Below are 57,671 nucleotides of genomic sequence, written 5' to 3' on the forward strand. Positions count from 1 at the left end.
GCGCGCCAACTGCTCACCCGCGCCCGACGCAGGAAGATGCATCCCAAAACATTGGGGGCCGACAAGGGCTACCACGTCAAAGACTTTGTCGCGCACCTGCGCGAACACCAGATCAAACCGCATATCGCGCGCATCGAGGGGCGACAGACACCGGGGCTGGACGGACGCACCACTTGCAGCGCGGGCTACAAGATCAGCCAGCGCAAACGAAAGCGCATTGAAGAGATCTTCGGCTGGCTCAAGACCATCGGCGGGGTGAGAAAGACGCGCTTCATCGGCCAGGCGCGAACCCAGATCGCCGCCTACCTGTCGGCCGCAGCGTACAACTTGCTGCGGATTGCCAAATTGCAAACTGCGGGGAGCGCGGCATGAAGCAGCATCCGGAATCGGGTGAACCCATGCTTCGGCCCATTGCAATCGGCTTCAACGGGCGATTGCAAATCCAATTCCGGGATTGAAGTCATGAACAACCGAATGGCGAAGGCAATCGCTGGCGCCGCTTCGCGACGTTTTGCATCGGCCTGCTAGACTGAATCCAGCCCCACCCACAAGCGAACGCCGCACCAGATGGCCCGCCGGGTATCCGGACTTCACACCAAGGAAAAGACAATGGACTACGAGACATCGATTCGCTTTCGTCACGCTTCCGACGCGCAGGACGCTGCAGAAACGCAGTTCCGACTCGCGATCTCTCATGCGAAGACCGGCCATTTTTCCGATGCTGCGGAGGCCTTCCGCCGCGTGCTCGATCTGATTCCGGATCGGACCGATGCATGGCAGGGCTTGGGCTACTGCTATCGCAAGCTGCGCGCTTTCGCCCAGGCGAACGAAGCTTACGGCGAGGCACAACGCCTGGACCCGAGTCGCGGCGCAATGTGGTTCAACGCACCGGTTGCAGCAATCGGCATGCACTGAGGTGCAAGCGCTCCCTGCGGCGCCACTGGTCTGCAGTGCCCAGACTCCGGCTAAACGCCGGAGTTTTCGTTTCAGCGGGATGAATCCGGCGCCTAGAATACGGGAAAGGCAGGATTCGACCGTGAACACTCAGGCTAGCAGACAGGTTCTCACCACCAGCGCAATCCGGAAGATTGAAGCGAGCTTCGCGGCGTCGACGCCATCCCTGATGCAGCGCGCAGGTCTGGCAGCCGCTGCGTTCGCCAGCCGGATTGCGGCCCCGGAAGGGCCGATCCTGGTGCTTGTCGGCCCCGGAAATAATGGCGGCGATGGACTGGTGCTCGCGACGGAGCTCAAGCGGATGGGCCGAACCGTGGTCGTCGCCCTAGCCGGGGATGCTGACAAGCTTCCCCCCGATGCAAGTGAGGCGCTGCGTCGCTGGCATGAAGCGGGAGGCACGCTGCGCGACTCCGTTCCTTCGCTACCGTGGGCGCTCGCGGTTGACGCCTTGCTGGGCATCGGCCTGACAAGGCCGGTCACGGGGCTTATCGCCGAGTGGATCACAGACTTCAATCGCCTGCGCTGTCCGCGACTGGCGATCGATGTTCCGAGCGGCCTCGATGCAGACACGGGCGCCATTCACGGCATCGCCGCAAGGGCCACGCATACGATCAGTTTCATTGCGCTCAAGCCAGGGCTGCTGACCTTGGAGGGGCCGGACCAGGCGGGGGACCTCCAGCTATCCGACCTCGAACTACCGACCGACGCCATCAGCGAAGCGGGCCGCTGGATCGCGCCCGCCGACTTTACTGAATTCGCCGGCCCGCGCCGTCTGAACAGCCACAAGGGCCACTTCGGAGATGCCGGCATCATTGGCGGCCAGGCTGGCATGGTGGGCGCAGCCTGGATCGCCGGCCGAGCTGCGCTCGCGCTGGGTAGCGGGCGAGTGTTTGTTGGCTGCCTTGCTCCAGACGCGCCTGCGATCGATCCGCTGACGCCAGAATTGATGATGCGATCGGCCAACGAGGTGCATTCCCTTGCCTCAGCGCTGGCGATCGGGCCAGGGCTAGGCCAAGACGAGGCTGCGAATGTTCACCTCAGCCGCGCCCTCGCCTTCCGCGGCCCCCTGGTGCTGGATGCGGACGCGCTCAACCTGCTGGGCGCGAACCCGTCGATGCATACGGCGCTGAGCCTGCGCACCGACGCTACCGTCATGACGCCACATCCCGCCGAGGCAGCTCGCCTGCTCCAATGCAGCACCGCGCAAGTCCAAGCTCAGCGGCTTGAGGCAGCAAAAGAAATCGCAGGCCGCTATCGGGCGCATGTCGTGCTCAAGGGCTGCGGCAGCATCATTGCCGATCCACAGGGCGCCTGGGCGATCAACCGCAGCGGTAATCCAGGCATGGCCTCCGCCGGCATGGGTGACGCCCTCACCGGCTTCGTCGTCAGCCTCCTTGGCCAGCATTGGCCAGCCGGCGCCGCGCTGGAAGCGGCCGTCCATCTGCATGGCGCGGCAGCCGATGCACTCGCGGTCGGAAAGACCGGGCCGATCGGGCTGACGGCGAGCGAGGTGATTCACGCGGCTCGGCGAGTCCGCAATGGATGGGCCGAAGCTGCTTTGACGGAAGCCGCATGACGCATCGCTTGAGCACACAAGCATCACGCGATGCCTGAGCGGGCCCAGCATCCGCTGCGGGGCGTACTGCTGTTCTGCCTTGCCGTCGCACTTTTCGCCTGCCTTGATGCAACCGCCAAGCATCTCTCACAGAAGTGGCCGGTTGGCATGCTCGCCTGGGGGCGTTATTCCGTGCACTTTGTGCTGATGACCGCCTTCCTTGCGCCGATCTGGCGCGGCCGCTTGCTGCGGACCAAACGGCCACTGATGCAGTGCGCACGGGGCGTATCGCTCGTCGTCGTCACCGTTCTGGCCATGGCGGCGTTTCAGCGCATGCCCTTGGCTGAAGCGACCGCGCTCATGTTTGCGTCGCCACTTCTTGTTGCGATTCTGGCCCGCCCAATCCTCCACGAGCAGATCGGACGACTACGCTGGTTTGCCATCCTCCTCGGGTTCAGCGGGGTGCTCATGCTCACCCGCCCCGGTAGCGGCCTTGATTTGCTCGGGATCGCCTGCGCACTGGGCGCAGCCGTTGCCTACGCCGCCTATCAATTGATGACCCGAGTCATGAGCAGCAGCGAACATCCGGTCACCATGCTTTACTACACTGCCTGTGCCGGCACCTTGATCCTGTCGGGCACGCAGCCGCTGCTGGGCACCTTGCAGTGGCCGGGCTATATGGACGCCGCCTTGATCGCGATGCTGGGTTTGCTGGGGGGCACCGGGCACTACTTGCTGACACGCGCCTTCCGGGAGGCGCCGGCCTCGATGCTCTCGCCGCTGATCTACTTGCAGCTTGTCTGGGCTGCGATGCTGGGATGGCTGGTGTTTGGTGACACGCCCACCACCGCAACCATCGCCGGCATGCTGGTCATTGGGGCCTCGGGCCTGCTCATCGCCTGGGAGAGCACCCGCCGTTCCTGAGCGCCCGCTCAGGCGAGCACCGAGAGTAGTCGTGACAAACCTTCGCGCATTCGGCTGCGACTGGCGGCTGCGCCCAAGGACACCCTTAACCCAGCCGGCCCGGCGCCATGCGACACGGCGAAGGTGGGCGAGGGAACCACCGCAACAGCGGCCTGACGGGCCCGATCAGCAACTCTGCTGGCGTGTTCTGGCGTAGCCAGGGGCAACCACAGATGTGGCGAGACCATTGCCCCCTGTGGATCATGGCCCCGCAACACGGTCTGTGCGATCTTCCAGCGCGCCTGCAGCTCCGCTCGCTGGCGACGCAACCTGTCCACCGCAAGCCCGTTGCTGAGCCAACGACGGGCAATTTCGGCACTCAGCGGCGAAACGTACCACTGGGTGTGATGTTCGAGCGCCTCGCGCCGCGCGGCTAGTTGGGGCGGCAATACCAGATAGCCCAGCCGTAGGCCCGGCGCCACCGTTTTGGACAGCCCGGTGACATGACAGACCCGCTCGGGCGCTAGCGCAGCAAGCGGTTGCGCAGGGCGCATGTCGAGCGCACCGTACACATCCTCTTCAATCAGAACCAGATCGTGGGCTCGCGCCAGCGCAACAATTTCGGCGCGCCGCGCGGCACTCCAGCTTAAGGTGGTCGGGTTATGCATGGTCGGCATGCACACCAGCGCTCTGAGTCCGTGGCGGGCGGCACGTTCCAGCGCATCCGGGCGAATCCCTTCGGAATCGAGCGCCAGCGGAACCAGGCGCAATTGCCTGCTCCGCGCGATCGCCTTCAAGCCTGGCCAGCACAGGCTTTCACAGCCGACCGTGTCGGTGGCAACAGCGGCCAGGGCCGCTTCCATCGCATGCTGTGCGCCCGCGCAAAGCACGACCCGCGATGGCGACGCCTCAATGCCTCGCAGCACGAGCCACTGCAAGGCGGCCAGCCTGTGCTGCTGCATATCTGCGGGGCTTGGATAGTCGATCAGGCGTGACGCGACCCCGCTCTCAAGCAGCTCGGAAAGGGTCTGTCCGAAAGCCAGATCGTCCGGAAAAGTGGGCGGCGTATTCGTCGAAAGGTCGATGAGCGCTTGCTGAGGGCGGTCCGCAAATGAGAAAAGCCGGCTTTCGAGCGCGCAGCCCAACACAAACGTACCGCGCCCGACTTCGCCGCCGATAAGGCCGCGCCGCTCAGCTTCGCGGTAGGCGCGGGTCACGGTGCTGACGTTAAGCCCCAGCAAATCTGCCATCAACCGATGCGTTGGCAGGCGGTCTCCGGCCCGCAGGCGCCCATCCCTGATCGCCAGCGCCATCTGCTCAGCAATCTGGATGTAGGCCGGATCCGAGGACTTCGCCAATACGGGTAGCCAGCTTGTCATGCACACAATCCCGGAGAGTTTGCACACAAAATACTGCGCAGGCACCGTCAGAGCAAGCGAGAACAAACTTATGCAACCCGACAGGATCGAGATCGAGCAGGCCGCCGAGCGGATCGGCATGCACCTGCGCCCCACCCCGCTGTATCAATGGCCCTTGCTTTGCCAGCATCTGGCGGCCGAGGTGTGGCTCAAGCACGAGAACCACGCACCCACCGGCTCCTTCAAGGTCAGGGGCGGATTGAACTACTTCGCCGCGCTCAAACAGCAGCTAACCGGGCACGATGTGATTTGCGCGACGCGCGGCAACCATGGACAATCCATTGCGATAGCCGGTGCGCTGCATGGATTCCGGGTGCATGTGGTCGTCCCGCACGGCAATAGTCGTGAAAAGAATGCGGCCATGCGGGCACTTGGGGCGCGTGTGATCGAGGCGGGCGACGACTTTCAGGCCGCACGCGACCTTGCCAGCGAACTTGCGCTCGCGCACAACTGGCATCTCGTGCCGGCGTTTCACCCGCTCCTGGTCGCCGGCGTTGCAAGCTACGCACGGGAGATGCTGCTTACCAGGCCAAATCTGCAAACCGTGTATGTGCCGGCGGGGATGGGGTCTGGCCTTTGCGGCATGGTTGCGGCGCGGGACGCGCTTGGCTTGACCACAGAAATCGTTGGCGTGGTGTCGGCCCATGCGCCCGCTTATGCCAACGCGTTTGAACTTGGTCGCCCAACCGAAGCCCCGGCGACCACGAAGCTTGCCGACGGACTGGCTTGTCGCAAAACGGACCCCGCTGCGCTCCAGATCATGTTGCGCGGCGTGGCACGTTTTGTTCGGGTCACGGATGCAGAGATTGAAAACGCCATGCGCCTGATCTTTGCTGCGACCCACAATGTCGCCGAAGGCGCAGGCGCGGCTTCGCTTGCCGCTGCCATGCAGGAGGGCGCCCGCAACCGGGGGCGCGAAATCGGTGTTGTGCTCACCGGCGGGAACATCGACTCCAGCGCCTTCGCAGCGGTGCTGACACACAGCAAGGCCTTGCCGGAGGCAGCCTAGCCAGCGCACTGATCGCCCCCAAAGCTTGGGCTGGCAAGTGAGTACAGCAAGGCGCGCAGCAAGGAGTGCTGTCGCTGATCAGCGCTAGATTTGCGCGTGGGCAAGCGTGGCATCGAGCCAATTGATGGGATCAGGGCAACGCATCCACCGCATCCGCCCCCCGCACACGCGCTTTGCGCTTGGCGGCAGCGCGCCTGCCGTATACCTTAGCGGGGTCTGGCGTTGCGGCAACATTCCGCCGCTTACCGCGAAGCTCCGATTCCGGAGTGCGATCGTCAATGAAGGCCTGCCATGCAAATCAATGATCAACTCCGCGCTGAGATTCTGCGCAACGTCGCTGTTGCTCTTGCCGAAGATATCGGTACGGGCGACCTGACCGCCCAACTCATCCCGGCCGACCGCGATGCTCGCGGTCGCGTCATCACCCGGGAACACGCCGTGCTGTGTGGGACGGCATGGTTCAGTGCCGCGCTGACGGCGCTCGATCCGGACGCCACCGTGGTCTGGCACGCAAACGATGGCGACGTCATCGAGCCCGGCCAACTACTGTGCGATGTGCTGGCCAGCGCACGCGCCTTGCTCACCGCAGAGCGCACGGCCCTCAACTTCCTGCAGCTGCTTTCCGCCACGGCAACCACCACCCGCACCTTTGTTGATGCGGTGGCAGGCACCAAGGCGAAGATCGTAGATACACGCAAGACCCTGCCCGGCTTGCGTCTCGCCCAGAAGTACGCAGTGGCCGTCGGGGGCGGAACGAACCACCGCGTCGGGCTCTATGACGGAATCCTGATCAAGGAGAACCACATCATCGCAGCCGGCAGCATTGCCAAGGCGGTTGAAACCGCGCGGGCCATCGCGCCATCGCACGCCTTCATCGAAGTTGAGGTTGAGAACATCGACGAATTGCGCCAAGCGATCGCAGCTGGCATCGACATGATTCTGCTCGACAACATGTCGCTGGAAGAAATGCGCGAAGCGGTCAAGGTCGCGAACGGCCGTGCGGCGCTCGAGGCCAGCGGAGGCCTTGATCTGCAATCAATCAGGGCTGTCGCCGATGTGGGCGTGGATCGGATTTCGATCGGGCGACTGACCAAGGACGTGCGTGCGATCGACCTGTCATTGCGCCACACCGAGCGCTGACAGACGGGACTGCTCATTCCAATGACATAGCTGCTTGCACCGCAGATACAATACGGCTATAAGATCGTCCGGATTTGCGTCACCCTTTGGAGAGCAGTCGGACTGGACCCCAGGAACGCTGCCAGGAACCGCCCCGATGTCCGTGTTTTTTGTTGCCTACTACATCGTTTCAATCATCATTCTTGTATTCCACTTCACCGGCTTTCTGAGCCGGCATCGCCTTGAGTGGCTGATCTACATTCTTGCGGTGACCGTATTCCCTGCGGTGATCTATCTGTAGCCCGCACGCTCACTGCATGTACGATACAAAACAAAACAGCCGGGCAGACCCGGCTGTTTTGTTTTCTTGATGTCGAAGCGCGAGCGATCAGTCAACGTGCGCAGCGATGAACGCCTTGATCTGGCCTGCATCAGGGTCCATTTCCTCTACGCGCTGGGGCAATGCCTCGATCCCATCGTAGCCTGATGGCCGTTCCGGAGCCTTGCCAAGCGCCTCAAGAATGGTCTCTTCGAACTTTGCCGGCAGTGCCGTCTCAAGAACCACCATGGGGATCCCGGCCTCACGATGCGCAGCGGCAACTTTGAGCGCATCGGCGGTGTGGGGATCGATGGTGATGCCATAGCGCTCGGCGGTCGCACGGATCGTTGCCAAGCGATCTGCATGCGAACTGCTGCCCGAAACGAAGCCGTAAGCCGCGATCTGCTTGAAGTACGGTGTCGCTGACAGGTCAAACGCCCCGCCCGCATCGACTTCCGCCCAAAGTTTGCGCAGGGCCTCGGCGTCGCGGCCATGCAAGTCAAACACGAAGCGCTCAAAGTTCGAGGCCTTGGAAATATCCATCGACGGCGACGAGGTCTCGTGGGTTTCGGCCGTACCCCTCGGGCGATAAACGCCAGTGCGGAAGAACTCGTCCAGCACATCGTTTTCGTTGGTAGCGAGCACCAGTTTGCGAATCGGCAAACCGAGCATGCGCGCAATATGTCCGGCGCAGATATTGCCGAAATTCCCTGACGGCACGGCAAACGAGACTTCTTCGCCGGACTTGGCCGTCACCGCAAAGTAGGCCTTGAAGTAGTAGACAACTTGTGCGGAAACACGGGCCCAGTTGATCGAGTTCACCGTACCGATCGCGTACTTGCGCTTGAACTCCAGATCGTTCGACACCGCCTTCACAACATCCTGGGCATCGTCGAACATCCCCCGCACGGCGATGTTGAAGATGTTCTCATCTTGCAAGGAATACATCTGAGCGCGCTGGAACGGACTCATCTTGCCTGCGGGAGACAGCATGAACACACGCACGCCACGCTTGCCGCGCATGGCGTACTCAGCCGCGGAGCCGGTATCGCCAGACGTGGCGCCAAGGATGTTGAGCGATTGCCCGGTCCTCTCGAGCGCGTACTCGAACAGGTTGCCGAGCAACTGCATCGCCATGTCCTTGAAGGCAAGGGTCGGGCCGTTTGAGAGCTCCAGCAGGTGCAAATCGGGTTCAAGGGTGGTCAACGGTGTGATATCGACAGCCCGCGCCTTGTCGCGCGCATTGCAGTAGACCTCCGCCCGATAGGTGCGATCGATGAGCAACTTCAGGTCGGCGGCCGGAATGTCGTCTGCGAACCGGGAAAGAACAGCAAACGCCAAGTCAGGGTATGACTTCCCGCGAAGCGCTTCGAGCTCTTGGGGCGTGAAAGACGGATAGCGCTCAGGCATCGCCAGGCCCCCATCCTCCATCAGACCGCCAAGAAGAATGTCGAGGAATTGCTTGGGCGCAGACTGGCCACGGGTGGAAACGTAGTTCATCGCCATCTCAGTTGCCCAATTCCTCGAGCCTGATCCGGGTCACCGCGCCATCGACCGTAGCCAGCTGCTCGATGCGTTCGATGGCCGCCACGACATTGCGCTCCAGCACTTTGTGCGTGAGCAGGATGATGCTGGCTTTGTCGGCGCCTTCAGGCGGTTCTTTCTGGATCATTGCTTCGATCGAAATGCCGTGATCCGCAAGAATCCGCGCGACGTCGGCCAGCACGCCAGGGCGGTCGAACACTTGCATCCGCAAATAGAAGGATGTCTCAACGTCGCCAATCGGCAGCACAGGCAACTCGACCATCTGATCGGCCTGGAAGGCAAGGTGGGGAACGCGGTGTTCCGGATCGGAGGTATGCATCCGCGTGACATCCACCAGGTCCGCGACAACAGCACTCGCCGTCGGCTCAGCACCGGCGCCACGGCCGTAGTAAAGCGTATGGCCAACGGCGTCGCCCTTGACCAGTACCGCGTTCATCACACCGTCAACACTTGCGATCAGGCGCTTTTCGGGGATCAGGGTCGGGTGCACGCGCAATTCGATGCCACGTGGCGTGCGGCGGGTGATCCCCAGCAGCTTGATGCGATAGCCAAGCTCCTCGGCGTAGCTGATGTCTTCGCGGGTCAGCTTGGTGATTCCCTCGACATAGGCCTTGTCAAACTGCATCGGCACGCCGAATGCAATCGAGCTCATGATCGTCAGTTTGTGAGCGGCATCAACGCCTTCGACGTCGAAAGTCGGGTCGGCCTCGGCGTAACCAAGCCCTTGCGCAGCCTTGAGCGCGGTATCAAACGAAAGCCCCTTGTCGCGCATTTCCGACAAGATGTAGTTCGTCGTTCCGTTGATGATGCCGGCAATCCACTCGATACGGTTTGCCGTCAAGCCCTCGCGCAGCGCCTTGATGATCGGGATGCCACCCGCAACCGCGGCTTCAAAGGCAACCATCACCCCCTTCTTTTGGGCAGCAGCGAAAATCTCGTTGCCATGCAGCGCAAGCAAGGCCTTGTTCGCGGTAACAACATGCTTGCCGTTGGCTATGGCTTCAAGCACCAGCTCGCGTGCGATGCCGTAGCCACCGATCAGTTCAACGACGATGTCGATCTCCGGATCGCGCACCACCTCGAATGCATCGGCAGTGATCCGCGCCTTGTCACCAACCAGCTTGGTCGCCAGCTCAATGTTGCGATCCGCAACGGACGCAATTCGAATCGGACGCCCGGCACGACGCGTGATTTCTTCCTGATTGCGGGACAACACGGTAAACGTGCCACCACCCACAGTCCCTATGCCCAGCAGGCCAACATTGATCGGTTTCATGACAGCTGTTTCTTGAAATAGATAGAGGGAATGACAAAGCGTACATGGATACAGAACCGGCGCGTATCCTTGCGCTGCACACTGAGAACCATCACCGTGATAGCGGTACGGACCCTGCGGACTTCGGTGCTCTGAGCCCGCCGCAGACGGTGATCCGCGGCCGGTGAGCGGCTGCCTCGTCGGTCACGAGGCGGATTGCTTTCAAATCACGGTCTTGCCACGCTCCAAGCGCGCCACGCACCACCTGCATAAGGCATTTGGCGCGGGCCGCTAGTTTAGCGTTTTCACCCGCCGTGCCGCTTCCGATATTGCTCCAGGAAGCGTGCAATGCGTCCGATGGCTTCGCGCAAATCGTCTTCATGGGGCAGGAACACAACCCGGAAGTGATCTGGCGTCGGCCAATTGAAGCCCGTGCCTTGCACGACCAGCACACGCGTCTCTTCGAGCATTTCCAGGATGAACTGCTGATCGTCGGCGATCGGATACACCGCCGGGTCCAGCCGCGGGAAGCAGTACAACGCAGCTTTCGGCTTGACACAGGAGACCCCTGGAATCTGGTTCAGCAGATCCACAGCCAGATCTCGTTGCCGCGCAAGCCGCCCGCCGGGCGCGACCAGATCCTTGATGCTCTGATAGCCGCCCAACGCAGTCTGGATTGCAAGCTGTCCAGGCGTATTCGAACAAAGCCGCATGGTCGCGAGAATGTTCAGGCCCTCGATGTACCCCTGCGCCCGCCGCTTGTCTCCGGACACCACCATCCAGCCCGCACGGTACCCGCAGGACCGATAGTTTTTTGACAAGCCGTTGAACGTAATGAACAGCACATCGTCGGCCAATGAAGCGATGCTGGTGTGCGTTTCACCGTCATACAAGGTTTTATCGTAGATCTCGTCCGCGAACACGATCAGCCCGTTAACACGCGCAATCTCGACGATCTCGCGCAGCACCTCAACCGGGTACAGAGCCCCCGTCGGGTTGTTCGGATTGATGACGACGATCCCCTTGGTGTTGGGCGTGATCTTTCGGCGGATATCGTCCAGATCAGGCAACCAGCCGGTCGCTTCATCACACACGTAATGTCGCGGTGTTCCGCCAGACAGACTCACCGCCGCCGTGTAGAGCGGATAGTCCGGTGCCGGCAGGAGAATTTCATCGCCGGTATTGAGCAAGGCCTGCATGCTCATCACGATCAGTTCCGACGCACCGTTACCGATGTAGACGTCGTCGATCGACACACCAGGAATGCCCTTCTCCTGCGTGTAATGGACAATTGCTTTGCGCGGCGCAAAGAGGCCCTTTGAATCGGTATAGCCGGCCGCATCAGGCAGATTGCGAATCATGTCCTGCACGATCTCGTCGGGCGGAAGCAAACCGAAGGTGGCAAGGTTGCCGATATTCAGCTTGATGATCTTCTGACCGTCTTCTTCCATCTGCTTGGCGCGCGCAAGTGCGGGGCCACGGATTTCATAGCAGACATTTGCGAGCTTCGCGGACATATGGAGCGGGCGCGGCGCGCGGGCGGCGGCTGGCGGCTCAAGTCCGTGATCGCCCGAAATCCGCAAAAGGTTTGCCGCCGTCATGATGCTCTCCGCGAGTGGTGCGCGCCCGCTGAATTGCAAGGCGCGCCAAATCAAAAGGTTATAATCGTATCCAAGGCTCACTACTGCCGCAATCGCGGTGCAGCAAACGATGAAACTGAACCTTGATCAAGTGGCAGGTCTGAACCTCGTCACCGCTTGCGGCGACCAGTTTGTGGCGATCAACGGCGAACGCTACGAGAGCAGCCTCATCGTCGGACCACAATTGCTCGACAAAGCTTGGCAAGTCAGCGGCTTCGACGCGCTAACCGAAGAGGCCATTCTTGCCTTGCGGGCGCATCAGGCTGTGATCACGCTGATCGGCACCGGAAAGCGCCAGCGCTTCCCCGCCCCACGGCTATTGCGGCCCTTGATCGAAGCGCAGCGCGGCTTCGAGATCATGGATACCGCCGCCGCATGCCGGACCTACAATATTCTTGCAGGCGAAGGGCGTAGTGTAATCGCCGCGCTGATGCTTGATCCGTCCTCGTGACTTCATTTTTCCGACGATTGCCCCCGCAAGCCTCGCTCGGCTAATCTGGAGTGGCTTCATCATTCGGAGACCGCGATGGCAGGCACTGCTGCCCCAGATTTCACCCTCCCCGCCACCTCAGGCAAAACCATCTCACTTACCGAGCTTCGCGGAAGCAAAGTCGTTCTGTACTTCTACCCCAAAGACAACACCCCGGGCTGTACGCAGGAAGGTTCTGATTTTCGCGACCTGCATGCTGAGTTCGTAAAGCTTGGCGCAGTCGTCTTTGGCGTTTCTCGAGACAGCATCAAGTCTCATGAGAACTTCAAATCAAAGATGAGTTTTCCGTTCGATTTGATCTCGGATGCGGACGAACAGCTTTGCACGGCCTTGGGTGTCATCAAGCTCAAGAACATGTACGGGAAGCAGGTTCGGGGCATCGAACGGAGTACCTTTGTCATTGATGAGAAAGGAGAAATCCGCCGCGAATGGCGCGGTTTGAAAGTGGCCGGACACGCTCAGGAAGTACTCGATTTCGTCGCAACGCTCTGAACCCTATCCCGCCCAACTTCTGCAGAGGCTTTAGCTCATGAACGCAAAACGCCAGTCAGCAAGCACTGCCGCCACGACGAAGCTTTTCGTGCTCGATACGAACGTGTTGATGCACGACCCGAACTGCCTCTACCGCTTTGAAGAGCACGATCTTTTCATCCCGATCCAGACGCTGGAAGAGCTGGACGCGCACAAAAAGGGGATGTCGGAAGTCGCGCGGAATGCCCGGCAAGCAAGCCGGATGATGGATGAGATCGTTTCATCCTCACCCGACGGAATCGAGGTCGGAATCCCCCTCACCACCCCGTCGCGCGAGTTGGCATCAGGCAGGCTGTTCCTGCAAACCGAGGCTATCCCGACCGTTCTGCCAGTCAATCTGCCCACCGCCAAGGCGGACAATCAGATTCTGGCTGTGGTTCACCATCTGGCGCAAAAACATCCGAGGCGTGCAGTGATCCTGGTGTCGAAAGACATCAATATGCGGATCAAGGCGCGCGCGCTTGGCCTGGAGGCGCAGGACTACTTCAACGACAAGGTGCTTGAGGACACCGACCTCCTTTACACCGGTGTTCGTGAACTGCCAGCGGACTTCTGGGACACGCATGGCAAGGGGATGGAGTCGTGGAAGGAGAACGGGCGCACGTATTACCGACTCAAGGGCCCCCTTTGCGCCGAGATGGTTGTCAACGAGTTCATCTTTCAGGAAGGTGAGCGTCCGCTTTATGCGCTGGTGAAAGAGCACAGCGGACCGACCGTCGTGCTCGAAACCTTGATCGACTTCTCACACCAGAAGAACAATGTCTGGGGGATCACCGCAAGAAACCGTGAGCAGAACTTCGCGCTCAATCTGCTGATGAACCCCGACATTGATTTCGTTTCCCTCCTCGGGCAGGCAGGCACGGGCAAAACGCTGCTGACACTCGCAGCGAGCCTCACGCAGGTGCTTGAAACCAAGCGCTACAGCGAGATCATCATGACCCGCGTGACCGTTCCTGTTGGCGAGGACATCGGCTTTCTGCCCGGCACCGAAGAGGAAAAGATGGCGCCATGGATGGGGGCACTCGAAGACAATCTTGACGTTCTCAACGGCAACGCGGAAGAAGGCGGCCATTACGGCGGAGAATGGGGGCGCGCAGCAACGCGGGATCTGATTCGAACCCGCATCAAGATAAAGAGCCTGAACTTCATGCGTGGCCGCACATTCATCAACAAGTTCCTCATCATCGACGAAGCGCAGAACCTGACGCCAAAGCAGATGAAGACGCTGATCACTCGGGCGGGGCCAGGCACCAAGGTTGTCTGCCTGGGCAATATTGCCCAAATTGACACGCCCTACCTGACCGAAGGCAGTTCAGGCCTGACTTACGTGGTGGACCGCTTCAAGGACTGGCAGCACAGCGGTCACATCACGCTGCAGCGCGGCGAGCGTTCCCGCTTGGCTGACCGCGCCGGAGAAGTGCTTTGACCGAGGCGCCGCGCGCGGAATCGCCCGCCGCGCGGCGCCACTGGCGGCGAACCTTGGCGCTGACGCTCGCGCTGCTTTCGGTGTGGTTTCTAGTGACGATCATCACCAGCTTCTTCCCGGAGTGGCTCAATCAACGTGAGTTTCTCGGGTTTCCAGTGGGGTTCTACTTCGCAGCCCAAGGCACCCTTCTGATCTACCTTGCAATCGTGGGTGTGCACACTTGGGCCATGAACCGGCTCGACAAACGCTACAAGGCCACGAACCAGGAGCAATAACCCGTCCAGGCCTTCTGGGAAGCGCGATCTCTAGCTCGCCGGCGCGGCGAAGCGCTCATGCAGCAAAGCGGCGCTCCCCGGCGACCGCAGAATCAAGCATCCACGCCCGCACATCCGTTCGATTCGGAAGACGGTCGGTACGCCAGTGCGCCAGCTTCAAGCCGCACGTGGCCAATTCGGCCAAAGCGCGAGAGCGCAAAGGATGGCCGCTACTTGCTTCAGCCCGATCAAGGACCACAATCGCCAGAGGACGGAAATCCTTGCTGCACACCACGAAATCAAGCACACCCAACCCGTAGTCTCGGGCCCGCGCATTGATCTTGTGGCTGCCGACATGGACGAGCACTTCGTACTCCGGTAACGCGACGCGCAAGAGGAGATAGACGAGACGCTCCTCGCGCTCAAGCAGTTCAGTGTCTTTTGCCTGAACACTCGCCCCGGGCAGCGACGCGCCGATGGGCAACGTCGGGAGTGCTCCCATGGTGGCTGTCGGCACACGCCCCGCTGCGGACTGCAAGAATTCTGCTTCACGCGTTGAGGCCAGGCGTTGGGATTCGCCAATGGCGCGGAAACTTCGGCGAATGACCCAGAAGCCGAAAGCGACGATCAAGAGCAGCAGCAGGAAGGAAATCGCTTTCATGGATACCGGCACACGGGTTTGCGGACCGGCGGATTCTAGCGGCATCCGATTGGCATTCTGGTGCTGCGCCGGCGATCCCCGACAAGCGGCGGCGCTATACACGAGCAATTACAAAATCAAGGGTTTACCGCTCTAGGTGTGCGCGATATAGTGCGCCGATGAGCGTAAAAACAACACTCTGCGGAGCCCTGCTATGCGTGCTGTCGCACGCATCTCTAGCAGCTGAACCTCCGCCCCATATCCCGGGCAGAGGTACGGCATTGGAGCAAGCGCCAGAAGCGACTTCGTCCGATTCGCTTCTGACTCGCGCGACGCGCAGTGCCGGCAGCCTGATGGATTCGGGGCTCCAGTACTTGGGCATACGGTACCGGTTTGGCGGAAACTCCGCTGAAACAGGCTTCGACTGCAGCGGCCTGGTGCGTCACGTATTCATGGAAGCGCTGGGTCTCAATCTGCCTCGTACCGCGCGTGAAATGTCCCAAGTAGGCGAGCGCGTACAGCCTTCGGAGCTCAAACCCGGTGACCTCGTGTTCTTCAACACGATGAGGAAAACCTTCTCCCATGTTGGAATCTATGTGGGCAATGATCAGTTTTTGCACTCCCCCTCGGCTGGCGGCAAAGTCCGCGTCGAGAGCATGTCGCAGGATTATTGGCGCAAGCGCTTCAACGGCGCGCGCCGTTTGGTTGACCAGTCAGACACAGCCGAAATGGAAACAAAGCTCCGCTAGCCGTCTGAATGTGATGGACGCCCACTAAGCCCTGCAGGCACTGCGGGAACAAGACAAAAGCAAACGGCCCACAACTGTGGGCCGTTTGCTTTTTGTGATGGCGCTTACGCCGCAGCAGCCAAGGTTTGGCGCAACAATGCTTCCCGCGTTGTCCCCCCCTGGTCGGCGGCGCTTCCCAGCAGTTCCTTCATGTCGAGAATCAGCACGATCTGGCCATTCGAGAGCGTTGTGACACCTGCGACGCCCTTGGGTCGGAACGCATCCAGCGACTTGATCACCGCATCCTCGCGCCCTGCAAACGAGTCGATGGCGAGCACATAGTTCCGTTCGGCGGTTTGCATCAGCACGCCGTACTCCGCAACATGCTCTTGCGGCCAACCCAGTAGCCCGGAAAGCGTGTAGATCGGCAGCACCTCGCCGCGCACGACCATGGTGGCACGTCCCCCCACCTCCTGAACATGCTTCGCTTCGATCGGCAGGATCTCGCGGACCATCGAGAGCGGTACGGCAAACGGCTGTTCGCCAAGGCGCACAACCAGCACCGGCAAGATCGCCAGGGTCAGCGGCAGCGAGATGATGAACGTTGTCCCCTTGCCCTGGGTCGAGCGGATCTCAATGGTGCCGTTCAGCTTCTGGATGTTGGTCTTCACCACATCCATCCCGACACCACGGCCGGAGACATCCGAGACCTGTGAGGCCATCGAGAAGCCCGGCAGGAAGATCAGGTTGTAGCTCTGCCGCTCATCCATCGTGTTGGCCTCTTCATCGGTGATGAGGCCTTTATCGAGGGCTTTGGCACGCAGCCGCTCGGCATTCATGCCACGGCCATCATCTGCCACGATGATGACGATGTGATCGCCTTCCTGGCGTGCTTCGAGCCTGACAACCGACTTTTCCGACTTGCCGGCAGCAAGGCGATCGTTCATCGGCTCAACACCGTGATCCACCGCATTGCGAATCAAATGGATGATCGGATCAGAGAGGTCTTCGATCATCGTTTTGTCGATTTCCGTTTCCTCGCCGCTGAGCATCAGCTCGACGTCTTTACCCAGGCTGCGCGCCAAGTCGCGGGCAATGCGCGGGTATTTCTGGAAGAGGCGGCCGATGGGCTGCATGCGCGTCTTCATGACCGCGTTCTGCAGATCAGAGACCAGCAGATCGAGCTGGCTGACCGCCACGTCAAGTGCGTGGAAGGTTTCAGAATCGCTGCGCCCGTTAAGAATGTCGGAGCGCAAGGCGTTGAGCCGGTTCTTGGTCAGTCCGATCTCGCCCGACAGGTTCAGGACCTGGTCGAGGCGAGAGGTATCGACACGAATCGAATTGTCGCGGGTCTTCTCAACCTCACGACGGCCGACCGGGCCGCTGTAACCGGGCTTGTCGGACGCACGGCGCCCAATCGCCGACTTGATGATTTGCTCTGCCGCTTCATCGGACAGCGACGCCTCGGGCGCAGCAGCAAGCGCGGCGCTGGCGCTGACCGCCGGCGTCGCGGCTGGCGCCGGCGAGCTGCCGCCGGTGACGGCATCGTAAAGAAGCTGCCAGTCGATCCCGTCATCGCCAACGGCACGATGTACCACAACCGGCGCAACCGGCACGATGGCCGTTTCCGCCTTCTTGGCGGGGGCCGCAGCGGGGGCCGCGGCGGCTTTAGCGCGGCCAACAAGATTGCCTGCGATCGCCAGCTTGAGTTGGGCAATCAACTCAGGATCAGCGGCCGACGGCTGTACACCGCGCTCAAGCTCGACGAACATGTCGCGAACAACACCCGTCGCGGCAAGAATCACGTCCATCGCATCCGGCGTGATTGCCAGCTCGGCGTTGCGAAGCTTGTCAAAGAGGTTCTCGGTCAGGTGGCAAAGGGTCACCAGTTCGGTTGCGTTAAGAAACCCCGCACCGCCCTTGATCGTATGAAAGCCCCGGAAAATCTCGTTCAGCAATCCGGTGTCGTTCGGCGTCCGCTCCAGGTCGACCAATTTGTTGTCGACACCCGAAAGCAGGTCTCCCGCTTCGATCAGGAAATCCTGGAGGAGATCCTCCATTCCCGCGAAATCGCTCATAGTTCGCTCCGAATCATCGATACCCTGCCCTGCTACCGTTGCACTGCCAAACTGCTCGCGCGCGCCGGGGCGCCATATCCGCCTGACGCACAAGCCCGATCAGAAGCCCAGGCTTTCAAGCAAGTCATCAACCTGCTCCTGGTTGGTGACCACGTCTTCACGCCCTTCACCATTGACCACCGGGCCATTGAGCAAGCCTTCATTGACCGGTGTGCGCTTGCGGTCTGGCACCACCTGCAGCAAGACGTTGACCAGGCCTTCTTCAAGCGATGCCGCCAGATCGACGATCTTCTTGATCACTTGCCCTGTCAGATCCTGGAAGTCCTGCGCCATCATGATCTCGAGCAATTGCTCATTGACCACCTTGCTGTCCTCGGTCACCTGGCCGAGGAAGCTGTGTGTGTCCTTTGCGAGCGTCTTGAACTCATCAACCGAAAGCTCCTTGGCGTAGAGCTTGTCCCAACGCGCCTTGAGTTCGCGGGACGCCTCTTCCTGGCGATCCTGGATCGGCTGCGCAATATCAGTTGCGTTGAGCACGCGGCTGGCCGCCTGCTCGGTCATCGTGGCGATGTAAGACAAGCGCTGGCGTGCGTCCGGAATCTGCTTGGCGGTTTCCTCAAGCATCCGGTCATAGCCCAGTTCGCGAAGCGTGTCATGCAGCATCCGCGTCATCTGGCCGATCTTGGTGAACACCTGTTCCTGGCGCTCTTCCGCAGTCGCGGGCTCGGTCGGCACCTCCCGCGCCTGCCCCTCGATTACGTTGGTCTCGCCCGCCGCAACACTATCGAAAAGTTCCTGCAGCTCATCGCTGTCTCCACCCGTATCTTCTTCTTGCTTGGGCGCTGGCGCAGGTGATGCCGCCTCACTTGCGATGCTGTCGAACAGTTCCTGAAGTTCGTCGTTATCGCCCGATCCATCATTCGCTGGCCGTTTTGCCATGTCCGGCTCCTGTAGGTCTTGTGCTTCGATGTTGCGGCAAGCAAGCTGCCATACCGCGCACTTCGCGTATCGCGGATTAGCCCGCCTTGCCCATCTTCTCGAAAATCTTGCCCATCTTTTCTGCCAGCGTTGCCGCTGTGAATGGCTTGACGATGTAACCGCTTGCGCCAGCCTGGGCAGCCATGATGATGTTTTCCTTCTTGGCCTCGGCCGTAATCATCAGCACCGGCAGTTCCTTGAGTTGAGGGCTGGTTCGGATCGCCTGCAGCAACTCGATGCCTGTCATGTTTGGCATGTTCCAGTCCGTCACGACGAAATCGAAGCCCCCGCCCTGCAGTTTTTGCAGCGCGACGGCGCCGTCTTCCGCTTCATCGACGTTGGTGTAGCCCAATTCCTTCAACAGGTTGCGCACGATGCGGCGCATCGTCGAAAAGTCATCAACCACTAGGAATTTCATTTTGGGATCGGACATATTTTTCTCCGGGGTTAATCCCTGTGCGACTTCATCAGATATGGGCGCAGCGTTTCGGCCAGCACCTCGGCATCGAACTTTGCCACATACGCGTCGACGCCGACTGATTTGCCCATGGCCCTGTTTGCTTCGGAAGACAGTGACGAGTGCATCACCACCGGTATCCCCTCGAAGCGCGCGTCACTCTTGATGTGCCGGGTCAGAACATACCCATCCATTTCCGGCATTTCAGCATCCACCAGGACAAGGCTCAATTCATCGGCAAGCCTGCGCTTCTGGATCTGTGCGTGCGACGCCATCCCTTCGAGCCGGGACCAGGCTTCGGCCCCGTTCATCGCATGCTTGTGACGTGCGCCCAGCTTGTCGAGCACCTCTGCAATCTTGCGCCGCGCGACCGAGGAGTCATCAACGAAGAAGATGTTTGATTCCACGTCTTTTCCGAGTGGCACGATCTGGCCAATCGGCGCCTCGCCAAAGGTCTGCGCGAGGATGGTTTCCACGTCGAGGATCGAAACCAGGCGTCCGTCGGGCAATTCGGTGATCGCAGTGATGAAACTCACCGCTGATGAGGAAACGTTCTCTGGCTGCCGCACCTTGTCCCACTCGACGCGGATGATCCGATCAACATCACTGACGAGGAAGCCGAGCGTGCGCTTGCTGTATTCGGTCACCATCATCGAGCCACCCAGACCGGCGGTCGAACTGTGCAAACCCAGAATACGGCCCAGGGAGAGCACCGGAATGACGTTGCCGCGCAGCGAAATCAAGCCTTCAACGCCACCGGGCATGTTGGGTGCCTTGGTGATGAAGGGTGTGCGTGACACTTCGCGAACCTTGAACACGTTAATGCCAAAGGTTTCGCTGGTACCCAAGGAGAAGAGAAGGATCTCCATCCGGTTCGACCCCGCCAGCTTCGTGCGGGCATCGACAGAATCGAGAAGGTTGCCGTGTGACTCGTCCATTGATCAAGCTCCCTCAAATCATGTCCGGATGGCCGTCGATGTAGGTGATCAGCGCCTCGGCAAGGCGGTGCGGTTCGAACTTCGAAACATAGGCATCAACGCCCACCGATTTGCCGAGCGCCTGGTTCGACATGCCCGAGAGCGACGAATGCATCAGCACCGGGATGCCGCCGAATCGCGGGTCGGATTTGATCCGCTTTGTAAGGATGTATCCATCCATCTCGGGCATCTCGATATCGGTCAGTACCACGGTCACGATCTTGTTCATCTTTTTGCCGGTCAGCTCGGCATGCCGTGCGAGCTTTTCAAGTTCATCCCACGCTGCGCGGCCATTGACTGCACTTAACGCCCGAATCCCCATTTCCTTGAGGGTTCGTTCGATTTGTTTGCGTGCAACCGCGGAATCGTCGGCGAAAAAGACGCAAGCGTCTTTCTTGCGCGCCTTCGGCAAGTCCTTGAAAAGAAAGTCGTCGTCGTGCTTGGTCGAATCCCAGAGCACTTTTTCGACGTCCAGCATCATGATCAGCCGGTTGTCTTCCAGCTCGGTCACCGCCGTCACCAGGCCACCGAGGCGCGAGGTGAGCATTTCGGGTGGTACGCGCATTTGCGCCCAGTCCAGTCGCAGGATGGTGTCCACCGCCTCGACCAGAAAACCCTGCGTCAGGCCGTTGTACTCGGTCACGATCATGATGTCGCGCTTGCTGTCGGTCTCGATGCCGGTGTAGCGCGCCAGATCAACGATGGGCACCAGTTGCCCGCGCAGTGAAACCATGCCTTCGACCGCGCTCTGCATGTCCGGGGCTGCGGTGATCGGCGGCGTGCGCATCACCTCACGCACCTTGAACACGTTGATTCCGAAAGTCTCGCGCCGACCGGTCCGCGAATCCTCGCCCAAGGTAAAGAGCAGGATCTCGAGCTTGTTCGTACCTGCCAGGCGGGTCCGTGCATCAATGCTCTTCAGTAGTTCGGACATTCGTTTCTCCAGCTCCAGGCTCGGCCTGCATTCATACAGGCGTCAATAACACTTACGGCACCAAACAGACTGACTTGAGGCCCCTTACGCACGAAAACCGATGCGGAACCCGCCCCAGTGGCGGCCCTGCACATAAATCGGGGCAGAAACGTCATGCATGACCTCGCCGGTATCGCGGCGGTAGGTCTGCACCAGATACTCCATTTCGTGGGCACCACAGCGTTTGCCGACCGGGTCATCAAAGATGCGTTTGGTGCGGTTGCCCGCCATGTCCTTGGCCGGATCACCCGTCAGCGGTTGCGTGAAACGCTTGTTATGAGTCGGGAAATAGCCGCGCTGATCCACCGCGCCCGCGTAGAAGGCCGCCGCATGGCGTTCGAGGATCGGCTCCTGAATCGCCGGGAGGATTTCATCGGTGAGTGCATCGAAGGCTGTGGTGAATTTCTGTGGATGCGTGTCCGGGATCGGCTTGTAGCGATCGTCAAACAAGGCCTCCAGCGTGATCCTGCCCGCGGCGATCGCGGCTTCGAATGCTTCGCCCACAGCCTTTGCCGCCTCTTGCGCCACCGCCGGCATCGCAACATGCACGTCGATGGCCGCCTCCCCCTCCGCCGAGAGCCGGAACACCTTGTCGATTTCGCCAAGGTTCGTGGCCAGATTGGCCAGCCGCGCCGCTTCGCCACGCGTTTCCTCAGCCGCCTTGGCGTTCTGCTCGATCATCTTGAGGATCTGCTGCACAGAGCCGTACAAGGCCTCGGCGTCGCGGCTCTGCCCCTGGATCGACACCGCAATGGCGTCCACTTTCTCCATGGTTGACGTCGCGCCACGGTCGATCGCCTGCAAGGAATCAGACGCGCTATTGGCCAGCTTGGCGCCGCTGCGGGCCTGTCTGCTCCCCTCTTCGATCGTGTTGATCGCGCTGGCAGTCTCGTTCTGGATCGCGGCAATCATCTGGGTGATTTCGCGTGTCGCGTTGGAGGTCCGTTCGGCGAGCTTGCGCACCTCATCCGCCACCACGGCAAAGCCACGGCCTTGCTCACCGGCCCGCGCCGCCTCGATCGCGGCGTTGAGCGCAAGCAGGTTGGTTTGATCGGCGATCTCGCGGATCACATTCACGATGCCGCTGATGGCCTGGGAGCGCTCTCCCAGTGATGCCACCACCGATGCGGACTGCTCGACCCACTGCGCGATCCGCTCGATCTCCTGCGACACGTTTGCGACCACGCCGCCACCGGCAATGGACAGCTCACGCGCCTCTTGCGCGATCCGTGCAGTCTGTGAGGCATGTTCAGCAACGTCATAGACGTTAGCCGTCATTTGTTCGGTTGCGGCCGACATCTTGTTCGCCGCATCGCGCTGCGAATCGGTGCTGCTGCTCATCCGCTCGGCGCGCGCGGCCAGCTGGTCGGACACCTCGGCGACGCGACGCGAATCGCTGATCACCTTGGCCACCACCCCCTGAACCAGTTCGATCAGCTGGTTCAGGGCAGTCGGCAAATCACCGGAAAGCCCCCTCCCTGCCACAACCGCGCGTGACAGATCGCCATCCTTGTTCACCTGATTGATCAGCGCGGCAAGCGCCTTCACCGCGGCATGGCTGCGGCGCTCAAGCAGCCAGACGCCCCCAACGGCAGCGACGCCACCCAGTACACCGGCCAGAAGCATCCCGCCCAACCAGGCACCGGCAATGGCTGCAAGTGCAACAAAGGCCCCGAGAACGATTCTCCCCGCGATCTCTCTCATCCGCCCCTACCCCTTTGAGTCCGGCCCTGCGTTCAAACGCGCAGTTCATCGGATTAACGGCGGGGGATCACCCGACTTTAGGCGCTTTGTGCAGGGCTTTCGCCCAATGCCGACGCAAGCCTGTCGGCCATGGGTTCAGAGGCCACGATCATCAGTTTCATGGTCGCCCGCGTGGCGCCCACAAAGAGTTTTCGCAATGCAGCATCATCCAGCTGCGGGGCGTCCACCTCGGTCAGGATCACGCAGGGCGCACTCTGCCCCTTGAAGCGATAGACCGTTTCACACAGCACGTCGCCATCGCTGAACTCGGGCATGCCGAGCAGGTCGTACCGGCCGGTGAAATGCCGCATCGGAATCGGCCCGAGCCGGTCAAGTCCCACCAGGGCGGATCGCTCTCGCCCGTGAAAGCTCAGTACAGCGATCTGGCTGCGTTCAAACCCAAGGCCAATCGCCTGCGTCAGCGCGCGGCGGGTGCGTTCGAGCAAAGCATCGCGATCAGCGTAGCGCTCCAGCACCACCGCGCCGCCCTGCACCGGGCTGCCTGCTTCCTGCTGCAAAGACGCGGGCATCAGCCGATTGAGCATGGCAACGATGGCGCGGGGGCTGCGGTAGTTTGTCGCCGAACGCAGGGTGACCCATCCAGCCCCATCTGCCGGGGGTTTGGCGTAGAGGTTCTGCATCGGATCTTCAAGCCACCAGCAACGCGCGCCCTGCCTGCCCAGGCGCAGCACCGCATCACGCCAGGCCGGCTCGAAATCCTGCCCTTCGTCGATAATGATCTCGTCGAACACCCAGGCGGGTGGAACAGCCATGGCGGCGAATGCGGCCTCCACGCGGGCGAAGGCGTCCAGCTGCCGCAGATCCGGCTGCAAGCCGGTGGTTCGCAGCATCGTCACGCAGAGCTGGTGGAAAGACGCCACTTCACCGCCGGGCGGCACCAAGGCGGCTACATGGTCCGCCAGGGGGCGGTTGAAGCACACGTAGAGCGGCCGGCGGCCGGCCGCCAGCGCATCGCGATAAACCGCCAGCGCAAGCTGGGTCTTGCCCGAACCGGCGGTACCCACCACGCGCAGGCAATGCGGCGTGATCTCAAGCTTGCGGGCCCACTCCGTCAAGCCGCCAGAAAGGCGGCTGTAGAGCGCACGCGAGGCATCCGCCGCGGCACCGACGTCCGGCACCAGGGCAAGCTCATCCGCCAGAAAGGCACACACCGCGGCGTGCCCTTGCGGGTCTGCGCTGTGGCCGGCATCGAGCGCACGCAGCCTGGCAACAAGTTGGTCGCGCTGGGCGGCGTCCACGATGCAGGCGGGATCAAGCCCCGCCGTCTGCGCCTGACGCACCCTGTAATCGGGCAGGTAGAGCAGCGCAGTCACGCGCGCCCCATCCAGCACGCGCCCGAGCTTTTCACGAATCGTCGCCGTCGCGCGCCCCAGGTGGTGGGCCACATTCACCGCCTGCGCCCCGCTGCCGCGCAGCAAACCCTCGGGCGATTCGCGCAGAAAGCCACTGCGCTGCTCGATCAGCACGCACCCGCCGGATGGCGTCACCAGCGCAAGGTCGAGCGCGCCAAACAGCGCCCCGCCGTCGCGCTGGTGCATCCAATGCACGCCATGAAACACCGCCCAATCGTCGTCGAGCGCCCCGCCCAACAGTCTGAGCGTATCGAGCTGCCGCAAAACCGTGGGCGATGCGCCGTTCGCCAGCGCTGCCCAGCCATCAGGGTAGATTCGAGCCATCGTTTGCACCGCTGCAATGCCAATCGGCACATTGTCGCCGAGTTTGCCCGCTGACCTCTCAGCGCGCCGCCGTGCGCGCATCGGCAAGCCCCGCGCCGCGCTAGACTCTGGCCCCATGCCGATCCGCGTTTGCTTCTCCAACCGATTCGAAGTCCTACTCGAAGGCCTGCTCACCCAACTCGCGGCCGAAGCGCCGGCGCCGTTCGAGCGGCAAACGGTGATCGTGCCCAGCATCGCGGTGCGGCGGCGGATCGAACTCGCGGTGGCAGACCGTTTCGGCATCTGCGCGCAGATCGACTTCCCCTTCCTCGGCCAGTGGCTGTGGCAGGAAGTCGGCCAGTGGATGCCGGCGCCCGAGCGCTCGCCGCTCGATCATGGGCGCCTGACCTGGGCGATCCTGGTTCAGCTCGGCGATGCCGAGTTCATCGCGCACCACGAAGCGCTTGCCAGCTACCTCGCCGACGCCGACGCGGTGATGCGCTTTGAACTGGCCGAGCGCATCGCCCGCGTGTTCGAAGACGCCGTCACCTACCGCCCGGACTGGGTCGAGCAATGGCGCCAGCGCCGGCCGCTGAACTTGCCGCTGGAAGCCGACAGCCGCACCGCCGCGTGGCAAGCCGATCTGTGGCGCCGCGTCACCGGCGCGCTCGGCGTATCCGGCCAGCACCCCTTCATCCGCCAGTTGCAAGAAGCCCCGCAACTACGCGGCACGCCGGCCAGCACCACGCCGGTTTATGTGTTCGCCCTGCCCGCGCTGCCACCACTGCACCTGGATCTGCTGCGCGCCTTCGCCAGCTACCGGCCGCTCCAGCTCTACACGCTCAACCCCTGCCGCGAGCACTGGTTCGAGATTGTGCCGGCCAAGCGGCTCTCCTTCCTCGCCGCGCGTGGCCAGGCCGACTATCACGAAACCGGCAACCGCCTGCTCGCCGCCTGGGGCCGGCAGACGCAAGCGCACATCGACTTGCTGTTCGAGAACGACGACGCACTCGAAGAACGCGGCAGCCAGTTCGACGAAGCGTCGCCGCACACCCTGCTCGGCCATGTGCAGAACGCCGTCCTCGATCTGCAGGAACTCGCGCCCGGCAGCTTCACCCCCGACGCCGCCGACCGCAGCATCGAGCTGCACGTCTGCCACTCGCTCACCCGCCAGCTCGAAGCGCTGCAGGATCGCCTGCTCGGCCTGCTGGCCAGCGATAACCCGATCCGCCCCGACCAAGTGCTGGTGGTGGTACCCGATCTGGCCGCCGCCGCTCCACTGATCGACGCGGTATTCGGCACCGCCCCGCCCGCCCGGCGCATCCCCTACACCATCACCGGCCGCGGCCAGACGCGCGAGAACCCGGTCGCCCGCACGCTCGCCGCATTGCTCGATCTGCTGCCCGGCCGCTTTGCCGCCAGCGCGGTGTTCGATCTGCTGCAACAGCGCCCGATCGCCACCCGCTACCGGCTCGACGATGCCGCACTCGAAACCGTGCGAGGCTGGATCGCCGAGGCCGGCATCCGCTGGGGGCTGGACGCCGGCCAGCGCGGCGAACTGGGCCTGCCACCGGCCGACTTCCACACCTTCGCCGACGGCATCGAACGCCTCTACCTCGCTTACGCACTGGGCGACGACGCTTGTTTCGGCGGCCGCACGGGGGCCGGCAACCCCGAGGGGCAGGCCGCGCAGGCGCTGGGGCAACTCTGGCGCTTCGTGCAAGACCTTGGCGACACCCGCCAGCGCTGGCGCCAGGCACGCAGCGCCGACGCCTGGCGCAACGAACTCGACGCCCTGCTCGAACGCTACATCCCGGCGGCCTTCGAGTGGGCGGAAGACCTGCGCGCGCTGCGTGCCACGGTGGCCGAACTGCACCGGCAGATGAGCGCGGCGGGCGAGATGCCCTTGCCCGCCGAGGTCGTGATCCGCGCCCTGGCCGATCTGCTCGAACAGCCTGCCCGCGGCGGCGTGCCCACCGGCGGCCTCAGCTTCGCGGCGATGGCCAGCCTGCGCCCGCTGCCCTACCGCATGGTCTGCGTGCTCGGGCTCGATGACGGCGCCTTCCCCGGCGCCGACCGGCCGGCAGAATTCGACTTGCTCGCGCGCCACCCGCGCCGCGGCGACCGCCAGCGCCGCTTCGACGACCGCAACCTCTTCCTCGATCTGCTGCTCGGCGCGCGCGAGTTGCTCTACCTTTCGCACACCGGCCGCAGCCTGCGCGACAACGCGCCGCTGCCGCCTTCTGTGCTGGTTTCCGAACTGCTCGACGTACTCGCCGAAGCCACCGCCGCCGATCCGCACGACAGCGCCTCGATCGCCCAGGCTCGCACGCGCCTGATCGTCGAGCACCCGCTGCAAGCCTTCTCACGCGAGCTTTTCGATCCTGACGGCGACGCCCGCCTGCGCAGCCACAACCAGGAACTGTGCGAAGCGCTGCGCGCCGGCCGCAGCGGCGTCGCAAGCCCCGCCCTCGGCAGCGACTTCGATAGCGATGAGCGCGACGAGCGCGATGGCGCCGAGGCGGCACAGCCCTTCTTCAGCGCCCCGCTCGCGATCACGCCGGATCAGCGCACGGTGCCGCTCGATGCGCTGATCCGCTTCTTCCGCCACCCCTGCCGCGCCCTGCTGCGCGATCGCCTTGGCCTGCAACTGACCGAAGGCGACGAAGCGCTCGACGATCAGGAGCCATTCGTCGCCGGCTTCCACGAACACAATGCGCTGGTACGCCGGCTCGAAACCGAAGTGCTTGCCGGCAGCCCGCCGGAGCGCCTGCGCGAACTGGCCGAGGCCGGCAACGAATACCCTGAGGGCGCCATCGGCCGCACCCAGCGCGAAGGCGCCCTCACCGAACTCGCCTGGTTCTCCGCCGCCCTGCAGCCCCTGCGCGACGAAGCCGCGCTACCACCGCAAGCGCTCGCGCTCGATTTCACGATCGAAGGCGAAGCCTGGCGCCTTGCCGGCAACCTCGCCGGCCTGCGCGCCAGCGGCCAGCTGCGCTACCGCATTGACGCACTGCGCCCCACCGACCGCATCGAAACCCTGATCCGGCACTGGGCCTTGTGTGCGGCCAGTCCGGCCGGCGTCGCGCCCCTCACCCGGCACATCGCCAGCGACGGCGAATTCGCGCTCGAAGCGCTGAAAGCCGAGCACGCGCAGGCCAAGCTGCACACGCTGCTCACCCACTACCGCACCGGCCTCACCCGGCCGCTGCACTTCTTCCCCAAGAGCGCATGGGCCTATATCGAATCAGGCAGCAACCTGCGTACTGCGCGGCAGAAGTGGGAAGGCGGCTTGTTCGCCGGCGAGCGTGACGACGCCTGGTACCAGCTTGCGCTGCGCGGGGTGGCTGATCCGCTGGACGAGGAATTCGCGCAGTGCGCAGAGGATGTATTCGGCGAGGCGGGTTCAGGCAGCGGCGAGTAGCGCCGACGCCGGCGTAGGCAAATCCAGGCGCTGCAACAACCCAAGCATCAGTGCAGCGGGTGCCATGCACCCTTGCTCTGCCACTCGCTCGCCCAAGCGACGAACTGGTCGGCAGGCATCGGGCGGGCGATGCCGTACCCCTGCGCCAGCCGGCAACCCAGTTCCACCAGCGCCGCCCCGTGCTCAAGGGTTTCGACCCCCTCCGCGATCACCGAGCAATTGAATGCCTTGGCCAGGCGCACAACGATTTCGACGATGCCGAAGTCGTTCTTGTCATGGAGCATGTCGCACACGAAGCTGCGATCGATCTTCAGCGCATCGATCGGCAACTTCTGGAAGTAGGTCAGCGATGAATACCCGGTGCCAAAGTCGTCCAGTGCAAAGCGCACCCCGAGTTGCTTGCAACAGTTCAGCACCTCGGCGGCGCGGCTCATGTCCGACAGCGCGGCGGATTCGAGAATCTCCAGCTCCAGGCTGTGCGGCGCTACCTCAGGGTGGCGCGCAAGGGCAATCGACAGGCGATCGGCAAAGTCGTGCAGCAACAGATGGTCAGCACTGATGTTGGCGCTGACCATGAGCGCAAAGCCGATTGAATTCCATGCCGCAATCTGCGACAGCACCGATTCGATCACCCATTCGCCGACCAAGGGTTCGAGCGAACTACCGGCGAGATACCCAAGAAAGTCGCCCGGTTGCAGCAAGCCTTTCTCGGGGTGCTGCCAGCGAATCAGCGCCTCTGCCCCAACGACCTCACCACTCACCAGATCCACCTTCGGCTGGTAGAACAAAACAAATTCCTTGTGATCGAGCGCCTCGCGCAGGCGCAGCAACTGGCTCCGATGCGCCTGCGCCTGGCGGCTATGCACCGGATCGAACAAGTAGAAGCGGTTCTTGCCCGTTTCTTTTGCCTGGTACATCGCCTGATCGGCATGGCGCAGCAAGGGGTCAGCGTCCACATCGTCACTCGGATACAAGGTCACGCCGATACTGGCCGACACGCTGAGTGAGCGCTCTTCAATCTGTACCGGTGCGGCGACAACGGTGAGCAAACGTTCTAGCGTTACCTCAACATCATGCGGGTGCAACAAGTCGTTGAGCAGCAGCACAAACTCGTCGCCACCGATGCGGGCAATCGTGTCCTCGCCACGCAACTGATCCTGCAGGCGCTTGGTGATGACGATCAGCAGTTCGTCGCCCACGCCGTGGCCATACAAGTCGTTGATCGGCTTGAAGCCATCGAGATCGAGGTAGCAAACGGCCAGAAGTTTGCCACCCCGCTGCGCATGCACGATGGCGCGATCAAGCCGGTCGATCAGCAAGCGGCGGTTCGGGACCCCGGTCAGGACATCGAAATGCGCAATGCGATCGAGTTCGGCCTCGTGCACCTTGCTTGATGTGATGTCGGAACAGATGCCGACGTACTGCTGCAGCTTGCCTTGTTCGTCACGGATCGTCGAGATCGACAATTTTTCAGCGTAGGCCTCGCCATTCTTGCGGCGGTTCCAGATTTCGCCCTGCCAGAAATCGTGTTCACGCAAGGATGCCCACATCGCGGCATAGAACTCGGATTCATGGCGGCCTGATGCAAGCATGCTCGGGCGCTGGCCCAGCACCTCGTCGCGGCTGTAGCCGGTAATGCGCGTGAAAGCTGGGTTGATATCGACGATGAGGCCGTTCACGTCGACAATCATGATGCCGTCGTAGCAGTGGGCAAACACACTTGCCGACAAGCGCATGCGCGCTTCGGCCCGCTTTCGCTCGCCGATATCGGTGAGCGTGATCCGCAACGCGGCGTCCGCTTTCGACACTCGCACGTAGTCAACCTGGGTCTGCAGCAAACCTCCATCGGGTAAGCGCAGGGCCAAGTCCGTGCTCTGCCGGCTCCCTGCCTCTTTCCGCAAAATGCCCGCCAGGGCCAAGCGCCAAAGCGGCTGATCTTCAGCGGAGACCAAGGCTTCAAATTGACAGCCGACCAAAGCGCTGCGTTCAACGCCCAGCATGGTCGCCGCCCTGCGGTTCAGCTCCTGGATAAGGCCATTGGCCGAAAGTGAGAGATAGCCGACCGGGGCATCTTCGTACAGGGTGGCGTAGCGATTGCGTGCCTGCTCCAGCTCATTCTGAACCAGCTGAAGCTGCTCGTTCTGCATCTCAAGCTCGATCTGGTGCACCTGGAGTTCATGCACGAGGCGCCGCGATTCAGCTTCACTGCCTGGGGCAAGCATGTTTCCAGCAGCCAGGCGGCTTTCAGCCTGTCTGCGCAACTCGGCTGCGTGGATCCCACACTTGTCCGGCTTCATGTCGCCCCTCCTTCGGAGGCTTTACGGCGGCGAAAGCTGATTCTGTAGCGCCGCTTCAAGCTTCCTGAGCTCGGTGATATCGATGAAGGTAATGACAACGCCATCAATCACATTATCTTGGGTTCTGTACGGCATGATCCTCACCCGGTACCAGCGGCCATCGTAGGTGCGGGCCTGGCGCTCCTGGAAGACAAGGCTGCGGAGAACTTCCTCAGCATCCTCTTTCAGCCCTGGATAGTCGAGATCCGTGACCACATGCGTGATCGGCCGCCCAACGTCGCTGGGGATCAGTTTGAACAGGTTGGTGGCATGCGGCGTGAAGCGACGCAGCCCCATTTCGCTATCGAGGAAGATCGTTGCGATCTCGATGCTGTTGAGCAGGTTGGTCATGTCGTTCTTGACCCAGGTCAGGTCGTTGACCTTGCCGTGAAGCTCGGAATTGACCGTCTGCAATTCCTCGTTGAGCGATTGCATCTCTTCTTTCGAGGTCGTCAATTCCTCGTTGGTGGATTGCAACTCCTCGTTGGTGGATTGCAGTTCCTCGTTGGAGGATTTCAATTCTTCCATCGAGGTCTGCATCTCTTCATGCGTGATCTGCAAGGCGTCACGCGCCTGCTCCAGTTCCTGCAGCAAGGCGATGTGCGTCGCCGCAGCAACTGACTTGCGCCGGCTGCGGGTAACAGGCGGCGCAGGCATATCCTGAAACACGATCAAGACGCGCCCCTTGAGTGGCTCGGGCCGCTCAAGCGGGTGCACCGTCACGTTGACCAGCAGGCTGCCGTTGTGCCCACTCACCTCCAGCCCAGCCAACTTCACGGGTTCCCGCTCGCGCAGCGCTTTGCGGATCACGCCGGTCAGCGCTTCGCGCAAGCCTTCACGCGCCATCGCGTGGATGTTGATGTTGACCTTCCCGGCAGCTGGCTCCAGGTACTTGCCGGTGCGACCACTGATGTACAGGATGTCACCATCGCCGTTCACCAGCACCGCTGCTGGCGCGTAGTTCTGCTGGATGAACGAATCGGTCAGTAACTCCATGCTCTCGGCGTGTTCGGCTTTGGCGGCCTCGCCATCGGGGTGTGCCTCGCGCACGGCGCGCTGCGGAAACTCCACTTCGGAAATCGGCAAGCCCTGATCAAGCCGCAGGAATATCCGGGCCAGCTGATTGACCGGGGCAAACAGGTGCGCATACGTGCCAAGCGTTTCAGCACTGCCCAGCAGCAGCACGCCACCGCGATTGAGCGCGTAGTGGAACAAGGGCAAGAGCTTCTTCTGCAGACGCGGCCGGAAGTAGATCAGCAGATTGCGGCAGCAGAGGATGTCCAGCCTGGTGAACGGCGGGTCAGAGATGATGTTCTGCGGTGCAAACACCACCATCTCGCGAATGTCCTTGCGGATGCGATAACCATCGCCCTCGACAACAAAGTGCCGAGCAAGCCGCTCAGGTGACACATCAGCCGCGATGCTGGCCGGGTACACACCCCGACGCGCGGTTTCAATCGCATCGGGATCAAGGTCTGTCGCATAGATCTGCAGATCGAAACGCGAACCGGGCAAGGTTTCTTCGAGCGCTTCACGGAAGCTCATTGCCAGCGAATAAGCCTCCTCGCCGGTCGAGCAGCCGGGCACCCAGGCGCGCAGCGTCTTGCCGCTCGGCGCCCGCGCCAGCAGAGCGGGAATCGCATCCACACGCATCGAGTGCCACACCGCCGGGTCGCGGAAGAAACTGGTCACCCCAATCAGCAGTTCCTTGAACAACAGATCCAGTTCAAGCGGATTCGCACGAAGGAAATCCAGATAATCAGCAATGCTGCCGAGCTGATGCAAAGCAATGCGGCGCTCGATACGCCGATAGAGCGTATTGGTTTTGTAGAGCGTGAAATCATTGCCGGTCCGCTCGCGAAGCAAGAGCAGGATGAGATCGAGCTCTTTCGCGGGCTCGCTGATCTCTTTGGCGGTGTCCAGATCGTGGGGCACTTCTTGCCCACGCAAGCGTTCCGCCGGCGCAGGCTGCGCAGGGCGGCGCAGCGCCTCGAGAATCCGATCGGGTAGTGCCTCGGGCTTGCCAACCACATCCACGACGCCCGCCTCGATGGCACAGCGCGGCATGCTGTCGGCCTGCGCGCTGGCCGGATCCTGCGCGAACGTCACGCCGCCACATTCCTTCACGACGCGCAGCCCGGCGACACCGTCCGAACCCATGCCGGACAAGACCACGCCCACCGCCAGTTCCTGCCGCTCCTCGGCGAGCGCCTGGAGGAAGAAGTCGAACGGAAGCCGCAGCCCCCGCCGCGCAATCGGCTCCTGCAAATGCAGCAGCCCGTTTTCGAGCGTGAGATCCTTGTTCGGCGGAATCACGAACACACGATCCGGCTGTACCGGCATCGCGTCGACCGCCTCGACAACCGATATCGAGGTCGCGCGCTGCAAGAGCTCCGGCAAACTACTCGGATAGTCGGGCGCGAGGTGCTGAACCACCACATAGGCAAGCCCGGAGTCGGGTGGCACATGGCCAAAGAAACGCTCCAGTGCATCAAAGCCGCCTGCGGAACAACCGATCCCGACAATCGGGAAGCCGCCACCGCGTGAGCTTTGATCAGGTGTGGCGCGGCGAGCGAGCACAGACTCCGCAGCCGGATCGAGCGGGGTCACGGAATTTTCGGGCGATGCCATGGAAAAGCCTTGATGGGTGTACGACCTTAACTCTAGCAGGCACACCGCCCACCCGGATTTTCGGCTCCTGCAACTCGGCCAGCCGGCACAGGCCGTTGTCTGAAGCGCGGCGTGTTGCGGCTGACTTCAAGCGCGTTACAGCGATGGGCCGCAGCGCGGCAAGCAGCTCAGCCCCTCGCACCCAAACGATAGAGTGGCGTCCGCCGCAATCGTGCAGGGCGATACGTTCTGCAACGCCATCGCCGCCACCAAAACCCGGGCAGGTGCAGCTCGGGACATCGGACGCGCACTCTGATGGCAACATAGCGGGCGATACGATTTGCTACCCGCAGCGCGGCCTTGAGTACGGATTCGAAGGTGAGTATGACAATGCACAAGGTGCCAGGCCACCGCCCTGCACACGCGGCCACCGGGGCCAGCAGACGACAGTGCTGGAGCAAGGCGACATGCTCCCGCACACCCGCGCACAGGGCCATTGCGCCATGACCCGGCTTGTCGATCTCGACGTCTTCGCCTGCCCGCTCGCCGGTGTGAGCCTGATCGAAGCCTCGGCCGGCACCGGCAAGACCTGGAACATCTGCGGCCTCTACCTTCGACTGCTGCTCGAACACGGCTTGCCGGTCGAACGCATTCTGGTCGTCACCTTCACCAAGGCGGCCACCGCCGAACTGCGCGAGCGCATCCGCGGCCGCATCGTCGAAACGCTGGCGCAACTCGATGGCCGCGCCGCCAGCGGCGACCCCTTCGTGCCGCAATTGCTCGCTGCGGTGCACAGCCGCAACGCGATCGACGACGCCGCGCTGCGCAGCCGGCTCGACCTCGCGCTGCAAACCTTCGACGAAGCGGCGATCTACACGATCCACGGCTTCTGTCAGCGCGCGCTGGCAGACACACCGTTCGCCGCAGGCCTGCCCTTCAAGCTCGATGTATCGCCGGATGACCGCGAGCTGATCCGCGAAGCAGTGGCCGATTTCTGGCGCCGCGAAGTGGCGGTGGACGCCCTGCCCGCCCCACTCGCCGCCTGGCTGCTGCAACGTGGCGACTCACCCGATGCCTGGGCCGAGATGCTGCGCCGCGCGCTCGCCCGCCCGCTGGCGCACATCGAATGGCCCGCTGCACCCACGGAAACCGCCTCGCCCGACGCGCTGCGCGTGGCCTTCGATGCCGCGTGTGCGGCGTTCAAGGCCGATCCTTCCCCGCTCGCCGCACTGGAAGCAGCACGAGCGCGCGGCGAGATCAACGGCAACAAGGTGCGCGCCGAAGCGCCGGCCAAGGCCGACGAAGCCTGGCGCCATTGGCTTAACGCTGCCGACCCAATGCTCACCGACGTGGTCATCGACGGCAAGGAGAGCCCGCTGCGCTTCTTCCGCGCCAGCTTCCTCACCGAGGCCACCAAGGGCGGCAAGGCGGCCCCGGCGCATCCGTTTTTTGACGCCGCCGATACGCTGATCGCCGCACGCCTTGCAGCGGAAGCGGCCCTCGAGCACGCGCGCCTCGCGCTGATCCGCCGCATGATCGACGCCGCCACCCAAACCCTGCGCGCCACCAAGCGCCGCGCCCGCGTGGTGGCCTACGACGACATGCTCGCCAACCTGCACCGCGCGCTCGAATCCGGCGCCAACCCGTGGCTGGCCAATGCCCTGCGCGATCGCTACCCGGCTGCGCTGATCGACGAATTCCAGGACACCGATCCGGTGCAGTTCGCGGTGTTCTCGCGCATCTACGCCGGCGATGCCGCCGCGCCGGCCGGCCCGCTGTTCCTCGTCGGCGATCCGAAGCAGGCAATCTACAGCTTCCGCAACGCCGATCTGCACACCTACCTCGCCGCGCGCGACGCCGCGCAGCACCGCTACACCCTGCGCGACAACCAGCGCTCGTCCGAATCGCTGATCAAGGCAATGAACGCGCTGTTCGCCGCCAACCCCGGCGGCTTCGTGCTGCCCGGGCTCAATTACGAAACGGTGGCGTTCGGCGAGAAACGCCGCCCCAGCTTCGCCGACGACACCGGCGAGGCACGCGGCGCGCTGCAACTGTGGCAACTGCCGCCCGGCATCGAAGGTGGCGCGATCCTGCGCAAACGCGCGATGGAAAGCGTTGCGCAGGCCTGCGCCGGCGAAATCGCGCGCCTGGTCGAGGCGGGCCAGCGCGCGGCCATCCGCATCGGCGGCGAGCCGCTCAAGCCATCGGATATCGCGGTGCTGGTGCGCAGCCACAAGCAGGCGGCGCGGATGAAGGCAGCGCTGGCCGCGCACGGCGTCGCCAGCGTCGAGATCTCGCAGACCGGCGTGTTCCAGAGCATCGAGGCCAGCGAACTCGCGCGCGTGCTGCACGCGGTGCGCGAACCGGCGCGGGTGGGTTTGCTGCGTGCGGCGCTCGCCACCACGCTGATGGGCGAAACCGCCAGCTCGCTCGCCGCGCTTGATGCCGACGAAGCGCGCCTGCAAGCGCAGGTGTCGCGCTTTGCGCAGTGGCGTGAGCTGTGGAACACCCGCGGCATCGGCATGATGTTGCGGCGCTGGCTATCGGGCGCTGACACCGCGCAAAGCGTGCTCACCCGCCTGCTCGCTACCGGCGACGGCGAACGCCGCCTCACCAACGTGCTGCACCTGATCGAGCTGCTGCAACAGGCCAGTGAAGATCACCCCGCGCCCGAGGCGCTGCTGCGCTGGCTGGCCGACCAGATCAAGGCCGACAGCCACGACGAAGTGGCCCAGCTGCGCCTGGAATCAGACCGCAAGCTGGTGCAGATCGTCACCATCCACAAGGCCAAGGGCCTGGAATACCCGATCACCTTCACCCCCTTCCTGTGGGATGGCTATCGCCGCCCGGAAGGCAATGAGGCCGCCGTCGAATACCACGACGCCAAAGGCCGCATCGTGCTCGATTACCGGCCCGAAGCCAGCGAAGACGAGGCCCTCAAGCGCGCCCGCAAAACCGAACGCGCCGCCGAAGATGTGCGCCTGGCCTACGTGGCGCTGACCCGCGCGGTGTTCCGCAGCTATGTGGTGGTCGGCAACTACGCCGCGCCCGCCGGCAAGAGCGTCAGCACCAGGGAATCGGCCCGCAGCGTGCTCAACTGGCTCGCCGCTGGTAAGGGCTGCGCGCTGGACGAGTGGGATGGCGGTGACGCCAACCCGGAGGCGATTACCGCCGCCTGGCAAGCCCTCGCCGAATCCGCGCCGGAAGGCATTTCGCTGGGCACCCTGCCCACCGACACCGGCGATCAGGCCCGGCTGCCACCGGCCGGCACAGGGCAGCTTGCCGCGCTGCCCGCCCCGGCGCAGATCCCCGAGGGCTGGAAGATCGGCAGCTTCAGCCGCCTCGCCCACGGCGTGCACGGTGCCGAGCAGGATCACGACACCCTCGCTGCGCCACGCTCGCTCGGCCCCACGCCCGCGGTGATCGCGCAAGACGACATCCTCCACTTCCCGCGTGGCGCCTCGGCAGGCGACTGCCTGCACGCGGCCTTCGAGCGCGCCGATTTCGCCGACCCGGCAAGCTGGCCCGAGGCCGCCCGCGCCGCGCTGCGCGAACACCCGCAACGCACGCTCGAAGGCGGCCCGCGCGGGCAGGAACGCCTGCACGCGCAGATGCTCACGCTGCTGCGCGACGTTTTCGCCACGCCGCTGCGCCCCGGCCTGCGCCTCGCCGACCTGCCCGCGAAGAGCCGCCTGCCTGAACTGGGCTTCCACCTGCCTGCCGGCACGCTCAACGCATCGCGCCTCAACGCCTGGCTCACTGAGCGTGGCTACCGCATGCCGCCGCTGGGCTTTCATAGCCTTCAAGGCTACCTCTCGGGCTTCATCGATCTGGTGTTCGCGCACGCCGGCCAGTACTGGGTGCTCGACTGGAAATCCAACCTGCTCGGCTTCAAGGCCGCCGACTACTGCGGCGAATCGCTTGAAGCCGCGATGACCGCCCACGGCTACCACCTGCAATACCTGCTCTACACCCTCGCCCTGCACCGGCACCTCAAAGTGCGCTTGCCGCACTACGACTACGACAGCCACATCGGGGGGGCTTTGTATTTATTCGTGCGTGGCGTACGGCCGGGGTGGTTGGGGGATGACGGCACGCAGGCGGGCGTGTATTTCCGGCGGCCGAGTCGGGGGGATATTGAGGGGCTGGACTTGTTGATTGGGGGAGCGGTTGCTGGCGGGGGTTTGGCACCATGAACCGCCGCGCATCGACCCTTCGCCGGATGGTTGCCGACAGCCTCGTCGGTTGGGCTGAGCGAAGCGAAGCCCAACGCCTCGGCTTGCGATCGGCCGCATCGTCGTGCACCTGCCTTCCCCTTCAAGCCGGGTCCCGCCCCGGCGGGCGGGTTTCTTTCTTTGTGCGAACAAAGAAAGAAACCAAAGAAAGTCGCCCCGCTTCAACGCCCCGCCTGCGGCGGGGTTCCCTGTGCTGCTCGCGTCGCCAGGGGCCTGCGGAACTCGCCCTCGCTTCGCTCGGTGCTCAAACAGTCCTCGGCCCCGCCGTGCTACGCACGTCGGAACCCGGCAACGCTGCGCTGCTCGGCGTTTCAGAGGGGAATGGAAAAGCGTCGACGCTCAACCGTTGCAGATCTCCGGTAACCCGGACGCAAGCCGAAGGCCGGAGTTCGGGAGATGCGCTTGCCTCGGACTCTCCCGGCGCCCCTGATGCCGCTGCGCTGCATCCAGGCTACCAATGCACAACGCGCAATGAAACTGCGACGTTTTTGACTTTGGGTCCCGTCGAGAGCGCCGAGCAGCGCAGCGGGGTCGGGGCATCGGCGCGTAGCGCCGACGGCGAGGACTGTCTGAGGCCCGCAGGGCCGAGTTCCGCAGCCGCACGACTTCGCGAGCAGCGCAGGGAAGTCAGGTGCGCAGCGCCTGACCGCGAACGCCGGGCGGCACTCTTTGCTTACTTTCTGGTGCTGTTGCCAGAAAGTAAGACGCCCGCCGGGGCGGGACCCGGCTTCAGCGGCACGGCCGTGCCAAGCGAACGACGCTCATCGCAAGCCACAACCCCCAATCAGCCCACCCCACCTGGCCGACCAAGGAGCCTGGATCAATGACACCCCCGTCCACCCGAGCCCTGAGCACCACGCTGCTTCTGGCCCTGCTCGCACTGCCCGCGTGCCGCGACCCGGCCCAAGTGGCTGCGCAGCAAGCCGCCATCGAGCAAGGCAAGGCCGCAATGGCGTACTGGGAAAACAAATGCAAGACCGTGGCCGGTGAAAAGATCTACCGCAAGGTCGAGGGCGTTGAGGGGATCTTGCTGCTCAAGGTGCGGCCCAAAGCGTCGGACCGGGAGTGGTATGACAGGAACTTCCCCGGGGCGGCCTTTTCACGAGAGCGGCAAGCAGACGAATACATCGAATCCTTCCTTGGGTACGAGCACGGCAGCACCGGCCCGGCGGATCGCGGATACATCAATTCCACGCCTTCCCATGAACCCGGCTACAGCTACGTCGACGTGATCGACGAGAAGGATGGGACGCGCTACCGCTACACAGTTCGGCGAGAGCGCGATCTCAAGGCGAAGACTGAATGGTGGAATGTCTTTCTTGATCGAGATCCGGCGCCGGACCCCGCGCCGCGCTATGCGGTGACCTACGAAGACCACGTCATCGCTGAAGAGCGTGCGCTGGGCGTAGCCAGCAGCACCCTGAAAGTCATCGACACCCAAAACAACGAGGTGCTGGCCGAACGCACGGTCTACGCCGTCACCGGCGGATTTGATGCGCGAAGCAGCACACCACCATGGCTGGTGGCCAAGGTTTGCCCTATCCAGTCAGGTGGAGCCTCAACAGAAACTCGACTTTTCGCAGATCAGGTACTGATTCCGGCCCGAGCAGAACCGAAATGACCCCCTCCTCCCCCCTCACCGACGGCTTCGCCCACCACATCGCCCGCTGGGCGCAGCGCGCCGGCGCTGCCGAGCCCGCCGTAGCCCTCGCCGAAGCGGCCGCAATTCTGGTGTCGGCGGCCACCGCCGAAGGCCATGTCTGCGCGCATGTGGATGCGCTGCCACCACCTTGGCAGGCGATGCCGCCAGACGAACTGCACGACGCACTGCTCGCGACCGGCGTGGTGGCCGACGACGCTTCCGCCGAGCCGGCGCCACTGTTTGCCGATGGCAACGGCCGCCTGTACCTGTGGCGCTATCACGACTACGAACGCCGGCTCGCGAGCGCCTTGCACGCGCTGGCGCAGCCGTTTGCACTGGCTGCTGCCGACATCGCACGGCTGCGCACGCAGCTCGACCAGCTCTTCCCGGCCGACCCGCAGCGCAGTGGTCCAGACCGGCAGAAGCTTGCCGCCGCCCTGGCCTTGCAGCGCGGCCTGACGGTGATCTCCGGCGGGCCGGGCACCGGCAAGACGCACACGGTGATCGGCCTGCTTGCGGCGCTGCTTGCGCAGGCGCCGGACACCCGCGTGGCACTCGCGGCACCCACCGGCAAGGCTGCGGCGCGGATGATGGAGACGCTGCGCGGCCGCATCGCACACCTGCCGGAGGCGATCCGCAGCCGCTTGCCGGCCGAGGCCTGGACGGTGCATCGCCTGCTGGGCGTCACCAGCGAAGCGGGCCGCTTCCGCCACGACCGCGACAACCCGCTGCCGATCGACGCACTGGTGGTGGACGAAGCCTCGATGCTCGATCTGGCGCTTGCGACGCGGCTGATCGAAGCCATGCCGAAGGGCGCACGGCTGATTCTGCTCGGCGACAAGGATCAGCTGGCGGCAGTGGAAGCCGGCGCGGTGTTTGCCGAACTGTCGGCCGGCCAAGCCTTCACGCCCGCCTGCGCCGCTGCGCTGGCTGAACTGGCGGGCTGTGCCGCGAGCGATGTAAGCGATGTACCCAGCGGCCCAGCGGCGCTCGCCGACTCGGTGATCTGGCTCAGTGAGAGCCGACGTTTCCGCGCCGATTCGGGCATCGGCCGGCTGGCGGCAGACGTCAAGGCTGGCCGCGGCGAGGCGGCGATCGAGTGGATGCAGGCGGGGGCCGATACCGCGGTGCGCTGGATCGACGACGCGGCCGATGCGCCGGGCGAAAACATCCGCGCGACGCTGCTCGCCGGCTATGCGCCCTACTTCCAGGCGCTCGGTGATGCGGCGAGTGGCCGCGACCCGGCCGCGCTGATGCAGGCCTTCGACCGCTACCGCATTCTCTGTGCGGTGCAAGCCGGCCCGCGCGGCGTGGCGGCGATCAACGACTTCATCGGCCAGCGCGTGCGTCGCCTGACCACCACGGCAAGCAGCAGCCCGTGGTATCGCGGCCGCGCGGTGATGATTCTGCACAATGACTACGCGCTGCGCGTGTTCAATGGCGATATCGGCATTTGCGTGCCGGATGCCGCCGGCGAGCCGGTGGTCGCCTTTCCCGACGCGGCGAGCGGATGGCGTTACCTGACACCAAGCCGCCTGCCGGAACACGCCGACGCATTCGCGATCACGGTGCACAAGTCCCAGGGTTCGGAATTCGAGCGGGTTCACCTGCTGCTGCCAGAGCGGGCCGGCGCGGTGCTGACGCGCGAGCTGGTCTACACCGGGGTGACACGGGCCGCGCAGGCTGTAGAGGTATCGGGCGAGGCGGATGTTTTCGTGAATGCATGCCGCACGCCGACGCGGCGGCGCTCTGGCCTGGCCGGGCAACTTGCCTTGCAGCAGCGCGGCTGAGCAATTGCCACCGACGCGGCCGCCGATCACCTGAGCCGCGCTCTGACGGTGCCGTGCGAGCGAATCGGCGCGGATTTGATCTTGCGCGGGGGCAGGCGGCGAATCCTTGCTACGCTTTGAGCCCCCCTAGCCTGGCGCGCTGCCCTGTGCGCCGTTTCATCATGACCATCCTCATCTACGTTTTGGTGCTCGCCTTGTCCGCGATCGGTTCGGTGCTGGTCTCACAGTCCGACTGCGTCTTGCGTGACTGTTCGGACGGCAGCGGATTGCGCGCGATCCTGACGATCGGTTTCCCGGTGCTGATGCTGTACGCCATCGTGACGCTGGGCGTGGTGTACCGGGTGGCACTGGTGCTGCTGCGCAACTGGAGCAAACCGCTGGCGGCGCTGCTGCCTAGCGCCACGGTCGCGATCAGCATTTCGCTCTGCTTCTTTGATTCGCGCAGCCAGAACGTGCGCCACATCATCACCCTGGCGCTCGACCTCGGTGTGCCCTGGTTCCTCGCCAGCTTCGTCGGCATCCAGTTGATGACACGCCAGTCAACGGTGTCATGAAGATCGGCTACATTCGGCGGCTGGAAACTGGAGCCTTAGCCCGATGAAATCGATCTGTGTGTTCTGCGGCGCCCGACACGGCGAACGCGTGGCCTACCGGCATGCGACGGAGGGCCTCGGAAAGTTGCTGGCCGACGAAGGAATCGAACTGGTCTGGGGCGGCGGGCACGTCGGCCTGATGGGCGTCGTGGCCGATGCGGTATTGAAGGCCGGGGGCCGCGCCTTCGGCGTGATCCCCGATTTCATGGCCGAGCGCGAACTCGAACACCCCGGCGCCACCGAAATGCGGGTGGTGGATTCGATGCACACCCGCAAAGCGGCGATGGCTGAGCGGGCCGAGGGCTTCATCGCCCTGCCAGGCGGGTACGGCACGCTCGATGAGCTGTTCGAAATCCTCACCTGGGGCCAGTTGCACATTCACCGCAAGCCGATCGGGCTGCTCAATGTGGAAGGCTTCTACGAACCGCTGATCGCGATGGTGCGGCACATGGTGGCCGAAGGTTTCGTGAAATCCGAAAACCTTGATCTCTTCTGCGTTGCCGATACGCCTGAAGCTTTGCTTGCCGCCATGCGCGCCTGGCAAGCCCCGGCCGAAGACGACTGGGTGCCACCCTTGAGCATGCAACAGGGCTGAACCCACCTTGGGAAGGCCTGAATAAGTGGCTGCGACGGCGCATCGCTGCGTTGCGGCGTGCTCGCTCCCGCGCCTATCCGTTTGATATGTCTTGGTCGCTGCGCGCACCGCGCCTTGCGCTGCATCCCTCTCGCTCACTTATTCAGACCATCCCTAGGTGGGCGCACCGCGCGCCCTTAATATTTCAGTGATGTGGCCGCATCAGAATCCGCGCATTGCCGGAGACGATGCCCATGTACACCCGCAGCGAGCGGCTGATCCTGTTTGACGCCGACGGCACCACGGTGGATGCCTTCAGCGCGATCGACACCACCTTCGCCCGACACGGCATGGAGATCGGCGATCTGGAACGCTTCCAGAAGCGCAGAAAGCTGTTCAAGTACCTGGGCGGCATCCGCGAGTTTCCGGTCAACCTGAAGAAGCAGTTCGGCAAGCGCAGCCGCAAGGAACTGATCGCCACGCTAACCGAGGTGTACCGCGAAGAGGCCACGCTCTATCCGGGGGTTGCCGCGCTGCTGCGTGAACTGGTGAATACCCCAAATCTGCGGATCGGGCTGGTCACCCGCAATGTCACGCACGAGCCGGCCCTTACCTTGCGCCGCCTGTTCGCCCGCCACGATGTAGACCTCACCGCATTCGACTTCATGGCCTGCCTGAGCCTGAGCGATGACAAGAAGCACGCCTTCAAGATGGCGCGCGAGCGATTCGCGATCAACCCGGCGCGCAGCCATGCCTGCGGCGACGAGTTCAGCGATTTCAGCGCGGCGCTCGCCTCGGGCATGCACCCATTCGTGGTGTCTTACGGCTTCGAGGACCACAAGCGCCTGACGCGCAAGTTCGAGGTGCCGGACGAGGTGATCTCGCGCACGCCAGAAGAGTTCTGCGCACGGGTGCGCAACGCCCTCGATCTGGAGGGCTGAACACCGCCGCATCGCGAAGATCAAGCTGCGGTGCACAAATGTCCCGCCAGTGACCACGGGCTTTGCAATCAGTCCGAATGTGAAACAAACTGTCTGGTCATGACGACCCGACATTCACACATCGGCGCGCCCAGTCCGCTGCACTCGCTGATCGAGCCGCGCGCCCTGCTCGAAATCGCAGCGCTTCCGGCCGGTTTGCCGCTGCTTGCGACAGCGGAATGCGGCGATGGGCACCCGGTGTTGTTGTTGCCGGGATTCCTGGGCGACGAGGGCTCTCTGCTGGCCCTGAAGTACTTTTTGCGCAACCGCGGGTACGACGTACAGACTTGGGGACTGGGCCGCAACCTGGGTTTCCAGACGCGTCACGCGAACGCGCTGCAGCAGAAGATCCGCTTCATGCACTTCAAGAGCGGCCGCAAGGTGAGCCTGGTGGGCTGGAGCCTCGGCGGCATGTTCGCCCTGTACGGCGCGCAGGCAGCGCCCGAATGTGTGCGGGGTATCGTCACGCTGGGGAGCCCAGTCACGATGGGACCGGAAGGCAGCCAATCACCGCCGCTGGTCAAAGCCATCTATCGACTGATCGCGCACCCGCTTGGCACGCACGGCCATCTTGCGCAGCCCAAGGCCAAGGAACTGCGGCAGCAGAAAAAACTGCCCATTCCGATGAGTTGCCTTTACTCGATCAGCGATGGCGTGGTGCCGCCGCAAGAAGCGACCATCGACGGAGATCCGGCCTTCCACGAGAACATCCGCGTACCCGGCAGCCACCTTGGCCTGGCCTTCAATGCGGTGGTGCTCAACATCGTGGCGGATCGGCTCGCCCAGCCCGAAGGCGCCTGGAAGCCCTTCGAACCCAAAGGCCTGACGGGCCACTTCTACCGCCTGCTGACTCACAAGGCGATGCCGCTCTGAGATGCAACGCCGCGAGGGGGAAAACCATGCGCCAACTCAGCGAACACGATGCCGCCTTCCTGTTTTCGGACTCGGCACACGCTAACTCCAACGTCACCCTGCTGCACATTTACGACCAGTCGACCGCGCCGGGCGGGCGGGTACGGTTCAAGGACATCCTCGCGCACATCGAAGGGCGGCTGCACCTCTCACCGATCTTCCGCCAGAAGCTCAAGCGCCTGCCCTTCGACTTCGACTTCCCGTACTGGGTTGAGGACGAGAACTTCGACCTCGAATTCCATGTCCGCCACATCGCGCTGCCCAAGCCGGGTGACTGGCGCCAGTTCTGCATCCAGGTCTCGCGCATTCATGCCCGCCCGCTCGATCTGAACCGTCCGCTGTGGGAGATCTACGTCATCGAAGGGCTCGATACCTTCGTCGACCTGCCACCCGGCAGCTTCGCGCTCGTCACCAAAATCCACCACGCGGCGCTGGATGTGGAAGAAGGCAGCGAGATCACCTCGCTGCTGCACGACACCACGCCTACGCCCCACCCACCCGAGCCGCCCGAGCCCTGGTTCCCTGAGACACCGCCGGGCGAAATCTCGATGATGGCGCGCGGCCTGATCGGCAGCGTGTGGCCGCCGAGCCGCCTGGTGCGCCCCGGCCTGAGCCTGATGCGCACGCTGGCGCCGATGGTCACCACTTTCGTCAACGACGTGCTGAACAAACCCTCACGGATCGCACTGACGCGCTTCAACGCGCCGGTGTCGCCGTATCGCGCGTTTGAAACACGCCGCTTCCCGCTCGCCGAATTCAAGCGCATCCGTGATCTGGTGCCAGGCGCGCGGATCAACGACGCAGTGCTGGCCGTCTGCGGCGGCGCATTGCGCCACTTCCTCGATCTGCAGGGCGAATTGCCCGAGGCCAGCCTGTGGTCAATGGCGCCGATCTACATGCGCGATGCCGAAGCTGAGCCCGGCACGCGCCGCGAGATGGCGTGGATACGGGTGCAGCTTGGCACGCATATCGCCGACCCGGTCGAGCGCCTGCGGCTGATCCACGAACAAACTGAATCTGAGCTGATGGAACGCGCTGTCGCCGCCAGCGAGCTCACCGACAGCCAGCACCACGCATCGGCTGCCACGCTGGCCTTCACCAGCAAGTTCCTCACGCGCGCCGCGATGGAAGTCGACAAACGCGCACCGCGCGCCAACTGCACGATCACGAATGTGCCAGGCCCCGGCAAACCGCTCTACCTGAACGGCGCGCGGATGACCTACTTCTCGGCGATCATGCCGATCACCGACGGGCTTGGACTGGTGTTTGCGGTGACCAGCTACGACGGCAAGATCATCATCTCGCCAACCTTCTGTCGCGAGCAGATGCCGGAACCGGAAGTCTTCGCGCAGGCGATCCGCGACAGCTTCCAGGAATACCTGGCGCTGACCGAACCCGTTCGCGCCAAACGGGTAGCGCCGCGCAAACCGACAGCCCCCGCCGCGGCAGGCACCAAACCGCGCCCCGCCACACCGCGGCGCCGCAAGGCGGCTGTGGGCGCCGATCAGGTATAGCGGCGCGCGCAGCGACCAAGACATATCAAAGGGATAGGCGCGGGAGCGAGCACGCCGCAACGCAGCGATGCGCCGTCGCAGCCACTTATTCAGGCCTTCCTTAACGCAGCAGTGCGACGTAGATGCCCGCGAGCACCGCGGTAGTGATCACGCCGCTGATGTTCGCGCCAAGCGCCTGCGGCAGGATCATCGCGCCGGGTGAGGCGTCGCTGGCAATCTTCTGCACCATCTTCGCGGTCGTCGGCACACAGCTCACCCCCGCGACCCCGACGATCGGGTTGAACTTCCCCTTGCTGAAGAACCACAGCGCATAGCCGCCCGCGAGCCCGCCAAGCGCCGACAGCAAGAGCGCCAGAATGCCCAGCAGCAGCAGCTTGAGCACGACCGGATCGAGCAAGGTGCCGGCCTCGCACAGCACGCCAAGCGTCAAACCGAGGAAGAAGGTCGAGCCGTAAAGAATCTGTTCGCCCAGCAAGGCGGTGTAGTGCTTGAGCCCCGCCTCACGCACCGCCACGCCGATGAACAGCGACAGGAACAAGGGCGCCGCGACCGGAAACAGCAGGCACAGCAACACACAGGCCAACACCGCAAACACCAGCTTGCTGCCGGCACTGATAGGCTTTACGGTGGACTCCGCCATCGAGATGCCGCGCAATTTCTCTGGCACCAGCGCTTTGATCAGCAAGGGGTAGGCACCGTAGGTCAAGCCCAGGTACAGATAGCCCACCACGGTGATCGGCACAAAGAGTTCGCGCGCCAGCACCAGCGATGCAAACAGCACCATCGGCCCGTCCGCGCCACCGATCAGCGCGACCGACGCCGACTGGCCGGGCGTCATGCCCATTGCCTGCGCGATCGGAAACACCGCGACGGTTCCCAGTTCGGCACACAGCGCGAGGAACATGCTCTGGAAGGGGCGCGCCATCACGTAGCCCACATCCAGCAGCACGCCGATCCCCATGAACACCAGACAGGCGATCAGGCCGTTGCTGAACATCAGTGTGTAGATCGGCTGGAGCCAGTTGATCTGCAACTGATCCATGATCGCGTCGGTGCCACTGGCGAGTGGATCGACAAACAAGGTGCCCAGTTGCCCGGGCGCAATGAACAAGACGCCGGCATTGACCGCCGCCATGCCCAGCCCCATCGGGATCATCAGCAGCTCTTCGAGGATGCCCTTCTTGCCCAGCCAGACCAGCAGGCAGCCGAGCACGATGAGTGCGATGCGGCCAATCGCGATTTTGGGCTCCGACGCGAGCAGCGTCGCAATCCCCTGGAATACCTGGAGACTCAGGATGTCATGCATCGCAGTCTCTTCAGCCGAGCCGCAACAGAACTTGCCCGGCGGCAACTGCGTCGCCCGCAGCCACTTCAACGGATCGCACCGTACCCGCCTCGGTCGCGAGGACAGCGTTCTTCATCTTCATCGCCTCGATAGAGAGCAAATGGTCGCCGGGAGCAACCTGCTGCCCGACCTTCACGTGCACCGCTTCGACGGTGCCACCGAGCTGGCTGATGATCGCACCCTGCGCTGGCGCAGCCTGCGCGGCAGGTGGCGCCGACGGCACATGGCCAAGCGCCCCGCCAACATGGGGGGCCGCCGAAGGGGCTGCAATCGCAGGACTCGCCGCGCCGGGGACGTCTATCTCCTCTACGGTGACCACGAAGGCCTGCCCATCAACCGTGATGCGAAAGGTTCGCTCCATGCTCAGCCTCATTGAGTGGAAGATCGGCCCGGCGAACGGGCAAGGTGATGCGACTCATGCTGCGCAGCGCGTGCGCCACTCACCCAGGTGCGATGACGCTCGGCCGACTCGATTCGCACGATGCGATGGGCGCCAAGCACTTCGCTGAGCGCACCTGCGATCGCGGCAACCTGAGCTGGCGTGACGCCGGCATGGCATAGCCTGCCTGCTGCATCGTCCTGCACCGGCGCCTGTACGGGTGACGCATGGGATTGCTCGCTGGCAGCCAGCCACGCCACGAGCACGTGCACCAGTGCAGCGACAGCAAAGCTGACGACGATGGCGAGCAAATAGATCTGAACAACGATTGGAATCGACATCGGGTACGCCTCAGAGGGGGATGTTCCCGTGCTTCTTGCCAGGCCGGCGCTCACGTTTGGCCAGGGTTTTGCGCAACGCAAGCCGAATGGCTGCACGGGTTTCCCGCGGCTGGATCACGTCGGTGATATAGCCGTGCGCTGCCGACGCATAGGGCGATGCGAATTCGGCCCGGTAAGCCCCGGCAAGTTCGGCCGCCTTGGCTTGGCGGTCATCGGCTTGCTCGATCTCTCGCCGATACAACAACTTCACCGCCGCTTCGGCCCCCATCACCGCGATCTCGGCGGTGGGCCAGGCGAACACCATGTCGGCCCCCATCTCCTGGCTGCACATGGCGAGATATGAGCCCCCGTAGGCCTTGCGCAGTACAAGGGTGATCTTGGGCACCGTGCAGGACGCGTACGCAAAGAGCAGCTTGGCGCCGTGACGGATGATCGCCCCCCGCTCCTGCTCCACGCCCGGAAGGAATCCAGGCACGTCGACAAGGGTAAGGAGCGGGATATTGAAGGCATTACAGAAGCGGATGAAGCGCGACGCCTTGTCCGAGGCATTGATGTCGAGCGCGCCCGCCATCACCTGTGGCTGGTTCGCCACCACGCCCACGACAACCCCGCCAATTCTGGCCAGCCCGACAATGATGTTGCGCGCGAAGCTCGCATGCACTTCAAGGAGCTCGCCATCATCGACGATGCGCCGAATCACGGCATACATGTCCAGCGGCTCGTTCGGCTGGTCAGGGATCAACGCGTCAAGGCCCTCATCCGGCCCCAGATCGACGCCTGGGTCGAGCCGGTGCGGCGGGTCTTCCGTGTTGTTCGCTGGCAGATAGGAAAGCAGCGAGCGCACGATCGCAATGGCATGCTGGTCGTCTTCGGCCAGAAAATGCACGTTGCCACTCACGCTGGCATGCATCTCGGCGCCACCCACCTCATCCATCGTTGTCGCGTGCCCAGTGACGGCCTTGATGACTTCAGGCCCGGTGATGAACATTTGCGCATTGCGCTTGGTCATCACGATGAAATCCATCAAGGCAGGCGAATACGCAGCACCGCCGGCACATGGGCCCAGCACAGCGGCAATCTGCGGTACGACGCCCGATAGCAGCACGTTGGCGTAGAAAACCTCGCCATAGCCTGATAGCGCATCGACACCCTCCTGAATGCGGGCACCACCCGAATCCTTGAAGGCAACAAGCGGAATCCCTTGCGTCAGGGCGAAATTCATCAGGCGCACGATCTTGTTGGCGTGCGCCTTGCCGAGGGTGCCGGCGCAAACCGTGAAGTCCTGACTGAAGGCGGCAACATGCTGCCCATCGACGAACCCGGTTCCGGTAATGACCCCATCGGATGGAAGCGAGCGCCCCTCCATTCCGAAAGCATGGGCATCATGCTGAACGTGGGTACCGAATTCCTGAAAGGTGCCGCTCAGAAAGAGTGCGTTGAGCCGCTCACGTGCGCCCAACTGGCCCTTGGCATGGCGTGCCGCCAACTTATCGAGTCCACCGGCCGCCAGAATTGCAGCGCGCCGCTCTTCGAGCAGCTGCGCCAGTTTCGGGGGAAGAGTCATCACCGCCTCGCAGGTCCGGGGCCCCTTCCAAGGCCCCTCACCCGGCAGAAGCTACGCCCCATGTGGGGGCGCCCGATTGACGGCCATCAATGCCTGATGGAAGGCCGCAAGTCAGCGGCCGTAGAGGTCGCGCGCTGCGTCCTGGAGTTCGCGGCGCAACTGCCGCCGCTCTTCGACAGTCAAGCGGCGGGCGCCGCCGACGGTTTCGGTGTCGTAGCGGGCATCGAGCCGCCCACCGCGGCGCGCGCCTTCCAGGCCTTCGGTCTGGCGACCGCGCAAATCGTCGCCCCGCGCAGCACGACGTTCACCCCGCAAATCCTCGCGCAAGTCACTCTGAACTGCACGCCGTTCAATACCGTTGCCGAAGCGAAGCCCCTCCGCAGCGGCCGGATGTGCAAACACGAGCAGCGCAGCCATCACGGCCCCGCCCCCCGCATTCAGCAACACCACTGTTTTCATTCAATTCCCCTGTGCTGACATCGGCGATGTCGCCCGATCGATGGGCAGATCTTCACCGCTTGGCGCGAATCATATGTTTGGGCGCTGCCCTAGCTTGTTACGAGGTGTTTCATGTGGTGGTTTCCGCAACGAACCTTTACGCGTGGCGTGCTGGCGGGTCACCGGATGACCCGTTACGATTGCAGCCATGGAAAACAAAGAACGCCATCGCATCCTGATCGTCGACGACGATGCCCGCCTCCGCAACCTGCTCGAACGCTACCTGGAAGAACAAGGCTTCGGCGTCAAGGCCGTCGCCGATGCGCCGGCGATGGATCGCGCGCTGACGCGCGAACATGCCGACTTGCTGGTGCTGGATCTGATGCTGCCGGGCGAAGACGGCCTGTCAATCTGCCGCCGCCTGCGCGGCAACGGCAGCGAACTGCCAATCATCATGCTGACGGCCAAGGGCGATGAAGTCGACCGGATCGTCGGACTTGAAATGGGCGCGGACGACTACCTGCCCAAACCCTTCAACCCACGCGAACTGGTCGCCCGTATCCACGCCGTGCTGCGGCGCAAGCCACGCACGCCGCCTGGCGCGCCAAGCACCGACGAAGAAGTAGTCAGTTTCGGCCGCGTCATGATCAACCTCGCCACCCGCTCGCTGACCCGTGACGGGGAAGAAATGCCGCTGACAACCGGTGAGTTCGCCCTGCTCAAGGTACTGCTGCAACACCCGCGTCAACCGCTGTCGCGTGACAAGCTGATGGAGCTCGCTCGCGGGCGTGAGTACGACGCGTTTGATCGGTCGATCGACGTTCAGATTTCGCGCTTGCGCAAGTTGGTCGAGGAGGAAGCCTCCCGCCCGCGCTATCTGCAAACCGTCTGGGGTTTCGGCTACGTGTTCGTACCGGACGGCCAGCGCAGCAGCTAAGTGCCATCCCGCTTCATGTTTGCGCCACGCAGTTTGCTGTGGCGCACTTTCTTTCTGATCGCCCTGCTGATCGGCTTGGCGCTCACCGCTTGGTATCAGCTATTCGTGCGCTTCGAGTCCGAACCGCGCGCGCGGCAACTCGGCCAGATGCTGGTGAGCGTGGTGAACCTGACACGCGCGGCGCTGGTGAACGCCGATCCGCTGTTGCGCCTTGCGCTGCTACGCGATCTTTCGGTGCAGGAAGGCATTCGCATCTACCCTGCCGAGCCCGGCGACGAGCTTGGCCCTCTGCCGGATACGCCAACGATACGGGTGATCGAATCGGAAGTCCGCCGACAGCTCGGCGACGAAACCCGCTTTGCCGGCAAGCGCGAAGGCGTCGAGGGAATCTGGGTCAGTTTTCAGATCGATCCGGACGACCCGGCCGATCTGTTCTGGGTGATGCTGCCGCGAGAGCGCTTCGAACGCGTTCGAACGGCGGAATGGTTGGGCTGGGGCATTGCAGCGGCCATACTGGCCATGCTGGGTGCCTACGTCATCGTCAGGCGCGTCGCCGGGCCGCTCGCGCAGATCAGCCGCGCCGCGCGCCAGATCGGGCGTGGCGAGCCGGTATCGCGGCTTCCTGAAGAAGGGCCAAGCGAGATCAGCGAAGTCAGCCGAGCATTCAACCAGATGTCGGACGACCTGGCGCAACTGGAGTCGGATCGGGCCTTGATTCTCGCAGGCGTTTCGCATGACCTGCGCACGCCACTCGCGCGCCTGCGCCTCGGCATCGAGATGACCGGCGCGCACCAGGACGACATTGAAGCGATGTCGACCGACATCGAGGAGATGGACAAGATCATTGCGCAGTTCCTCGATTTTGCGCGGGGCAGCGCAGATGAAGCCCTGGTCGAGATCGATGCGCGCGCGATGGTCAGTGATCTGGTTGCAAGCTACCAGCGGCGCGGCCTCGCCAATGTCGTCGATGCGAGCGCCGGGCAAGCTGCGATTGGATTCATGGGCAAACCGAAAGCAATCCGGCGCGCCCTCTCCAACCTGATCGACAACGCCTTGCGCTACGCCGGCAACGAGCAGCCCATCGAGCTTGGCTGCAGCATTGAGCACCGGATGCTTGTGCTGGCGGTGCTTGATCGCGGGCCGGGCATTCCCCTTGATCAGGTCGAACGCCTCAAGCGGCCCTTCACCCGCCTCGAAGCCGCTCGCACCGATGCCAGGGGTTCGGGGCTTGGCTTGGCGATCGTCGACCGGGTTGCACGGGCGCATGGCGGGCGGCTCAACCTGCTGCCGCGTGCCGGCGGTGGGCTGGCCGCGCAACTTGTGATCCAGCAAAGCGCTTCCCAGGTAAACAACGCATGAATCCGACATGGCTATAATGGCCGGCTGATATGAAGCTCCTATTCGAAATCTTTCCGGTTGTCCTCTTCTTCGTCGCCTACAAGTTCGCCGACATCTATGTCGCAACGGGCGTCGCGATCGCTGCAACCGTGCTCCAGCTTGGCTGGGCCTATTTCGCGCGCGGCAAGATCGAACCAATGATGTGGTTCACCTTTGTCGTGGTGGTCGTCTTCGGTTCGCTCACCCTATGGCTGCACGATCCGGCCTTCATCAAGTGGAAACCGACCATCATCTACTGGGGCATGGCGCTCGCGATGGCCTTCACCCAATGGGTGATGCACAAGAACCCGATGAAAGCAGTGTTCGGCTCGCAACTGGAGATGCCTGACCTTGCCTGGCAAAAGCTCAACTCATCGTGGATGGTTTTCCTTGCGGTCATGGGTGTGCTGAACATTGCCATCGCTTACAAGTATTCCGAGGATATCTGGGTCAACTTCAAAATGTTCGGCGGGACGGGGCTAACCTTTCTGTTCATGATCGTCCAAAGCCTGATGATTGCCCGCTACCTGGATGAGGAAAAGAAGTAATGCTGTATGCCCTGATTGGCGAAGACGCCCCCGACAGCCTTGCCAAACGCCTTGCAGTGCGCCCCGCTCATGTTGCACGGCTGCAGGTGCTGGCCGATCAAGGCCGGCTGGTTCTGGCCGGGCCGATGCCGGCGATCGATAGTCCTGATCCTGGCCCTGCTGGTTTCCTTGGCAGCCTGATCGTGGCCGAGTTTCCCAGCCAGGCTGACGCCCAAGCGTGGATGGACGCCGACCCTTACGTGACTGACGGCGTATTTGTGCGCACATCGGTGCGCCCCTTCAAGCGCACCCTGCCCTGATGACAGCATTGATCGACGAAATCCGCGAACGCCTGCAGGCGCTGCAACCGCTTGCGATCGACCTGCGCGATGACAGCGCGAAACACGCTGGGCACGCCGGCGCTGCCGCAGGCGGCGGCCACTTCAAGCTGCGCATTACGTCCGCCGCGTTCGATGGTCAATCGCGGCTGGCGCGTCACCGCGAAGTGTACGCACTGCTCGGCGATCTGATTCCGCACCGAATTCACGCGCTCGCCATCGACGCGCAAACCCCACTCGAATCCGAGTTACCCCGACGCATTACCAAACCAGAGGAACCCCATGAAAGCTAATCTCAGCCGACTGATCGTCGGTCTTGTCGCTGTTGCCATTTCGGCTGTCTCGGTTGCGCAGGACAAGGCGGCCGCAGCGGCCAAGCCGGGCGTGGTTGCCACCGTTAACGGCGTCGCCATCCCGCAGGCTCAAGCTGACCTCTTCATGCAGGAGCAAGCTCAGCGCGGCGCACCAGACAATGCTGAAGTTCGCGCCGCAGTGCGTGAAGAACTGATCCGCCGTGAAATCATTGCGCAGGAAGCGCGCAAGAAGGGTATCGACAAGTCGCCCCGTTTCCAGACCGCGATGCAGATGATGCAGCGCTCGGCCCTGGTGGGCGCCTACCTGGAAGACTGGGTCAAGGCGAATCCGATTCCGGATGCTGAAGTGAAGAAGGCCTACAACGAACTGGTGGCCAAGGCCTCGAAGAAGGAATATAAGGCCCGTCACGTGCTGGTTGAGAAGGAAGACGAAGCCAAGGCCATCATCACCAAGCTCAAGGGCGGTGCCAAGTTTGCGGACCTGGCCAAGGCCAGCAAGGACACCGGCTCAAAGGACAGCGGCGGTGAACTGGGCTGGAATTCGCCTGACGCATATGTGAAGCCGTTTGGCGATGCATTGACCAAGCTTGAAAAGGGCAAGTACACCACCGAACCGGTCAAGACCGACTTCGGCTACCACGTCATCATGCTCGAAGATGTGCGTGACGCAACCCCGCCCCCGTACGATCAGGTCAAGGGCAACATTCAGCAGCGCCTGCAGCAGCAAGCCATTGAAAAGCAGATCAATGAGCTGAAGAAGACCGCGAAGATCCAGTAATTAGCAGTCAGCTTCAATGAAAACGGCCCGCAAGGGCCGTTTTTGTTTTGCGCGTAGCACAAGCCCTTCAAACGCTGGACGCCGGTGGCGGCAGTGCTTCAAGGAAGGCCACCGCATCGTCCGATCGGCGGGTGCGTGTCATCGGAGGCAGGCTCTGCCAGACACGCCGCCCGTAGGGTTTCTCGATCATGCGGGGGTCGCAGATCATCAGCACACCACGATCACGCTCGCTACGAATCAGGCGTCCGGCGCCTTGCTTGACGTTGATCACCGAACGCGGGAGCTGATAATCCATGAAGGGGTTACGCCCCTCGCCGCGCATCCACTCGATACGTGCGGCCAGCACCGGATCATCCGGCGGCGCAAACGGGAGCTTGTCGATCACCACCAGCGACAAGGCATCGCCTGGCACATCGACCCCTTCCCAGAAACTCTGACTCGCAACCAGCACTGCGTTACCAAGCTTGCGAAAACGCTCCAGCAGTTCGCTGCGCGAGCCCTGCCCCTGCATCAGCAGCGGGAAGTCGAGGGCCTCACGTTCAAAACGCCCCTGCAGCAACTCGTTGATGCGCTGCATCGCGCGCAGCGAGGTGCATAACACGAAGGTGCGCCCCTGCGCAGCACGAATTGCAGGCATGGCAGCATCGACAACGGCTTCGACATAGCTCGGGCTGTTCGGATCCGGCATCCCCTCCGGGGCGTAGAGCAAGGCCTGCGTCGCGTAGTCGAAGGGGCTTCCCCAGACGGCGGTGCTGGGCGGCGGCTCCAGTGCGTCGAGGCCAAGCTCTTCGCAGTAGTGGCGGAAATCGCGCCCTACGGCCAGCGTCGCCGATGTGAAAATCCATGAGCGGGCGGTGCCTTCCAGCTGCTTGCGGAACAGGCCTGCGACATGAAGCGGCGTGGCGTTCAGCGCGGCGGACTGACTGTAGACCTCGGCCCAGCGGACGATCTCCGGCCCCGGCGGCATGCGCCAGCGCTGCAGCCGCTCGACCATTTCACTGGTTCTCTGCCAGCAACGTTCGAGCCCCTCCGAGCGTTTGGCCTGAGTCTCAAGCAGCGCGGCGAAGTCGGCGATTTCGTTTTCAACCGCGTCAAGCGCAGGATCCAGCCCTTTCAATGAACTCAGCTGATTCCAGCCAAGACGCTGGTTGTCACCAGAAAAGCTCAGGCGCAGGTCTCGTGCCGCTTTCTCCAGCGAGCGCGTTGCATCTTGCAGCGGCATGAAATCCTTGGCACTGGCGATAGCCTCGTTACGCGTGTCGCGCGCCAGATCAAGCAGCTGCCCGGTTGAAATGCTCTCGCCAAAGAACAGACTCGCGGTTTCGGGGAGTTGGTGGGCTTCGTCGAAGATGACGGTATTGCAGGCCGGCAGCAACTCTGCGAGCCCGGTGTCCTTCAACATCACATCAGCGAAGAACAGGTGGTGATTGACGACGACCACCTCGGCCTCCTGCGCGGCGCGGCGCGCAGCGAGCACGAAACAGTCCTTCACGTTCGGACAATCCTGCCCGAGGCAGTTGTCACGCGAGGAAGTGACTTGCTGCCACACCCCCGCGTCCTCCGACACGTCAGCGCATTCGGCCTTGTCACCACTTGCCGTGTGCTTGGCCCAGCGAACGATCTTGGGCAAATGCAGCGCATCGTCGCGCGTTGCGAAGCGCCCCTCACGCTGTGCACGCTCAAGGTGGTAGTGGCATAGATAATTCGCCCGCCCCTTGAGCAGGGCAACGCTGACCGGTACGCGGAGAGCGTCGCGCACTGCCGGCAGATCGCGATGAAAGAGCTGGTCCTGCAGGGTCTTCGTTCCAGTGGATACGATGACCTTGCCGCCCGACAGCAGCGCGGGCACAAGATAGGCGAAGGTCTTGCCGGTGCCCGTACCCGCCTCGGCAACCAATACCCGGTTGCCCTTGATGGCCTCTGCAATGGCCTGGGCCATCTCGAACTGCTGCGGGCGGGGGCGATAGCCGGCAATGCGCTGGGCAAGCGCGCCGTCATCGGCGAAATACGAGGAAAGTTCTTTCATGGAACGGCGGCGGCGGTGGTCGGCGATCTTAGCACGCTGACCGGCCGGCCACGCCCGCGCCCGCCCTAGACCGGGCGATGGCGCTCCATGAGATAGTCGCGCGAGCGCATTTCGATCAAGCGCGATACGGTTCGCGGAAATTCCTGCGCGTTCGGCCCCTCGCGATAGAGATCGTAGGCATCCGCGGCGGCACTGATGATCAGCTTGACGCGGCAGTCGTACAGCACGTCGACGAGCCAGGTAAAGCGCCGTGCCTCGTTACCCTGTTCCCGCGTCATCACCGGAACATCGGAAAGGAACAGCGTGTGGTAACGCCGCGCCAGTTCAAGGTAGTCGTTCTGTGAGCGTGGGCCACCGCAAAGGGTCGCAAAATCGAACCAGATTGCGCCGTCATGCAGGCGGACGGCCGGGATCGCGCGATCAAGCAACGCAATCTGCCCGGCGAGGCCCTTGGCGCCCGCAATTTGCTTGAATTCGTCTGCCAGTTGCTGGTCTGCCTCTGGCCCGGCGGGCACGATGTAGATGTTCATTCGTTCCAGCGCCCGCAAACGGTAGTCGGTACCGTGATCCACCTCCAGCACATCAAAGCGGCGTTTGATCAGGTCAATCGTCGGCAGGAAATTCTGGCGTTGGAGACCGTTGGGGTACAAGCCATCGGGCGGGTAATTCGATGTCATGACGAAGACCAGGCCGCGCTCGAACAAGGCATCAAGCAGCCGGCCAAGCATCATCGCATCAGCGATATCCGATACGTGGAACTCGTCAAAGCACAGCAAACGGGTTTGCCGGGCAATGCGCTCAGCCACGCGCAATAGCGGGTCCGGTTCGTCCTTGAGGCTGCGCAGTGACTCGTGGACCTCGCGCATGAAGGCATGAAAGTGCACGCGGCGCTTGCGCTGGTACGGCACGGCATCGAAGAAGCAGTCCATGATGAAGCTCTTGCCCCGCCCGACGCCGCCCCAAAGGTAGACACTCCGGGGGGGATGCGGATTGAAGAGCATCTTGCGGATACGGGTTCGACGCACCGACTTGAAAGTCAGCAGATCGGTGTAGAGCGCTTGCAGGCGCGCAATGGCATTGCGCTGCGCGACGTCCGCCTTGTAACCCCGTGCCTTGAGCAAGGTTTCGTAGGAATCGCGGACGCCAAACTCCGGTACGTTCAGGGTGCGGTGCGGCATGAGTTACAGAGAGAAAATGAAAACGGCCGTTCAGGGTCGATAGACCTGTGAACGGCCGTTTGGTTGCCCGGCTTTAGAAGTGCAGCGAACGCTTACCCACCGCCAATGCGGCTTCGTGCATGACTTCAGACAAGGTTGGGTGTGCGTGGCAAATCCGCGCCATGTCTTCAGAAGAAGCACCGAACTCCATTGCCACAACCGCCTCGGCGATCAACTCCGAGGCGTTGGTGCCAATGATGTGCGCGCCGAGGATCTGGTCGGTTTCGGCATGTGCAAGGATCTTGACGAAGCCGGTGGTATCGCCCTGGCCAAGCGCACGACCGTTCGCCATGAACGGAATCTGCCCCGCCTTGAAGGGGATGCCGGCGCCCTTGAGTTCCTGCTCGGTGCGACCGACCCACGCGATTTCCGGCTGCGTGTAGATGACCCAGGGAATCGCGTCGTAGTTGCAGTGCCCCGCCTGACCGGCGATGCACTCGGCCACCATGACCCCCTCTTCCATACCCTTGTGGGCCAGCATCGGGCCGCGCACCGCATCGCCCACCGCCCAGACATTGCGCAGGTTGGCCGAGCAATGGTTATCGACATCGATGCGACCACGCTCGTCGAGCTTCAAGCCGACCGCCGCGGCGTTCAGGCCATCGGTGTTCGGCGTGCGGCCGACCGCCACCACCAGCTTGTCGCATTCGAGGATCTGGTCGCCCTCGTCGTTCTCGTACTTGATGGCGACGCCCGACGCGCTGGTGACCACTTCCTTGATGTGCACGCCCAGATGGATCTTCAAGCCCTGTTTGTTGGTGAAGATCTTCCAAGCCTCCTTGGCCACTGCATGGTCCGCAGCGGCAAGGAAA

49 protein-coding genes (1 of these 49 running past the window's edge) are annotated in these 57,671 nt (G+C 63.1%); 28 read left to right on the top strand and 21 right to left on the bottom strand.

What is annotated here, in order from left to right; genetic code table 11:
- From OPU71_RS13790 to OPU71_RS13805, 4 genes are all read left to right on the top strand, one after another.
- On the top strand, positions 1–372 hold a 372-nt coding region (locus tag OPU71_RS13790; RefSeq protein ID WP_267728589.1), incomplete at its 5' end, for a transposase.
- Between the two features lie 237 nt (positions 373–609).
- Entirely contained in the window at positions 610–915 is a 306-nt protein-coding gene (locus tag OPU71_RS13795; protein WP_267728590.1) for a tetratricopeptide repeat protein, read from the top strand.
- A 1-nt stretch (position 916) separates the two neighbouring features.
- Entirely contained in the window at positions 917–2,530 is a 1,614-nt protein-coding gene (locus OPU71_RS13800) for an NAD(P)H-hydrate dehydratase (RefSeq protein ID WP_267728591.1), read from the top strand.
- 30 nt (positions 2,531–2,560) lie between these two features.
- Positions 2,561–3,433, top strand: coding sequence for a DMT family transporter (locus tag OPU71_RS13805; protein WP_267728592.1), 873 nt, complete (start codon positions 2,561–2,563; stop codon positions 3,431–3,433).
- Positions 3,434–3,441: 8 nt separating this feature from the next.
- Here the strand turns inward: OPU71_RS13805 and OPU71_RS13810 are convergent, their stop codons facing one another.
- Positions 3,442–4,791, bottom strand: coding sequence for a PLP-dependent aminotransferase family protein (locus OPU71_RS13810; protein ID WP_267728593.1), 1,350 nt, complete (start codon positions 4,789–4,791; stop codon positions 3,442–3,444).
- Positions 4,792–4,861: 70 nt separating this feature from the next.
- Between OPU71_RS13810 and OPU71_RS13815 the strand changes: the two genes are divergently transcribed.
- The 3 genes from OPU71_RS13815 to OPU71_RS13825 all read left to right on the top strand — a co-directional run bounded on the left by OPU71_RS13815 (position 4,862) and on the right by OPU71_RS13825 (position 7,259).
- A complete protein-coding gene (locus OPU71_RS13815) occupies positions 4,862–5,839 on the top strand; it encodes a threonine dehydratase (protein WP_267728594.1) in 978 nt (325 codons plus the stop codon).
- Positions 5,840–6,130: 291 nt separating this feature from the next.
- Entirely contained in the window at positions 6,131–6,979 is an 849-nt protein-coding gene (gene nadC, locus OPU71_RS13820) for a carboxylating nicotinate-nucleotide diphosphorylase (protein ID WP_267728595.1), read from the top strand.
- Between the two features lie 136 nt (positions 6,980–7,115).
- Positions 7,116–7,259 (top strand): hypothetical protein, encoded by a 144-nt coding sequence (locus OPU71_RS13825; protein ID WP_267728596.1) that lies wholly within the window; start codon positions 7,116–7,118, stop codon positions 7,257–7,259.
- Positions 7,260–7,346: 87 nt separating this feature from the next.
- On the opposite strand, the gene thrC is transcribed toward OPU71_RS13825, so the two are convergent.
- The 3 genes from thrC to OPU71_RS13840 form a co-directional block, all read right to left on the bottom strand.
- Positions 7,347–8,777 carry a threonine synthase gene (thrC, locus tag OPU71_RS13830; RefSeq protein ID WP_267728597.1) on the bottom strand — a complete coding sequence of 477 codons (1,431 nt, stop codon included), beginning with the start codon at positions 8,775–8,777 and terminating at the stop codon, positions 7,347–7,349.
- A gap of 7 nt (positions 8,778–8,784) precedes the next feature.
- Positions 8,785–10,098, bottom strand: coding sequence for a homoserine dehydrogenase (locus OPU71_RS13835; RefSeq protein ID WP_267728598.1), 1,314 nt, complete (start codon positions 10,096–10,098; stop codon positions 8,785–8,787).
- Positions 10,099–10,382: 284 nt separating this feature from the next.
- Positions 10,383–11,594 (bottom strand): pyridoxal phosphate-dependent aminotransferase, encoded by a 1,212-nt coding sequence (locus tag OPU71_RS13840; RefSeq protein WP_267728681.1) that lies wholly within the window; start codon positions 11,592–11,594, stop codon positions 10,383–10,385.
- A gap of 193 nt (positions 11,595–11,787) precedes the next feature.
- Here OPU71_RS13840 and OPU71_RS13845 point away from each other — a divergent pair, with 193 nt between their 5' ends.
- The 4 genes from OPU71_RS13845 (at position 11,788) to OPU71_RS13860 (ending at position 14,439) form a co-directional block, all read left to right on the top strand.
- Complete coding sequence (locus OPU71_RS13845; RefSeq protein ID WP_267728599.1) at positions 11,788–12,168, top strand: Mth938-like domain-containing protein; 381 nt, start codon at positions 11,788–11,790, stop codon at positions 12,166–12,168.
- A 75-nt stretch (positions 12,169–12,243) separates the two neighbouring features.
- Positions 12,244–12,699 (top strand): peroxiredoxin, encoded by a 456-nt coding sequence (locus tag OPU71_RS13850; RefSeq protein WP_267728600.1) that lies wholly within the window; start codon positions 12,244–12,246, stop codon positions 12,697–12,699.
- Between the two features lie 37 nt (positions 12,700–12,736).
- The gene (locus OPU71_RS13855) at positions 12,737–14,164 is read left to right on the top strand and encodes a PhoH family protein (RefSeq protein WP_267728601.1); all 1,428 of its coding nucleotides are present in this window, start codon (positions 12,737–12,739) and stop codon (positions 14,162–14,164) included.
- Positions 14,161–14,439 (top strand): DUF4212 domain-containing protein, encoded by a 279-nt coding sequence (locus OPU71_RS13860; protein ID WP_267728602.1) that lies wholly within the window; start codon positions 14,161–14,163, stop codon positions 14,437–14,439. Before OPU71_RS13855 ends, OPU71_RS13860 begins: the two co-directional genes overlap by 4 nt.
- A 55-nt stretch (positions 14,440–14,494) precedes the next feature.
- On the opposite strand, the gene OPU71_RS13865 is transcribed toward OPU71_RS13860, so the two are convergent.
- Positions 14,495–15,079 carry a hypothetical protein gene (locus OPU71_RS13865; RefSeq protein ID WP_267728603.1) on the bottom strand — a complete coding sequence of 195 codons (585 nt, stop codon included), beginning with the start codon at positions 15,077–15,079 and terminating at the stop codon, positions 14,495–14,497.
- Between the two features lie 260 nt (positions 15,080–15,339).
- Between OPU71_RS13865 and OPU71_RS13870 the strand changes: the two genes are divergently transcribed.
- Positions 15,340–15,807 carry a C40 family peptidase gene (locus OPU71_RS13870; RefSeq protein ID WP_267728604.1) on the top strand — a complete coding sequence of 156 codons (468 nt, stop codon included), beginning with the start codon at positions 15,340–15,342 and terminating at the stop codon, positions 15,805–15,807.
- A 104-nt stretch (positions 15,808–15,911) separates the two neighbouring features.
- Here the strand turns inward: OPU71_RS13870 and OPU71_RS13875 are convergent, their stop codons facing one another.
- The 7 genes from OPU71_RS13875 to OPU71_RS13905 all read right to left on the bottom strand — a co-directional run bounded on the left by OPU71_RS13875 (position 15,912) and on the right by OPU71_RS13905 (position 24,689).
- The gene (locus tag OPU71_RS13875) at positions 15,912–17,864 is read right to left on the bottom strand and encodes a chemotaxis protein CheA (RefSeq protein WP_267728605.1); all 1,953 of its coding nucleotides are present in this window, start codon (positions 17,862–17,864) and stop codon (positions 15,912–15,914) included.
- A 99-nt stretch (positions 17,865–17,963) separates the two neighbouring features.
- The gene (gene cheZ / locus OPU71_RS13880) at positions 17,964–18,803 is read right to left on the bottom strand and encodes a protein phosphatase CheZ (RefSeq protein ID WP_267728606.1); all 840 of its coding nucleotides are present in this window, start codon (positions 18,801–18,803) and stop codon (positions 17,964–17,966) included.
- Positions 18,804–18,879: 76 nt separating this feature from the next.
- Positions 18,880–19,275: a chemotaxis response regulator CheY gene (cheY, locus tag OPU71_RS13885; RefSeq protein WP_267728607.1), complete on the bottom strand. Its 396-nt coding sequence runs from the start codon at positions 19,273–19,275 to the stop codon at positions 18,880–18,882.
- 14 nt (positions 19,276–19,289) lie between these two features.
- Entirely contained in the window at positions 19,290–20,237 is a 948-nt protein-coding gene (locus OPU71_RS13890) for a chemotaxis protein (protein WP_267728608.1), read from the bottom strand.
- 13 nt (positions 20,238–20,250) lie between these two features.
- Positions 20,251–21,210 carry a chemotaxis protein gene (locus tag OPU71_RS13895; protein WP_267728609.1) on the bottom strand — a complete coding sequence of 320 codons (960 nt, stop codon included), beginning with the start codon at positions 21,208–21,210 and terminating at the stop codon, positions 20,251–20,253.
- 84 nt (positions 21,211–21,294) lie between these two features.
- On the bottom strand, positions 21,295–22,953 hold the full coding sequence (locus OPU71_RS13900; protein ID WP_267728610.1) for a methyl-accepting chemotaxis protein: 1,659 nt from the start codon (positions 22,951–22,953) through the stop codon (positions 21,295–21,297).
- A 77-nt stretch (positions 22,954–23,030) separates the two neighbouring features.
- The gene (locus OPU71_RS13905; protein ID WP_267728611.1) at positions 23,031–24,689 is read right to left on the bottom strand and encodes an ATP-binding domain-containing protein; all 1,659 of its coding nucleotides are present in this window, start codon (positions 24,687–24,689) and stop codon (positions 23,031–23,033) included.
- A 115-nt stretch (positions 24,690–24,804) separates the two neighbouring features.
- Between OPU71_RS13905 and recC the strand changes: the two genes are divergently transcribed.
- A complete protein-coding gene (gene recC, locus OPU71_RS13910) occupies positions 24,805–28,092 on the top strand; it encodes an exodeoxyribonuclease V subunit gamma (protein WP_267728612.1) in 3,288 nt (1,095 codons plus the stop codon).
- A 47-nt stretch (positions 28,093–28,139) separates the two neighbouring features.
- Here the strand turns inward: recC and OPU71_RS13915 are convergent, their stop codons facing one another.
- Together OPU71_RS13915 and OPU71_RS13920 are read right to left on the bottom strand one after the other, a co-directional pair.
- Complete coding sequence (locus OPU71_RS13915) at positions 28,140–30,389, bottom strand: putative bifunctional diguanylate cyclase/phosphodiesterase (RefSeq protein ID WP_267728613.1); 2,250 nt, start codon at positions 30,387–30,389, stop codon at positions 28,140–28,142.
- A gap of 21 nt (positions 30,390–30,410) precedes the next feature.
- Positions 30,411–33,059 (bottom strand): chemotaxis protein CheB, encoded by a 2,649-nt coding sequence (locus tag OPU71_RS13920; RefSeq protein WP_267728614.1) that lies wholly within the window; start codon positions 33,057–33,059, stop codon positions 30,411–30,413.
- Positions 33,060–33,505: 446 nt separating this feature from the next.
- On the opposite strand from OPU71_RS13920, the gene recB reads away from it, so the two are divergent.
- From recB to OPU71_RS13960, 8 genes are all read left to right on the top strand, one after another.
- On the top strand, positions 33,506–37,234 hold the full coding sequence (gene recB, locus OPU71_RS13925; RefSeq protein ID WP_267728615.1) for an exodeoxyribonuclease V subunit beta: 3,729 nt from the start codon (positions 33,506–33,508) through the stop codon (positions 37,232–37,234).
- Between the two features lie 862 nt (positions 37,235–38,096).
- Complete coding sequence (locus tag OPU71_RS13930; protein WP_267728616.1) at positions 38,097–38,894, top strand: hypothetical protein; 798 nt, start codon at positions 38,097–38,099, stop codon at positions 38,892–38,894.
- On the top strand, positions 38,891–40,705 hold the full coding sequence (gene recD / locus OPU71_RS13935; RefSeq protein ID WP_267728617.1) for an exodeoxyribonuclease V subunit alpha: 1,815 nt from the start codon (positions 38,891–38,893) through the stop codon (positions 40,703–40,705). The genes OPU71_RS13930 and recD overlap by 4 nt, the downstream gene beginning before the upstream one ends.
- A gap of 161 nt (positions 40,706–40,866) precedes the next feature.
- Positions 40,867–41,259 carry a hypothetical protein gene (locus tag OPU71_RS13940; protein ID WP_267728618.1) on the top strand — a complete coding sequence of 131 codons (393 nt, stop codon included), beginning with the start codon at positions 40,867–40,869 and terminating at the stop codon, positions 41,257–41,259.
- 43 nt (positions 41,260–41,302) lie between these two features.
- Positions 41,303–41,893, top strand: a complete 591-nt coding sequence (locus OPU71_RS13945; protein WP_267728619.1) for a TIGR00730 family Rossman fold protein — start codon at positions 41,303–41,305, stop codon at positions 41,891–41,893.
- 233 nt (positions 41,894–42,126) lie between these two features.
- Complete coding sequence (locus OPU71_RS13950) at positions 42,127–42,813, top strand: HAD family hydrolase (protein WP_267728620.1); 687 nt, start codon at positions 42,127–42,129, stop codon at positions 42,811–42,813.
- A 99-nt stretch (positions 42,814–42,912) separates the two neighbouring features.
- Complete coding sequence (locus tag OPU71_RS13955; RefSeq protein WP_267728621.1) at positions 42,913–43,725, top strand: esterase/lipase family protein; 813 nt, start codon at positions 42,913–42,915, stop codon at positions 43,723–43,725.
- Between the two features lie 26 nt (positions 43,726–43,751).
- A complete protein-coding gene (locus OPU71_RS13960; RefSeq protein WP_267728622.1) occupies positions 43,752–45,278 on the top strand; it encodes a wax ester/triacylglycerol synthase family O-acyltransferase in 1,527 nt (508 codons plus the stop codon).
- 100 nt (positions 45,279–45,378) lie between these two features.
- Here the strand turns inward: OPU71_RS13960 and OPU71_RS13965 are convergent, their stop codons facing one another.
- From OPU71_RS13965 to OPU71_RS13980, 4 genes are read right to left on the bottom strand one after another with little or no spacing between them, the layout of a single operon-like run.
- On the bottom strand, positions 45,379–46,584 hold the full coding sequence (locus OPU71_RS13965; RefSeq protein WP_267728623.1) for a sodium ion-translocating decarboxylase subunit beta: 1,206 nt from the start codon (positions 46,582–46,584) through the stop codon (positions 45,379–45,381).
- A gap of 10 nt (positions 46,585–46,594) precedes the next feature.
- Positions 46,595–46,984, bottom strand: coding sequence for a biotin/lipoyl-containing protein (locus OPU71_RS13970; RefSeq protein WP_267728624.1), 390 nt, complete (start codon positions 46,982–46,984; stop codon positions 46,595–46,597).
- Positions 46,985–46,992: 8 nt separating this feature from the next.
- Positions 46,993–47,343, bottom strand: coding sequence for a hypothetical protein (locus OPU71_RS13975; protein ID WP_267728625.1), 351 nt, complete (start codon positions 47,341–47,343; stop codon positions 46,993–46,995).
- A gap of 10 nt (positions 47,344–47,353) precedes the next feature.
- Positions 47,354–48,907 (bottom strand): acyl-CoA carboxylase subunit beta, encoded by a 1,554-nt coding sequence (locus tag OPU71_RS13980; RefSeq protein ID WP_267728626.1) that lies wholly within the window; start codon positions 48,905–48,907, stop codon positions 47,354–47,356.
- 96 nt (positions 48,908–49,003) lie between these two features.
- Between OPU71_RS13980 and OPU71_RS13985 the strand changes: the two genes are divergently transcribed.
- The 7 genes from OPU71_RS13985 (at position 49,004) to OPU71_RS14015 (ending at position 53,616) form a co-directional block, all read left to right on the top strand.
- Positions 49,004–49,384, top strand: coding sequence for a hypothetical protein (locus OPU71_RS13985; RefSeq protein ID WP_267728627.1), 381 nt, complete (start codon positions 49,004–49,006; stop codon positions 49,382–49,384).
- A gap of 169 nt (positions 49,385–49,553) precedes the next feature.
- Positions 49,554–50,282 carry a two-component system response regulator OmpR gene (gene ompR / locus OPU71_RS13990; protein ID WP_267728628.1) on the top strand — a complete coding sequence of 243 codons (729 nt, stop codon included), beginning with the start codon at positions 49,554–49,556 and terminating at the stop codon, positions 50,280–50,282.
- Positions 50,283–51,641 (top strand): ATP-binding protein, encoded by a 1,359-nt coding sequence (locus OPU71_RS13995; RefSeq protein ID WP_267728629.1) that lies wholly within the window; start codon positions 50,283–50,285, stop codon positions 51,639–51,641.
- A gap of 29 nt (positions 51,642–51,670) precedes the next feature.
- Positions 51,671–52,207 carry a septation protein A gene (locus OPU71_RS14000; protein WP_267728630.1) on the top strand — a complete coding sequence of 179 codons (537 nt, stop codon included), beginning with the start codon at positions 51,671–51,673 and terminating at the stop codon, positions 52,205–52,207.
- Positions 52,207–52,506, top strand: a complete 300-nt coding sequence (locus OPU71_RS14005; protein WP_267728631.1) for a YciI family protein — start codon at positions 52,207–52,209, stop codon at positions 52,504–52,506. Before OPU71_RS14000 ends, OPU71_RS14005 begins: the two co-directional genes overlap by 1 nt.
- The gene (locus OPU71_RS14010) at positions 52,506–52,817 is read left to right on the top strand and encodes a BolA family protein (RefSeq protein WP_267728632.1); all 312 of its coding nucleotides are present in this window, start codon (positions 52,506–52,508) and stop codon (positions 52,815–52,817) included. Before OPU71_RS14005 ends, OPU71_RS14010 begins: the two co-directional genes overlap by 1 nt.
- Complete coding sequence (locus OPU71_RS14015; protein ID WP_267728633.1) at positions 52,807–53,616, top strand: peptidylprolyl isomerase; 810 nt, start codon at positions 52,807–52,809, stop codon at positions 53,614–53,616. Before OPU71_RS14010 ends, OPU71_RS14015 begins: the two co-directional genes overlap by 11 nt.
- Positions 53,617–53,683: 67 nt before the next feature.
- On the opposite strand, the gene OPU71_RS14020 is transcribed toward OPU71_RS14015, so the two are convergent.
- From OPU71_RS14020 to lpdA, 3 genes are all read right to left on the bottom strand, one after another.
- Entirely contained in the window at positions 53,684–55,642 is a 1,959-nt protein-coding gene (locus tag OPU71_RS14020; RefSeq protein ID WP_267728634.1) for an ATP-dependent DNA helicase, read from the bottom strand.
- A 65-nt stretch (positions 55,643–55,707) separates the two neighbouring features.
- Positions 55,708–56,820: a cell division protein ZapE gene (gene zapE / locus OPU71_RS14025; RefSeq protein ID WP_267728635.1), complete on the bottom strand. Its 1,113-nt coding sequence runs from the start codon at positions 56,818–56,820 to the stop codon at positions 55,708–55,710.
- A gap of 73 nt (positions 56,821–56,893) precedes the next feature.
- On the bottom strand, positions 56,894–57,671 hold the 3' portion of the coding sequence (lpdA, locus tag OPU71_RS14030; RefSeq protein ID WP_267728636.1) for a dihydrolipoyl dehydrogenase. 647 nt of this gene lie beyond the right edge of the window; 778 of the gene's 1,425 nt are visible here — the last part of the coding sequence; the start codon falls outside the window, past its right edge — the gene reads right to left on this strand; it ends in the stop codon at positions 56,894–56,896.

This window comes from Niveibacterium sp. 24ML (genome assembly GCF_026586805.1).
In the GTDB taxonomy this organism is placed as follows: Bacteria; Pseudomonadota; Gammaproteobacteria; order Burkholderiales; family Rhodocyclaceae; genus Niveibacterium.

Bases quoted from the DNA above. Each gene is read 5' to 3' on its own strand.
- OPU71_RS13795 (WP_267728590.1), top strand. From the start codon at position 610: ATGGACTACGAGACATCGATTCGCTTTCGTCACGCTTCCGACGCGCAG.
- OPU71_RS13805 (WP_267728592.1), top strand. From the start codon at position 2,561: ATGCCTGAGCGGGCCCAGCATCCGCTGCGGGGCGTACTGCTGTTCTGC.
- OPU71_RS13810 (WP_267728593.1), bottom strand. From the start codon at position 4,791: ATGACAAGCTGGCTACCCGTATTGGCGAAGTCCTCGGATCCGGCCTAC.
- OPU71_RS13815 (WP_267728594.1), top strand. From the start codon at position 4,862: ATGCAACCCGACAGGATCGAGATCGAGCAGGCCGCCGAGCGGATCGGC.
- nadC (WP_267728595.1), top strand. From the start codon at position 6,131: ATGCAAATCAATGATCAACTCCGCGCTGAGATTCTGCGCAACGTCGCT.
- OPU71_RS13825 (WP_267728596.1), top strand. From the start codon at position 7,116: ATGTCCGTGTTTTTTGTTGCCTACTACATCGTTTCAATCATCATTCTT.
- thrC (WP_267728597.1), bottom strand. From the start codon at position 8,777: ATGAACTACGTTTCCACCCGTGGCCAGTCTGCGCCCAAGCAATTCCTC.
- OPU71_RS13835 (WP_267728598.1), bottom strand. From the start codon at position 10,098: ATGAAACCGATCAATGTTGGCCTGCTGGGCATAGGGACTGTGGGTGGT.
- OPU71_RS13840 (WP_267728681.1), bottom strand. From the start codon at position 11,594: ATGTCCGCGAAGCTCGCAAATGTCTGCTATGAAATCCGTGGCCCCGCA.
- OPU71_RS13845 (WP_267728599.1), top strand. From the start codon at position 11,788: ATGAAACTGAACCTTGATCAAGTGGCAGGTCTGAACCTCGTCACCGCT.
- OPU71_RS13850 (WP_267728600.1), top strand. From the start codon at position 12,244: ATGGCAGGCACTGCTGCCCCAGATTTCACCCTCCCCGCCACCTCAGGC.
- OPU71_RS13855 (WP_267728601.1), top strand. From the start codon at position 12,737: ATGAACGCAAAACGCCAGTCAGCAAGCACTGCCGCCACGACGAAGCTT.
- OPU71_RS13865 (WP_267728603.1), bottom strand. From the start codon at position 15,079: ATGAAAGCGATTTCCTTCCTGCTGCTGCTCTTGATCGTCGCTTTCGGC.
- OPU71_RS13875 (WP_267728605.1), bottom strand. From the start codon at position 17,864: ATGAGCGATTTCGCGGGAATGGAGGATCTCCTCCAGGATTTCCTGATC.
- cheZ (WP_267728606.1), bottom strand. From the start codon at position 18,803: ATGGCAAAACGGCCAGCGAATGATGGATCGGGCGATAACGACGAACTT.
- cheY (WP_267728607.1), bottom strand. From the start codon at position 19,275: ATGTCCGATCCCAAAATGAAATTCCTAGTGGTTGATGACTTTTCGACG.
- OPU71_RS13890 (WP_267728608.1), bottom strand. From the start codon at position 20,237: ATGGACGAGTCACACGGCAACCTTCTCGATTCTGTCGATGCCCGCACG.
- OPU71_RS13895 (WP_267728609.1), bottom strand. From the start codon at position 21,210: ATGTCCGAACTACTGAAGAGCATTGATGCACGGACCCGCCTGGCAGGT.
- OPU71_RS13900 (WP_267728610.1), bottom strand. From the start codon at position 22,953: ATGAGAGAGATCGCGGGGAGAATCGTTCTCGGGGCCTTTGTTGCACTT.
- OPU71_RS13905 (WP_267728611.1), bottom strand. From the start codon at position 24,689: ATGGCTCGAATCTACCCTGATGGCTGGGCAGCGCTGGCGAACGGCGCA.
- recC (WP_267728612.1), top strand. From the start codon at position 24,805: ATGCCGATCCGCGTTTGCTTCTCCAACCGATTCGAAGTCCTACTCGAA.
- OPU71_RS13915 (WP_267728613.1), bottom strand. From the start codon at position 30,389: ATGAAGCCGGACAAGTGTGGGATCCACGCAGCCGAGTTGCGCAGACAG.
- OPU71_RS13920 (WP_267728614.1), bottom strand. From the start codon at position 33,059: ATGGCATCGCCCGAAAATTCCGTGACCCCGCTCGATCCGGCTGCGGAG.
- recB (WP_267728615.1), top strand. From the start codon at position 33,506: ATGCTCCCGCACACCCGCGCACAGGGCCATTGCGCCATGACCCGGCTT.
- OPU71_RS13930 (WP_267728616.1), top strand. From the start codon at position 38,097: ATGACACCCCCGTCCACCCGAGCCCTGAGCACCACGCTGCTTCTGGCC.
- recD (WP_267728617.1), top strand. From the start codon at position 38,891: ATGACCCCCTCCTCCCCCCTCACCGACGGCTTCGCCCACCACATCGCC.
- OPU71_RS13940 (WP_267728618.1), top strand. From the start codon at position 40,867: ATGACCATCCTCATCTACGTTTTGGTGCTCGCCTTGTCCGCGATCGGT.
- OPU71_RS13945 (WP_267728619.1), top strand. From the start codon at position 41,303: ATGAAATCGATCTGTGTGTTCTGCGGCGCCCGACACGGCGAACGCGTG.
- OPU71_RS13950 (WP_267728620.1), top strand. From the start codon at position 42,127: ATGTACACCCGCAGCGAGCGGCTGATCCTGTTTGACGCCGACGGCACC.
- OPU71_RS13955 (WP_267728621.1), top strand. From the start codon at position 42,913: ATGACGACCCGACATTCACACATCGGCGCGCCCAGTCCGCTGCACTCG.
- OPU71_RS13960 (WP_267728622.1), top strand. From the start codon at position 43,752: ATGCGCCAACTCAGCGAACACGATGCCGCCTTCCTGTTTTCGGACTCG.
- OPU71_RS13965 (WP_267728623.1), bottom strand. From the start codon at position 46,584: ATGCATGACATCCTGAGTCTCCAGGTATTCCAGGGGATTGCGACGCTG.
- OPU71_RS13970 (WP_267728624.1), bottom strand. From the start codon at position 46,984: ATGGAGCGAACCTTTCGCATCACGGTTGATGGGCAGGCCTTCGTGGTC.
- OPU71_RS13975 (WP_267728625.1), bottom strand. From the start codon at position 47,343: ATGTCGATTCCAATCGTTGTTCAGATCTATTTGCTCGCCATCGTCGTC.
- OPU71_RS13980 (WP_267728626.1), bottom strand. From the start codon at position 48,907: ATGACTCTTCCCCCGAAACTGGCGCAGCTGCTCGAAGAGCGGCGCGCT.
- OPU71_RS13985 (WP_267728627.1), top strand. From the start codon at position 49,004: ATGGAAGGCCGCAAGTCAGCGGCCGTAGAGGTCGCGCGCTGCGTCCTG.
- ompR (WP_267728628.1), top strand. From the start codon at position 49,554: ATGGAAAACAAAGAACGCCATCGCATCCTGATCGTCGACGACGATGCC.
- OPU71_RS14000 (WP_267728630.1), top strand. From the start codon at position 51,671: ATGAAGCTCCTATTCGAAATCTTTCCGGTTGTCCTCTTCTTCGTCGCC.
- OPU71_RS14005 (WP_267728631.1), top strand. From the start codon at position 52,207: ATGCTGTATGCCCTGATTGGCGAAGACGCCCCCGACAGCCTTGCCAAA.
- OPU71_RS14010 (WP_267728632.1), top strand. From the start codon at position 52,506: ATGACAGCATTGATCGACGAAATCCGCGAACGCCTGCAGGCGCTGCAA.
- OPU71_RS14015 (WP_267728633.1), top strand. From the start codon at position 52,807: ATGAAAGCTAATCTCAGCCGACTGATCGTCGGTCTTGTCGCTGTTGCC.
- OPU71_RS14020 (WP_267728634.1), bottom strand. From the start codon at position 55,642: ATGAAAGAACTTTCCTCGTATTTCGCCGATGACGGCGCGCTTGCCCAG.
- zapE (WP_267728635.1), bottom strand. From the start codon at position 56,820: ATGCCGCACCGCACCCTGAACGTACCGGAGTTTGGCGTCCGCGATTCC.